The 57,671-nt window shown below is 34.4% G+C and carries 43 protein-coding genes and 2 pseudogenes (1 of these 45 running past the window's edge); 36 read left to right on the forward strand and 9 right to left on the reverse strand.

What is annotated here, in order from left to right; genetic code table 11:
• The first annotated feature begins 29 nt into the window (after positions 1-29).
• The 8 genes from queG (at position 30) to K5S59_RS12675 (ending at position 13,038) form a co-directional block, all read left to right on the forward strand.
• Positions 30-1,172 carry a tRNA epoxyqueuosine(34) reductase QueG gene (gene queG, locus K5S59_RS12640; protein ID WP_000345210.1) on the forward strand — a complete coding sequence of 381 codons (1,143 nt, stop codon included), beginning with the start codon at positions 30-32 and terminating at the stop codon, positions 1,170-1,172.
• A gap of 44 nt (positions 1,173-1,216) precedes the next feature.
• Entirely contained in the window at positions 1,217-2,104 is an 888-nt protein-coding gene (locus tag K5S59_RS12645) for an amidase domain-containing protein (RefSeq protein ID WP_000260544.1), read from the forward strand.
• 58 nt (positions 2,105-2,162) lie between these two features.
• Entirely contained in the window at positions 2,163-2,651 is a 489-nt protein-coding gene (trmL, locus tag K5S59_RS12650) for a tRNA (uridine(34)/cytosine(34)/5-carboxymethylaminomethyluridine(34)-2'-O)-methyltransferase TrmL (protein ID WP_000538149.1), read from the forward strand.
• A gap of 128 nt (positions 2,652-2,779) precedes the next feature.
• Positions 2,780-4,849, forward strand: a complete 2,070-nt coding sequence (locus K5S59_RS12655) for a sensor domain-containing protein (RefSeq protein WP_098873224.1) — start codon at positions 2,780-2,782, stop codon at positions 4,847-4,849.
• Between the two features lie 393 nt (positions 4,850-5,242).
• Positions 5,243-7,138 carry a PrkA family serine protein kinase gene (locus tag K5S59_RS12660; protein ID WP_000353278.1) on the forward strand — a complete coding sequence of 632 codons (1,896 nt, stop codon included), beginning with the start codon at positions 5,243-5,245 and terminating at the stop codon, positions 7,136-7,138.
• Between the two features lie 446 nt (positions 7,139-7,584).
• Entirely contained in the window at positions 7,585-8,760 is a 1,176-nt protein-coding gene (gene yhbH, locus K5S59_RS12665; protein WP_000503511.1) for a sporulation protein YhbH, read from the forward strand.
• Positions 8,761-8,889: 129 nt separating this feature from the next.
• Positions 8,890-12,015 carry a leucine-rich repeat domain-containing protein gene (locus tag K5S59_RS12670; RefSeq protein WP_220784056.1) on the forward strand — a complete coding sequence of 1,042 codons (3,126 nt, stop codon included), beginning with the start codon at positions 8,890-8,892 and terminating at the stop codon, positions 12,013-12,015.
• A gap of 156 nt (positions 12,016-12,171) precedes the next feature.
• Positions 12,172-13,038, forward strand: coding sequence for a GNAT family N-acetyltransferase (locus K5S59_RS12675; protein WP_098259340.1), 867 nt, complete (start codon positions 12,172-12,174; stop codon positions 13,036-13,038).
• 130 nt (positions 13,039-13,168) lie between these two features.
• On the opposite strand, the gene opuD is transcribed toward K5S59_RS12675, so the two are convergent.
• A complete protein-coding gene (gene opuD, locus K5S59_RS12680; RefSeq protein ID WP_098872504.1) occupies positions 13,169-14,719 on the reverse strand; it encodes a glycine betaine transporter OpuD in 1,551 nt (516 codons plus the stop codon).
• A 268-nt stretch (positions 14,720-14,987) separates the two neighbouring features.
• Between opuD and colA the strand changes: the two genes are divergently transcribed.
• The 7 genes and pseudogenes from colA (at position 14,988) to K5S59_RS12710 (ending at position 24,979) form a co-directional block, all read left to right on the forward strand.
• A complete protein-coding gene (gene colA, locus K5S59_RS12685) occupies positions 14,988-17,885 on the forward strand; it encodes a collagenase ColA (RefSeq protein WP_120449460.1) in 2,898 nt (965 codons plus the stop codon).
• Positions 17,886-18,131: 246 nt separating this feature from the next.
• Positions 18,132-18,680: an NfeD family protein gene (locus K5S59_RS12690; RefSeq protein WP_000242437.1), complete on the forward strand. Its 549-nt coding sequence runs from the start codon at positions 18,132-18,134 to the stop codon at positions 18,678-18,680.
• Between the two features lie 12 nt (positions 18,681-18,692).
• Positions 18,693-20,267, forward strand: a complete 1,575-nt coding sequence (locus tag K5S59_RS12695; RefSeq protein ID WP_000155003.1) for a flotillin lipid rafts scaffold protein FloT — start codon at positions 18,693-18,695, stop codon at positions 20,265-20,267.
• A 244-nt stretch (positions 20,268-20,511) separates the two neighbouring features.
• A pseudogene (locus K5S59_RS30680) lies at positions 20,512-21,546 on the forward strand (HAMP domain-containing protein); the annotation flags it as partial.
• Positions 21,547-21,627: 81 nt separating this feature from the next.
• The gene (locus K5S59_RS30685) at positions 21,628-22,488 is read left to right on the forward strand and encodes a methyl-accepting chemotaxis protein (RefSeq protein ID WP_375368719.1); all 861 of its coding nucleotides are present in this window, start codon (positions 21,628-21,630) and stop codon (positions 22,486-22,488) included.
• A gap of 188 nt (positions 22,489-22,676) precedes the next feature.
• Positions 22,677-24,287 (forward strand): ATP-binding protein, encoded by a 1,611-nt coding sequence (locus K5S59_RS12705; RefSeq protein WP_098259359.1) that lies wholly within the window; start codon positions 22,677-22,679, stop codon positions 24,285-24,287.
• Entirely contained in the window at positions 24,287-24,979 is a 693-nt protein-coding gene (locus tag K5S59_RS12710) for a response regulator (protein ID WP_000503477.1), read from the forward strand. The genes K5S59_RS12705 and K5S59_RS12710 overlap by 1 nt, the downstream gene beginning before the upstream one ends.
• 42 nt (positions 24,980-25,021) lie before the next feature.
• On the opposite strand, the gene K5S59_RS12715 is transcribed toward K5S59_RS12710, so the two are convergent.
• Positions 25,022-26,326: a CitMHS family transporter gene (locus tag K5S59_RS12715; RefSeq protein WP_000880450.1), complete on the reverse strand. Its 1,305-nt coding sequence runs from the start codon at positions 26,324-26,326 to the stop codon at positions 25,022-25,024.
• 253 nt (positions 26,327-26,579) lie between these two features.
• On the opposite strand from K5S59_RS12715, the gene K5S59_RS12720 reads away from it, so the two are divergent.
• The 14 genes and pseudogenes from K5S59_RS12720 to K5S59_RS12780 all read left to right on the forward strand — a co-directional run bounded on the left by K5S59_RS12720 (position 26,580) and on the right by K5S59_RS12780 (position 41,093).
• Complete coding sequence (locus K5S59_RS12720) at positions 26,580-26,834, forward strand: hypothetical protein (protein ID WP_000857649.1); 255 nt, start codon at positions 26,580-26,582, stop codon at positions 26,832-26,834.
• Positions 26,835-26,965: 131 nt separating this feature from the next.
• A complete protein-coding gene (locus tag K5S59_RS12725; RefSeq protein ID WP_001259407.1) occupies positions 26,966-27,469 on the forward strand; it encodes a nitrous oxide reductase accessory protein NosL in 504 nt (167 codons plus the stop codon).
• A gap of 440 nt (positions 27,470-27,909) precedes the next feature.
• The gene (locus tag K5S59_RS12730; RefSeq protein ID WP_000239627.1) at positions 27,910-28,746 is read left to right on the forward strand and encodes an ankyrin repeat domain-containing protein; all 837 of its coding nucleotides are present in this window, start codon (positions 27,910-27,912) and stop codon (positions 28,744-28,746) included.
• 402 nt (positions 28,747-29,148) lie between these two features.
• Positions 29,149-29,853, forward strand: a complete 705-nt coding sequence (locus K5S59_RS12735; RefSeq protein WP_000821981.1) for a metallophosphoesterase family protein — start codon at positions 29,149-29,151, stop codon at positions 29,851-29,853.
• 187 nt (positions 29,854-30,040) lie between these two features.
• Positions 30,041-30,712 carry a response regulator transcription factor gene (locus tag K5S59_RS12740; protein ID WP_001238625.1) on the forward strand — a complete coding sequence of 224 codons (672 nt, stop codon included), beginning with the start codon at positions 30,041-30,043 and terminating at the stop codon, positions 30,710-30,712.
• The gene (locus K5S59_RS12745) at positions 30,709-31,959 is read left to right on the forward strand and encodes a sensor histidine kinase (RefSeq protein WP_302476555.1); all 1,251 of its coding nucleotides are present in this window, start codon (positions 30,709-30,711) and stop codon (positions 31,957-31,959) included. The genes K5S59_RS12740 and K5S59_RS12745 overlap by 4 nt, the downstream gene beginning before the upstream one ends.
• A gap of 207 nt (positions 31,960-32,166) precedes the next feature.
• Positions 32,167-32,988 carry a hypothetical protein gene (locus tag K5S59_RS12750; protein ID WP_000728593.1) on the forward strand — a complete coding sequence of 274 codons (822 nt, stop codon included), beginning with the start codon at positions 32,167-32,169 and terminating at the stop codon, positions 32,986-32,988.
• A 13-nt stretch (positions 32,989-33,001) separates the two neighbouring features.
• On the forward strand, positions 33,002-33,748 hold the full coding sequence (locus K5S59_RS12755) for a C39 family peptidase (RefSeq protein ID WP_120449466.1): 747 nt from the start codon (positions 33,002-33,004) through the stop codon (positions 33,746-33,748).
• Positions 33,749-34,025: 277 nt separating this feature from the next.
• Positions 34,026-35,039: pseudogene (locus K5S59_RS30690) on the forward strand (HAMP domain-containing protein); the annotation flags it as partial.
• A 120-nt stretch (positions 35,040-35,159) separates the two neighbouring features.
• Entirely contained in the window at positions 35,160-35,978 is an 819-nt protein-coding gene (locus tag K5S59_RS30695; RefSeq protein WP_438800483.1) for a methyl-accepting chemotaxis protein, read from the forward strand.
• A gap of 78 nt (positions 35,979-36,056) precedes the next feature.
• Complete coding sequence (locus K5S59_RS12765; protein ID WP_098872499.1) at positions 36,057-37,655, forward strand: sensor histidine kinase; 1,599 nt, start codon at positions 36,057-36,059, stop codon at positions 37,653-37,655.
• Positions 37,656-37,657: 2 nt separating this feature from the next.
• Positions 37,658-38,365, forward strand: a complete 708-nt coding sequence (locus K5S59_RS12770) for a response regulator (RefSeq protein ID WP_098872498.1) — start codon at positions 37,658-37,660, stop codon at positions 38,363-38,365.
• Positions 38,366-38,487: 122 nt separating this feature from the next.
• Positions 38,488-39,834 (forward strand): 2-hydroxycarboxylate transporter family protein, encoded by a 1,347-nt coding sequence (locus K5S59_RS12775; RefSeq protein WP_000512725.1) that lies wholly within the window; start codon positions 38,488-38,490, stop codon positions 39,832-39,834.
• A gap of 59 nt (positions 39,835-39,893) precedes the next feature.
• Positions 39,894-41,093 carry an NAD(P)-dependent malic enzyme gene (locus tag K5S59_RS12780; protein ID WP_000892426.1) on the forward strand — a complete coding sequence of 400 codons (1,200 nt, stop codon included), beginning with the start codon at positions 39,894-39,896 and terminating at the stop codon, positions 41,091-41,093.
• Between the two features lie 293 nt (positions 41,094-41,386).
• Here the strand turns inward: K5S59_RS12780 and K5S59_RS12785 are convergent, their stop codons facing one another.
• Positions 41,387-41,911 carry a DUF4871 domain-containing protein gene (locus K5S59_RS12785; RefSeq protein WP_098259365.1) on the reverse strand — a complete coding sequence of 175 codons (525 nt, stop codon included), beginning with the start codon at positions 41,909-41,911 and terminating at the stop codon, positions 41,387-41,389.
• A gap of 115 nt (positions 41,912-42,026) precedes the next feature.
• Positions 42,027-42,953 (reverse strand): DMT family transporter, encoded by a 927-nt coding sequence (locus K5S59_RS12790; RefSeq protein WP_120449468.1) that lies wholly within the window; start codon positions 42,951-42,953, stop codon positions 42,027-42,029.
• A 120-nt stretch (positions 42,954-43,073) separates the two neighbouring features.
• Here K5S59_RS12790 and pdxR point away from each other — a divergent pair, with 120 nt between their 5' ends.
• Positions 43,074-44,474 (forward strand): MocR-like pyridoxine biosynthesis transcription factor PdxR, encoded by a 1,401-nt coding sequence (gene pdxR, locus K5S59_RS12795; protein WP_000891887.1) that lies wholly within the window; start codon positions 43,074-43,076, stop codon positions 44,472-44,474.
• Between the two features lie 32 nt (positions 44,475-44,506).
• On the opposite strand, the gene K5S59_RS12800 is transcribed toward pdxR, so the two are convergent.
• The 3 genes from K5S59_RS12800 to K5S59_RS12810 form a co-directional block, all read right to left on the reverse strand.
• The gene (locus tag K5S59_RS12800) at positions 44,507-45,019 is read right to left on the reverse strand and encodes a GNAT family N-acetyltransferase (protein ID WP_000351216.1); all 513 of its coding nucleotides are present in this window, start codon (positions 45,017-45,019) and stop codon (positions 44,507-44,509) included.
• Positions 45,020-45,164: 145 nt separating this feature from the next.
• On the reverse strand, positions 45,165-46,628 hold the full coding sequence (locus tag K5S59_RS12805) for a sensor histidine kinase (RefSeq protein ID WP_000041014.1): 1,464 nt from the start codon (positions 46,626-46,628) through the stop codon (positions 45,165-45,167).
• 65 nt (positions 46,629-46,693) lie between these two features.
• Positions 46,694-47,365, reverse strand: a complete 672-nt coding sequence (locus K5S59_RS12810) for a response regulator transcription factor (protein ID WP_000238948.1) — start codon at positions 47,363-47,365, stop codon at positions 46,694-46,696.
• Between the two features lie 329 nt (positions 47,366-47,694).
• Between K5S59_RS12810 and K5S59_RS30160 the strand changes: the two genes are divergently transcribed.
• Entirely contained in the window at positions 47,695-47,817 is a 123-nt protein-coding gene (locus tag K5S59_RS30160; protein ID WP_001068388.1) for a hypothetical protein, read from the forward strand.
• A gap of 346 nt (positions 47,818-48,163) precedes the next feature.
• Here the strand turns inward: K5S59_RS30160 and K5S59_RS12815 are convergent, their stop codons facing one another.
• Together K5S59_RS12815 and fdhD are read right to left on the reverse strand one after the other, a co-directional pair.
• Positions 48,164-48,670, reverse strand: coding sequence for a GNAT family N-acetyltransferase (locus K5S59_RS12815; RefSeq protein ID WP_000405878.1), 507 nt, complete (start codon positions 48,668-48,670; stop codon positions 48,164-48,166).
• A 230-nt stretch (positions 48,671-48,900) separates the two neighbouring features.
• Positions 48,901-49,707, reverse strand: a complete 807-nt coding sequence (gene fdhD / locus K5S59_RS12820; protein WP_000529243.1) for a formate dehydrogenase accessory sulfurtransferase FdhD — start codon at positions 49,705-49,707, stop codon at positions 48,901-48,903.
• Between the two features lie 299 nt (positions 49,708-50,006).
• Here fdhD and fdhF point away from each other — a divergent pair, with 299 nt between their 5' ends.
• From fdhF to K5S59_RS12845, 5 genes are all read left to right on the forward strand, one after another.
• Positions 50,007-52,943: a formate dehydrogenase subunit alpha gene (gene fdhF / locus K5S59_RS12825; protein WP_212981795.1), complete on the forward strand. Its 2,937-nt coding sequence runs from the start codon at positions 50,007-50,009 to the stop codon at positions 52,941-52,943.
• A 12-nt stretch (positions 52,944-52,955) separates the two neighbouring features.
• Entirely contained in the window at positions 52,956-53,438 is a 483-nt protein-coding gene (locus tag K5S59_RS12830; RefSeq protein ID WP_001040525.1) for a helical membrane plugin domain-containing protein, read from the forward strand.
• 155 nt (positions 53,439-53,593) lie between these two features.
• Complete coding sequence (locus tag K5S59_RS12835) at positions 53,594-55,465, forward strand: glycerophosphoryl diester phosphodiesterase membrane domain-containing protein (RefSeq protein ID WP_001164742.1); 1,872 nt, start codon at positions 53,594-53,596, stop codon at positions 55,463-55,465.
• 370 nt (positions 55,466-55,835) lie between these two features.
• Positions 55,836-56,969 carry an alanine dehydrogenase gene (gene ald, locus K5S59_RS12840; RefSeq protein ID WP_001219751.1) on the forward strand — a complete coding sequence of 378 codons (1,134 nt, stop codon included), beginning with the start codon at positions 55,836-55,838 and terminating at the stop codon, positions 56,967-56,969.
• A gap of 103 nt (positions 56,970-57,072) precedes the next feature.
• On the forward strand, positions 57,073-57,671 hold the 5' portion of the coding sequence (locus K5S59_RS12845; RefSeq protein WP_001284886.1) for an amino acid permease. Its footprint extends 817 nt past the window's final position; only the first 599 of its 1,416 coding nucleotides appear in the window; its start codon is at positions 57,073-57,075; the stop codon falls past the right edge of the window.

The following is a 57,671-nucleotide window of genomic DNA, read 5'->3' on the forward strand; positions in this document are numbered from 1 at the left end:
TCTATATTTTTAGTAGCAGGCGATTAGGAATGGATTTTGAACAATTGAAGCAAGATGTAATTGCGTATAGTAAAACAATTGGTATAGATAAAATAGGCTTTGCTAGTGCTTCACCATTTGAGGAATTAAAGCAGCGCTTAATCCAGCAGCAACAATTAAATTATCAATCTGGATTTGAAGAGCCTGATATAGAAAAGCGAACGAACCCGCAGCTTCTATTACCTGGCGCAAAATCGATTATTGCGATTGCATTAGCATATCCTTCAAAGTTAAAAAATGCACCATTAAGTAAGCGTGGAGAACGCCGCGGGATTTTTTGTCGTGCTTCTTGGGGACAAGATTATCATCTTGTTTTACGAGATCGTTTGCAAAAATTAGAAGCATATTTAATCGAAAAACTTCCCGATATAGAAGTTAAGTCAATGGTTGATACGGGTGAATTAAGTGATCGAGCTGTTTCGGAGCGTGCCGGTATTGGGTGGAGCGGTAAGAATTGCGCTATTATTACACCTGAATTTGGTTCGTATGTATATTTAGGAGAAATGATTACAAACGTTCCATTCCCACCAGATCAACCAATAGAAGATCAATGTGGAAGCTGTACAAAATGTATTGATATTTGTCCTACAGGTGCTTTAATACAAGGAGGACAGTTAGACTCGAAGAAATGTATTGCATTTTTAACACAGACGAAAGGATTCCTACCGGAAGAATATCGCGACAAAATAGGAAACCGTATATATGGATGTGATACATGTCAGACTGTTTGTCCGAAAAATAAAGGAATGGATTTTCATAACCACCCTGAGATGGAACCAGATCCTGAGTTAGTTAAGCCGCTATTAACACCACTTTTAACAATTAGTAATCGTGATTTTAAAGAGAAATATGGAATTATGTCTGGATCATGGAGAGGTAAAAAGCCATTGCAACGAAATGCGATTTTGGCACTTGCGCATTTTAAAGAAGCATCAGCAATTCCTGATTTAATCGGTGTTATGAAAGATGATCCAAGACCAGTACTTCGGGGAACAGCAGCATGGGCACTTGGGAAAATTGGTGGAGATGCCGTGGGTGAAGCCATTGAAAAAGCGATGCAACGCGAGAAAGATGAAGAGGTTCTTCATGAAATGAATCGCGGGCTTGAATTATTAGCGCAGAAAAAAGAGTAGATAATATCTCCCTTTTTCATATTGTAATATGGGAGGGAGACAAAATGGTTGTAAAAATAAATATTGAAAAGCAAGTACAACAATTTTTAGCATATATAACAGAAAAACGAACAAATGTAGATGGTATTGCTGAAGATTTATTCCAAATAGCACAGAGAAAGAAACAATTGTTTCAAAAGCGTAATGCACATATAGTGAAAGCAACTGCGGACGTTTCTTTCATGAGACAATTAAATAATAGCAATCATCAAGAAATTGATTATCAAATACATTTTAAATATTTAATTAAGCATAAAGAATTATTTTATATCGAAGAGGAACAACTAAAACGAAGAGTTTGTTTAAATAAGAGCCGGGTAATAGGTGATTATGCTATTGAAGTGCCAGAAGCAGCTGGAATGAATGAGACGTTAGAAAGAGAAGTTATAAAAGAGAAGTATGGTTCTTATCAGTATAACCGTTTAGAGGCAGTTAAATATGCAGAGCGTTGGTGGGATGATCGAAACCCTGTATATCGTAATTTCCCTGATAATTGTACGAATTTTATTTCTCAATGTCTTCATACTGGAGAAGTACCAATGAATGGATATCCTAATATTCGTAAAGGATGGTGGCAAAGGGAGAATCAGTGGAGTTGGAGCTGGGCTGTTGCACACTCTTTTTATTGGTATTTGTCAGGCGCTACAACAGGGCTTCGAGCAGAAGCGGTAGAAAGGCCAGAGGATCTTATTCTTGGTGATGTCATCGCTTATGATTTCGAGGATGATGGTAGGTGGAATCATACGACGATTGTAGTAGCAAAAGACGCAGATGGTATGCCACTTGTAAATGCACATTCAGCGAATAGCCGTCGGCGTTATTGGAACTATGAAGATTCTAGTAAATATACACCACAAATGAAATATAAATTCTTTCACATTATTAATGGGTAGAGATTTTTCGCTCAAGTGGTATAATACGTAGTAGACAAAAAACAGAGGTGAATATCGCGTGGGAGTACATGTTGTTTTATATCAACCAGAAATTCCAGCAAATACAGGGAATATTGCTCGTACTTGTGCAGCAACTGGAACAGAATTACATTTGATTAGACCGCTTGGATTTTCAACGGATGATAAAATGTTAAAGCGTGCAGGATTAGATTATTGGCAGCACGTGAAAGTTACGTATTATGATTCAATTGAAGAATTTTATGAGAAAAATAAAGACGGTGAATTCTTCTATTTAACAAAGTATGGCGAGAAAGCTCATACAGCGTTTGATTATAGCAAACGTGAGAAGGATTACTATTTTGTATTTGGAAGAGAAACAAACGGCTTACCAGCTAATGTAATCGAAGAAAATTTCGATCATTGTTTACGTATTCCAATGACTGATAAAGTGCGCTCATTAAATTTATCTAATACAGCAGCTATTTTAATTTATGAAGCATTCCGTCAACAAAATTATCCAGGATTAGATTTAGAAATTGTTTATTAAAAGTCGCCATATGGCGACTTTTTTTATAAAAATAAAAATAATATGTAATCATACATTTAAAAAAGGGTACATATTCATATAGAATGGGGATATATGAATAAAAATAGATTAGACGGGTTGAGATAAATATGAAGGAACAATATAATAATCAAAATACCTTTTTAAGTATGATAGATATGGATTTAATAAGAAGAGGATTATTACATGCTATTCAGGACTTAGTATTTATTGTGAAAGTTATTGATGAGAAAACCTTTAAATATATTTATGTAAATAAGATAGGTATGGATTATGCGAAGCTGAGCGAAGAATGTTATGGAAAAACGTTTGCTGAAGTATTACCAGAAGATACGGCGGAAATATTGCAAGTGCAATATGCAAAAGTAGCGAGCGAAGCGAAAGCACATACCTTTTGTGATGTAGTTGGTTTACCAACTGGTAATTCACATTATGAATCTTCACTTAATCCTGTATTTGATGAAGAAGGAGTATGTCAGTTTATTATTTGTATTACGAGGGATATTACAGCTCAAATTGAGGAGAAGATTGAAATAGAGGAAAAACAAATGTTATTTAAGTCATTACTAGAATATAATAATGACTCCATTATATCTATAGATTCTATAGGTAGAATTACATATGCCAATCCAGCAACGTATGAAATATTCGGATATCGATATGAAGAATTAAACAATAAATTTATTTTTGAATTTATTAATAAAGAATATGAAAAAGATTTTCAAATTATCTTTAAAGGATCCATGCAAGGAAAAGCGAAGCAAATTGTTTCAAAGAAATATGTTCATAAAGCAGGGTACGAGCTCTATATTTCTTTGAGAACTATTCCAATTATTGTGAACGGTGAAATTGTTGGGATATATATTGTTACGAGGGATGTTACAAGGCAAGTATTAAATGAGATGAGAACAGAATATTTAGCTTATTATGACCAGTTAACAGGATTAATGAATAGAATTTCATGTACAAATAAGTTAAATGTTTTTTTAAATGAGAAGATAGATTTTGCGTTTATCTTTATAGATTTAGATGAATTTCATCTTATTAATGATACTTTTGGTCATAAAGAAGGAGATAAAGTATTACAAAAAGTGACAGAATGTTTAAGCAGTATCCAAATAGGCGGTATGCACTTATTTAGAGAACACGATGATCAATTTGTTATGTTAATAGAAAATATAACGAAAGAATGTGTAGAGGTAGTTGCAAAAAGCATATTAAAAAAGATTAGTGAACATTTTGTAATCGAAGAAGAGGACGTGTATTTAAGTGCGTCAATCGGAATTGTAATGGCTCCAACAGATGGAGAGGATGAAAAAATATTATTCCAAAGAGTTGATGCTGCTTTGGAAAAAGCAAAAGAAAAAGGAAAAGGGCATTATTATTTTTATTGTAGTGGATTAGATTGTGAGCGAGAACAAAGATTTATAATAGAAAACCAATTACATCGTGCTATAGAAAAAAATGAATTCTTCTTATATTATCAGCCACAAATGAATATTGAAACGAAAAAAATAGCTAGTATGGAAGCTTTAATAAGATGGGAAAATAAAGAATTAGGATTTGTCTCTCCCAATCAATTTATTCCGTTAGCAGAAAGAACAGGATTTATTATTAAGCTTGATGAATGGGTAGTAAATGAAGTGTGTCGGCAAATACGTGAATGGTTAAATAAAGGGTATGAAGTGGTCCCGATTGCAGTTAATATTTCAGCCAGGCACTTTCGCTCTATTACACTAATAGAGATGATTACACGAGCGTTACATAAGTATAATGTACCAGCTCATCTATTAGCGATTGAGGTTACAGAAGGAGCCCTTATACATAAAGACATATCGAAAAGAGTATTGCTACAATTAAAAGAACAAAATTTAAAGATTCATTTAGATGATTTTGGGACGGGATATTCATCTTTAAGTTATTTAAAAACGTATCCAATTGATACTTTGAAAATCGATCGTTCTTTTATGGAAGGTATACATGTAGATGAACGTGACACGAATATTACGGCTGCGATTATTCATTTAGCTCATACTTTGGAATTGAATGTAATTGCAGAAGGAGTAGAAAAAGCAGAACAAATACAATTTTTGAAGGAAAAGAATGTGAAGTTTGTACAAGGTTATTATTATAGTCGACCTTTATCAAAAGATGATGTGGAAAATGTGTATTATAAATGATGGATAAAAAAAGTGATGTGCTTAGAAGCACATCACTTTTTATTTGTACCAGGTTTATCATTGTAACCAGATGTAAAAATAGCTGTAAGAAATGTGAGTGATACACCTAAAATTAATAATAATTTCATACTAATATCCCTCCTATTTTTTCGGTTTACGAATCTTAAATATGAATCGAAATGTATGTAAGGTTCTTGGAAGAAAAGAATTTATTTAAAATGAATAGCGGTGTAAAAACTTTAATACCTATATTATACAGAATTTTCTTTGAATTTTGGAGAGAATTTTATAGCACTACTGTATATTTCATTTTGATTTAAAGAATGTTTGAGGACATCCTAGCATACCTTTTATAATAATCCGATTGAACAAGGAGATGGGGGAGGAGCTATAATGGATATTCTAAAAAAAATTGAACAGCATCGAGAAGCAGAAGAACGCTTACAATGGGAAGGTACGTTTGCGGAGTATTTAGAGCTTGTGAAGGAAAGACCATGGGTGGCTCAAACAGCACACTCTCGCATTTACAATATGATAAAAGATGCTGGAATTGAAGAAGTAGATGGTAGAAGAAAGTATAATTTCTTTAGTAATCAGCTATTTGGATTAGAGGATGCTTTAGAACGTCTTGTAGAGGAATATTTTCATCCATCTGCAAAACGATTAGATGTTAGAAAACGTATTTTATTATTAATGGGTCCTGTTAGTGGAGGGAAATCAACATTAGTTACGATGTTGAAACGAGGATTAGAAAAATATTCACGAACAGATCGAGGAGCAATTTTTGCAATTAAAGGATGCCCAATGCATGAAGATCCACTTCATTTAATTCCACATCATTTACGGGATGATTTCTTTGATGAGTATGGGGTTAGAATTGAGGGGAATTTATCACCACTAAACGTTATGCGCCTAGAGCAAGAATATGGTTCAAGAATTGAGGATGTAGTTGTAGAGCGTATTTTCTTCTCGGAAGATCGCCGTACAGGGATTGGTACATTTAGCCCGTCTGATCCTAAATCACAAGATATCGCCGATTTAACAGGTAGTCTGGACTTTTCAACAATCGCAGAATACGGTTCAGAATCAGATCCACGAGCGTATCGCTTTGATGGAGAATTGAATAAGGCAAACCGTGGGATGATGGAATTCCAAGAGATGTTAAAATGCGACGAGAAGTTTTTATGGCATTTATTATCGCTTACGCAAGAAGGGAATTTCAAAGCGGGAAGATTTGCGCTTATTTCAGCAGATGAATTAATTGTAGCGCATACGAATGAAACGGAGTATCGTTCTTTCATAGCAAACAAGAAAAATGAAGCATTACACTCAAGAATTATTGTAATGCCAGTTCCATACAATTTACGAGTGAGTGAAGAGGAACATATTTATGAAAAAATGATTCGTGAAAGTGATGTATCCAATGTGCATATTGCACCGCACACACTTCGCGTTGCAGCAATGTTTACGATTTTAACTCGTTTAAAAGATCCGAAGCGTCCGGATATTGATTTAATTAAAAAGATGCGTTTATATGATGGAGAAACGGTAGAGGGTTATAATGCGATTGATGTAGAGGAGCTGCAACGTGAATATCAAGATGAAGGTATGAAAGGTATTGATCCTCGTTATGTTATTAACCGAATTTCTTCTACAATTATTCGAAAAGAGGTACCATCTATTAACGCATTAGATGTACTTAGATCTCTAAAAGACGGGTTGGATCAGCATCCGTCAATTAGTAATGAAGATCGAGAGCGTTATATGAATTTCATCTCATTAGCGAGAAAAGAATATGATGAAATTGCGAAGAAAGAAGTACAAAAAGCATTCGTGTATTCATATGAAGAATCAGCGAAGACACTTATGGATAATTACTTAGATAACGTTGAAGCATATTGCAATAAATCGAAATTACGTGATCCATTAACAGGCGAAGAAATGAGTCCAGATGAAAAGTTAATGCGTTCAATTGAGGAGCAAATTGGAATTTCAGAAAATGCTAAGAAAGCATTCCGTGAAGAAATTTTAATTCGCATTTCTGCTTACGCGCGTAAAGGAAAACGATTTGATTATAATTCACATGAGCGTCTTCGTGAAGCGATTCAGAAAAAACTATTTGCTGATTTAAAAGATATAGTGAAAATTACAACATCCACGAAAACGCCAGACGAAAATCAGCTTAAGAAAATCAATGATGTTGTTGCACGCTTAATTGATGAGCACGGCTATAATTCTTCATCTGCGAATGAATTATTACGCTATGTAGGTAGTCTGCTAAACCGATAGTTTGATAACAAAACGCTGTCTCTTGTATTTTGCGGGACAGCGTTTTATTATCCATTTATATGTGTAAAGTGTCATACCTTGTCCAAATGTAATAAATTAAGATGCAATTTCATGAATTTATTGTCAATTATTTTTACAATATGCATATGATAGAGTAACCAACCATTCATACGAAAAAAGCCAACACAATACAATATGTTGCAAAGTGTAAATGTGTGCAACTATGCATTGTGTTTCTTTCTTATCAACGGCTGAATATTTCTTTCTAGTATGTGAGTGGCAAAATTTTGTTTAGGATGCTCGGAGTATTATATGAAAAACGTTATATATGTTTATGGGATGAATTTCGATGGGCAGTTATCTTTCATTCTAGCTTGCACAGTATAAAACAAAATTTCTAGCTTACTGTTCATAGGGGAAGACAATTACAGTAAGGAGGGAAAGAAATGGGTGAAGAAAACCAACCAAATTATACGATTTCACAGGAAAACTGGTCCCTCCATCGCAAAGGATATGACGACCAACAACGCCATCAAGAGAAAGTGCAAGAGGCAATTAAGAATAATTTACCCGATCTTGTAACAGAAGAAAGTATTGTTATGTCTAATGGTAAGGATGTTGTGAAAATACCGATTCGTTCTTTAGATGAATATAAGATTAGGTACAATTATGATAAAAACAAACACGTTGGGCAAGGAAATGGTGACAGCAAAGTTGGTGATGTCGTTGCGAGAGATGGATCAGGTGGTCAAAAGCAAAAAGGACCAGGAAAAGGGCAAGGAGCAGGGGATGCGGCTGGAGAAGATTATTATGAAGCTGAAGTCTCTATTCTAGAATTAGAGCAAGCATTTTTCAAAGAATTAGAATTACCTAATTTAAAGAGAAAAGAAATGGATGAAAACCGGATTGAACATGTTGAATTTAATGATATTAGAAAAACTGGATTATGGGGCAACATCGATAAGAAAAGAACGATGATATCCGCATATAAACGAAATGCGATGCGTGGTAAAGCATCTTTCCACCCAATTCATCAAGAAGATTTAAAGTTCCGCACTTGGAATGAAGTATTAAAGCCAGATTCAAAAGCTGTTGTATTAGCGATGATGGATACGAGTGGATCGATGGGAATATGGGAGAAATATATGGCACGGAGCTTCTTTTTCTGGATGACGAGATTTCTACGCACAAAGTATGAAACAGTAGATATTGAATTTATTGCCCATCATACGGAGGCAAAAGTAGTTCCAGAGGAAGAGTTTTTCTCAAAAGGAGAAAGTGGCGGAACAATTTGTTCTTCTGTATACAAAAAAGCACTCGAGCTAATTGATAATAAATACTCACCAGACCGCTATAATATTTATCCATTCCATTTTTCAGACGGTGATAATTTAACATCAGATAATGCTAGATGTGTAAAGCTTGTTGAAGAGTTAATGAAGAAGTGTAATATGTTTGGGTATGGGGAAGTGAACCAGTATAACCGCCATAGTACCCTCATGTCAGCCTATAAAAATATTAAAGATGAGAATTTTAGATATTATATTTTAAAGCAAAAAGCAGACGTATTCCATGCGATGAAGAGCTTTTTTAAAGAAGAAACCGGAGAAAAAATGGCATAACCCCCTTAAAAAGGGGTTATTTTTTTGTTAACTTTTTATTTTTTCAGTTGACAATGATAATGAAAATCATTATCATTTATTCGAGATATGATTACATTTGGATTTATATATTTTGGAGGAGATGTAAAGTTGAAAAAAAATAAAAGAAAACATATAAATGCGATGATTATCGCTGCGGCGTTATCACTTCCATTTGCTACGTATTCAACGCCTGCTTTAGCGGCAGTAGCAATTGAGGCTAATAAAAAGGGATATGCTTTAGAAGATGGTACATATGATGCTGTTATGAAAGCATATAAAGATAAAACGAATGAGGAGTCTATGGCAGCTGTTTATATAAAGGATCCTAAGTTAACGATTGAGAATGAAAAGAAAATTGTAACGGCAACGTTAAGTGATAGTGATTTCTTCAAATACTTGAAAACAGAAGATATTCATACTCCTGGTGTGTTTCATGATGTAAAAGTAATATCAGAAGATAAAAAGAAAAACGGAACGAAAGTGATTCAGTTTGAAGTAGGAGAATTAGGAAAAAGATATAATATGCAAATGCATATTTATATTCCGACAATGGCCTACGACAATAAGTATCAAGTACAGTTTGAAGTAAATGCATTAAATTCGGGGAACATTGTTCAAGAAGAGCAAAAGGAAAATACAGAGGATAAAGTGGATCAACAAGATGACAGTGGAAATGTAATATTAGATAAACAATTACAAAAACATATTAATAAGTATAACTTAGGTAGAGATAATTTAGATGCTCCAATAACTAAGGAAGATTTATTAAAAGTTAAGTCTTTAATAGTTGTTGAGGCAAAAAGTAAAGGGATAAATGACGTAAGTGGTTTGGAGTATATGACGAACTTAGAAAACATAATGTTGGAAGAAGTTAAGTTAGACAACATACACTTTATCTCGAAGTTGAGACAGTTAAAATCAGTAAGTATAACTTATAGTGAACTTGAAAATATTGAACCTTTGGCTGAGTTAGAGAATATTGAGAGTTTAAGTTTAAGAAACAATAAAATCTCAAATTTAAGCCCATTAAGTCAAATGAAGAAGATTAAAATATTAGATTTAAGTAGTAATGCTATAAAAGATATAACGCCATTGTTTACAGTAACTTCTTTAAGGGATCTAGCTTTAGCGAATAATCAAATTAGTAACGCTAATCTTGCTGGGATTGAGCAATTGAAAAAGGTGAAGAATTTATCTTTAAGTAACAATGGACTTACTAATATAGAGCATATTACACCAATGAAAAAGTTAGTAGAGTTAGATCTTTCTAAAAATGAATTAGAAAACATCGAACCTTTATCAAGATTGTCTACTGTACAATCACTTAATTTAGAAGAAAACTATATCTCAGATATAACACCACTTAGTCAATTAACAGGTTTATATGATTTAAAGCTAGGGTCAAATGAAATTCGTGATGTTAGACCTGTTCAAGAGTTAGGAAAAAGAATGTATATCGATATTCAAAGACAAAAAATCTTTTTAGATGATGTAGAAATAAATAAGGAAGTTAAAATACCTGTATACGATTTAAAGGGAGAAACTCTCAAGGATATTAAAATGAAGAGTGAAGGTGGAACGGTTCATAATGGTTTTATTAAATGGAATAGTCTTGGCGAAAAAATATATGAATTTGAATTAGAGACCGATTCTGCTGAGAATAAAATACGATTTAATGGAACCGTAATTCAAAAAGTAGTCGAAAAACAAGAGGATACGAATGTTATCCAAGACAAAGAATTACAACGATATATTAATAAATATAACTTGAGTAGAACCAATTTAGATGCTCCTATTACGAAAGAAGATTTATTAGGGATTAAAACATTAAAGATAACTGATGGGCAAAGTAAAGGGATAAAAGATATCTCTGGTATAGAGTTTATGACAAATTTAGAAAACTTAGATTTAGAAAAAATTGATTTGAAAAATATAGATTTTATTTCGAATTTGAGAAATTTAAAATCTGTAAGTCTAGCAAATAATAAAATTGAAAATATTGCCCCCTTATCTAAACTAGAAAAATTGGAGAAACTAAATATAAGCCATAATAATGTTAAAAACATTGAATCATTATTTAAAATGAATTCATTAACAAATTTAAATGCTTCAAATAATAAAATTAACAATGCTACTATACAAGGAATTCAGCAATTAAAGAACTTGTATGTATTAATATTAAATAATAATGAAATTAGTAGTGTAGAAACAATTAGTGAAATAAGTATGTTGAACGAATTAGAATTGAAAGGAAATCAAGTAGTGGATATTAAGCCATTAAGTAAGTTGAAAAATTTACAGTGGCTGAATTTATCAGATAATAAAATTAAGGATATATCAATTTTCACTTCAATGATACAGTTCTTTAGTTTAAAACTTTCTGGAAATGAGATTCAGGATATAAAACCGATTATACAATTGTCTCAAATAATAACAATTGATATTAGAGGGCAAAAGATTATTCTAGATAATGTACCAATCAATGAAGAAGTGAAAATACCTGTATATGATGCAGAAGGAAATCCACTTGAGAATATTACGTTAAAGAGTGACGGCGGTACAATTAATAGGGTAGAAGGTACAATCATATGGAGTACTTCAGGAGAAAAAAAATATGATTTTGCTTATGATGGAAGAGACTATGATGGGCTTGGTATATTATTTAGTGGCGAAGTTGTACAGAATGTAATAGAGGAACTAGATCAGAAAGAACCAGCAAAAGAAGTTGAAGAATCAAAAGAAGAAATAAAAGAACCAGCAAAAGAAGTTGAAGAACCAAAAGAAGAAGAAAAAGAACCAGCAAAAGAAGTTGAAGAACCGAAAGAAGAAATAAAAGAGCCAACAAAAGAAGTTGAAGAACCGAAAGAAGAAGTAAAAGAACCAGCAAAAGAAGTTGAAGAACTAAAAGAAGAAGTAGAAGAGCCAACAACAGGAGTTGAAGGATCGAAAGAAGTAAAAAAACCAGTAAAAGAAATTCAAGGTTCAAAAGACGCAGTAAATCAATCAGTAGCAGTTCAAGAACAAAGCGCGAACAATCAAGTTGTGAAAGAAAAAGTAGTAGAGAATCAAAACGTGAAAGAAAATAAACCAGCTGTTAACAAGCAAGAAGAAAGCAAGAAATCATTAGGAGCAACAGGTGGGCAAGAAAATACATCAACATTACTTTCAGGCATAGCGTTAGTGCTCTCAGCACTGAGTATGTTTGTATTTAGAAAGAGATTATTTAAGAAATAAAAGCGTTTTATCTTATTATAACGTAATATAATTATATGAGTTTTTGAGAAGACATTATCATGGCGATTTCATTTTGAAATATGCTTATGATGATGTCTTTTTTTAGAAGGATATAAATGGAAAATGTGTAAATGTATTAGAGAAGGAGGAGAGGTTATGTATGTCAGTTCTATTTTGAAAATTGAAGAGGTGGCAGCATTTATTGCGAATATGAATAAAGATGCTACTCATCATGTTGGCTATTGTGGAGATGAGAAAGAGGAGTTGTTACAGACGATTATTCATGATTTTTCAGATATAGGCTGGGAACAATCTTTTGTTGCTACTTATGAGAATAATAATTTAATAGGTGTATTAGGATTCGATGTGGATGAAGTAAAGAAATGTGCCGAAATATGGGGACCATTTATTCTTTCAGCGAATTGGGAAGAAGCGGCTTTACATATGTGGAAGGAACTTATCGAAAAGATGCCTTTTCATATTGAGAAGTTTTATGGTTTTTATAATGTGGAAAATAATAATTGTGCCCGCTTAATGGAGGATTTACATGCAAAAGAACAAGAGAGACATAGTATTTTCAGTTTAAGCTATAATATTGTGGAAGAACGTAGTATATGTAATGTAGAAGAAGCTTTACCAAAAGTGTTTGAGCAGTTTATCTCGTTACACAATAACGTTTTTCCTAATACATACTATGAAGGAAATGAAATTATCGAACGTTTAAGTGATACGAATAAATTATTTGTAAGTATGAAGAATGATAAGTTAGAAGGTTACGTATATGTTGAAGTAAATCCGGAGTTTCAAGAAGCGAATATTGAATTTATTGCAACTGCTGAAAATAGTAGAAGAAAAGGTGTCGGAGAGCGGTTATTACAAGCTGCTATTCAGTATATTTTCTCATTCCAAGGGATGAGAGAGATAGAACTATGTTTGAATACGAATAATGATCGTGCGATGGAGTTGTACAAGAAAGTAGGTTTTGAGGAAAAAGCATGTTTACAACACTATATAGTAGAGTAAAAAACCCATTCGTATGAGCAATATATTTCATACGAATGGGTTTTATTTCATTTACTTTGCCGCCTTCAGTAATAACAGATTCAGAATTAATTTGAGGGCCGAATTCTTCTTGTATAAGGAGTGCTAATCATTACATAACCTTTTTTATTTTTTGCGGAACTTCTTTCGTTTGCAAATTAACATCTTCTTTTCGCAGCTCTTTAAAGAGTGAAGTAACCATAAGGACGACTACGATAGAAAATGGTAGTGCTGCGATTATAGCTGCAATTTGCAGTGCATTTAATCCTCCAGCTTGTAATAAAATAGCTGCAATTATCGCGATTGTTAATCCCCATATAAGTTTTAAACTATTTTTCGGTGATAAGCTTCCGTTACTCGTTTGCATCGAAACAACAAACGTTGCCGAGTCGGCTGAAGTAACGAAAAATGTGGATACTAAAATTAACCCAATAACCGTTAAAAATGTAGAGAATGGTAGGTGTGAAATAACAGCAAATAATCCAATCTCTGTACCATTTTTTGCGATTTCATCAGCTATCCCAAGCGATTGGAACATTTCCATATGGATAGCAGTACCGCCAAATACTGCAAACCAAAATGTACAGATAAGAGTTGGGACTAATACAACTCCAACAATAAATTCTTTTATTGTGCGCCCTTTAGAAATACGAGCGATGAATGTACCGACGAATGGAGACCAGGAGATCCACCATCCCCAATAGAAAATAGTCCAGTTTTCAATCCAAGAAGAGGATTTTTCATTAAATGCTCCTAAATTTAATCCCATACTAGGTAAAGCTCCGATATAAGAACCGAGTGTAGATGTGAAATATTTCATAATAAATACAGTTGGTCCTAAAAGTAAAAAGGAGACGAGTAAAATACCTGCAAGAGAGAAATTTAAGTTACTCAAATATTTAATCCCACGATCTAAGCCAGTTTGTGCGCTTGTTAAATATAAAACAGCGAAGATAGCGATAAGTATGAGCTGTGTAAGTAAAGTGTTATGAATAGAAGGGAATAAATAGCTTAATCCTCCGGCGATTTGTTGAGCACCAATCCCAACAGATGGCACAATACCGAATACTGTGGCTAAAACAGCTAAAATATCGACTGTTTTTCCGATAGGAGAATTTTTCGATCGATTAAATAATGGAGTAACTGTAGCTCCAATTGTGCTACCTTTTTGTTTGCGGAATGTGAAATATGCAATTGTTAAAGCAACCATTGCGTATAGTGACCATGGAAAGAGACCCCAGTGGAAAAATGAATATTGCATAGCAAGCTTGGCGCTTTCCTCTGTACCTGCTTTTCCTGTTAATGGATCTGTAAAATGTGAAATCGGTTCAGCAATTCCATAAAAGAGGAGTCCAATTCCCATTCCTGCTCCAAACAACATGGATAGCCAAGATGGATAACTATATTGTGGTTTTTCTCCATCTTTACCAAGACGAATAGAACCGTACTTAGAAAATGCTAAATAAGTGGCTAAAATAATCATTGCGGTCATAAGTAGAGAGTAAAACCATCCAAATTTATTGAGGATAAATGAATTTAAGGAAGATGTAACACTTTGTAAATCATAGCCTTGTATCCAACTTGCCGGGGTAATTCCCCATATGATGAATAACGTTGTTAGCAAGATGGAGATATAAAATACACTGTTCTCTTTTTTTATCATAGAATCCCACCTTTGTTTAATAAAGTTAACAATTATATTAATCATAACAATTAAAATATTAATTGTCAAAAAATTCTTTTTTTAACATGTGTAAAAGGACTGTTTAATCGCTATAGATTCATAACTATTGGCGGCTAGATAAAGAGAAAATTGTTCACGATATGTACAAAATATGGGGAGAAATAATATGAAATATTGCATTTTATATTGTTGTATCCAGATTTTATGTTAAATTCGTGAATGGAATATTTGAATAGGGGGCAAGGATATGAACAAGAAATCAAAAATCAATAAAGTGATGCTTAGTATTAGTACAATGGCTTTATCGTTAGGGGCACTTCAAACTCATGCATCTGCAGAAGAAAAAGTACCTTATAATGTGTTGAAAACAAAACCGGTTGGAATTGAAAAGCCCGTAGATGAAGTTGGACATATTTCAAAAGTTGATGAAACATTATCATTTCAAGAACGGTTACAAGTAGGAGACTTTTCACAGCGACCAGCATCTATTATGAAGAGCTCAGAAGTAAAGCAAATGAAAGAAAGCTATTCAATGGCTGATTTAAATAAAATGAATGATCAAGAATTAGTTGAAACACTAGGAAGTATTAAGTGGAATCAAATTACAGACTTATTCCAATTCAATGAAGATGCAAAGGCTTTTTATAAAGACAAAGGAAAAATGCAAGTGGTTATAGATGAATTAGCTCATCGAGGTAGTACATTTACGAAAGATGATTCAAAAGGAATTCAAACGTTTACGGAAGTGTTACGTTCAGCTTTTTATCTTGCATTTTACAATAATGAATTAAGCGATTTAAATGAGAGAAGCTTCCAGGATAAATGTTTACCTGCTTTAAAAGCAATCGCAACAAATCCAAACTTTAAGCTAGGTACATATGAGCAAGATTCAGTCGTATCTGCATATGGTAAATTAATCAGCAATGCTTCAAGTGATGTAGAAACGGTTCAATACGCAGCTAATATTTTAAAACAATACAATGATAATCTTCGTACGTATGTAGACGATCGTATGAAAGGACAAGCTGTATACGATCTTATGCAAGGTATTGATTATGATATGCAATCGTACTTAATTGAGGCTCGTAAAGAAGCGAATGAAACGATGTGGTATGGGAAAGTAGATGGGTTTATTAATGAAATAAATCGTATCGCTCTTTTAAATGAAGTAACGCCAGAAAATAAATGGCTCGTTAATAATGGAATTTATTTCGCTAGCCGTTTAGGGAAGTTTCATAGTAATCCAAGTAAAGGATTAGAAGTTGTTACACAAGCAATGCATATGTACCCGCGTTTAAGTGAGCCATATTTTGTTGCAGTAGAACAAATTACAACAAATTATAATGGGAAAGATTATAGCGGCAATGCAGTAGATTTAGAGAAAATACGTAAAGAAGGAAAAGAGCAGTACTTACCAAAAACGTACACATTCGACGATGGATCTATCGTATTTAAAACAGGAGATAAAGTATCAGAAGAAAAAATTAAGAGACTATACTGGGCTGCAAAGGAAGTAAAAGCGCAGTATCATCGTGTAATTGGAAATGACAAAGCGTTAGAGCCAGGCAATGCAGATGATGTATTAACGATAGTGATTTATAACAGTCCAGAGGAGTATCAGTTAAATAGACAACTGTATGGATATGAAACAAACAACGGTGGAATTTATATTGAAGAAACAGGAACATTCTTTACATATGAGCGCACGCCAGAACAAAGCATTTATAGTTTAGAAGAATTATTCCGTCATGAGTTTACTCATTATCTTCAAGGCAGATTTGAAGTGCCAGGTTTATTTGGAAGAGGAGATATGTATCAAAATGAGAGATTAACTTGGTTCCAAGAAGGGAATGCTGAGTTTTTTGCAGGTTCTACTCGTACAAATAATGTAGTACCAAGAAAGAGCATCATTAGTGGACTATCATCTGATCCTGCAAGCCGTTATACAGCAGAGCGCACATTATTTGCTAAATATGGTTCTTGGGATTTCTATAATTACTCGTTCGCATTGCAGTCTTATTTATATACGCATCAATTTGAAACGTTTGATAAAATTCAAGATTTAATTCGAGCGAATGACGTGAAAAATTATGATGTATATCGTGAAGAGCTAAGTAAAGATTCTAAACTAAATAAAGAGTATCAAGATTATATGCAGCAGCTAATTGATAATCAAGATAAATATAATGTGCCGGAAGTAGCAAATGATTATTTAGCTGAACATACACAAAAATCGTTAGCAGCAGTAGAGAAAGAAATTAGTAATACGTTGCCTATGAAAGATACAAAAATGACAAAACATAGCTCACAATTCTTTAATACATTTACATTAGAAGGTACGTATACAGGTAGTGTAACAAAAGGTGAGTCAGAAGATTGGAATGCAATGAGTAAGAAAGTAAATGAAGCACTAGAACAACTGGCGCAAAAAGAATGGAGCGGCTACAAAACTGTTACAGCATACTTCGTCAATTATCGTGTGAATAGTTCAAATGAATTTGAATATGATGTAGTCTTCCACGGTATCGCAAAAGATGATGGAGAAAATAAAGCTCCAACGGTTAATATAAATGGACCTTATAATGGGCTTGTAAAAGAAGGAATTCAATTTAAAAGTGATGGCTCAAATGATGAAGATGGAAAAATTGTTTCTTATTTATGGGAATTTGGAGATGGCAGCACAAGTGCAGAAGTTAATCCAATACATGCATATGAAAGAGAAGGCATTTATAAAGTAGCGTTAAGAGTAAAAGATGATAAAGGTAAAGAGAGCAGAAACGAAACCACTGTTACGATTAAAGATGGAAGTTTAACAGAATCAGAACCAAATAATCGTCCAGAGGAAGCAAATCGTATCGGGCTAAACACTACTATAAAAGGTAGCCTTATTGGCGGAGATCACACCGATGTTTATACATTTAATGTAGCATCAACGAAAAATATCGATATTTCTGTTTTAAATGAGTATGGAATCGGGATGACATGGGTGCTTCACCATGAATCAGATATGAAAAATTATGCCGCTTACGGTCAAGCTAATGGAAATCATATAGAGGCAAAATGTAATGCAAAACCAGGTAAGTATTATTTGTATGTATATAAATATGATAATGGCGATGGAACGTATGAATTATCAGTTAAATAAGCGCTTTTCCAATGTATGTTTAACTTTACTTTTTGTGGAAAATAGTATATTATATAGATATATAATATATCGGTTATTTACTAGGAGGAGCCTGTCACAATAGGTTTCTCCTGTTCTTTTTTAGAGGCCTGTCTTACAGGCTTTTCTTTAAAGGGTAAATAACTGAAAATTAAGAACAATAATCTTTGGAAGAGGTGGGGCATACACATAACAAAAAAGGGATTGTTTAAGAGAGGGGGATAAGAAATGGTTTTGTTTGGTTATCCACTTGAAACAATTTATTTATATGGATTTATTATTGCTACTATACTCACTGTGATTTATATCTTTTTTGGAGATATATTTGAATCCATATTTAGTTTTGGAGGCGGATCGGTATCCGTTGTTACTTTATTACTTAGTTTTTTCGCTATGTTATGTGGACTTAGTTATATAGGAGAATATTTATTTTCCTTTAATAGCATTCTTATTTTCGGGGCTGCATGTGCTATATCCTTTATTGGTGTATTCATAATGAAAATATTAATTTTAAAGCCGATTGCAGAAGCAGAACAAAACACAGTGCAGCGTATGGATGAATTCATCGGTTGTAAGGGAGAGGTCATTACGACTATTCCTACAGAAGGGTTTGGTGAAGTATTAATTTCCTCCCAATTTGGAAACAATGCAATCCTAGCTAAAACAGTTGGGAAGAAAGATATTTCACAAGGAACTGAAGTTATTATCGAGGGAGTCCAAGATGGTGTTTTGCTTGTACAGAACATCGCTTATTCTTTAAAGAAACCAAAATTATAAGGGGGAATTTACATGACGATTCCATTAATTATCGGTGGAGTATTACTCGCAATATTAATTCTACTCATTTTAGTATTCATTACAAAGTATCGAACAGTTGGACCAGATGAAGCATTAATTGTTACTGGAAACTGGCTTGGCGGCGGGAAAAATGTAGTTACCACTGATGATGGAAAGAAGATTAAGATTATTCGTGGTGGCGGTACTTTCGTAGTTCCGATTATGCAAAGAGCAGAGCCTTTAAGTCTATTAAACTACAAATTAGAAGTGGGAACACGTGATACGTATACGAAACAAGGTGTACCGATTACAGTAAACGGTGTTTCTATTATTAAAGTAGGATCTACCATTGAAGAAGTTTCTACAGCAGCTGAACAATATTTAGGAAAAGAAACAGAAGAGTTGAAAATAGAAGCAAAAGAGGTTTTAGAAGGGCATCTACGTGCTATCTTATCTTCTATGACAGTAGAAGATGCATATAGTAATAGAGAGCAATTTGCTCAAAAGGTACATGAAGTAGCTTCTACAGATTTAAAGAAAATGGGTCTTCGCATCGTTTCCTTTACAATTAAAGAAATCATGGATAAGAACGGTTACTTAGATGCACTTGGTCAGCCGCAAATTGCGACAGTTAAGCGTGATGCAACAATTGCGAATGCAGAGCGTGAAAAAGAAGCTCGTATTGAAAAAGCTCGTGCTGAGAAAGAAGCGAAAGAAGCTGAATACCAACGTGATGCCCAAATCGCTGAAGCTGAAAAACATAAAGAGTTAAAAGTACAATCTTATAAGAGAGAGCAAGAACAAGCTCGCGCAGATGCGGATCTTTCTTACGAATTACAACAAGCTAAAGCGCAACAAGGTGTTACAGAAGAGCAAATGCGCGTTAAAATCATTGAGCGTGAGAAACAAATTGAATTAGAAGAAAAAGAGATTGCGCGTCGTGAAAAGCAATACGATGCAGAAGTAAAGAAAAAAGCAGATGCAGATCGCTATGCTGTTGAGCAATCAGCGGAAGCAGAAAAAGTAAAGCAAATTAAAAAGGCAGATGCGGATCAATATAAGATTGAAGCTGAAGCGAGAGCTCGCGCAGAAGAAGTACGTGTAGAAGGTTTAGCGAAAGCGGAAATCGAAAAAGCGCAAGGTCAAGCAAAAGCAGAAGTACAAAAAGCACAAGGTACAGCGGAAGCAGATGTTATTAGGTTAAAAGGTTTAGCAGAAGCAGAAGCGAAGCAAAAAATTGCAGAGGCATTTGAGTTATATGGCCAAGCGGCAATTATGGATATGGTTCTTAACATGCTTCCAAGTTATGCGAAGGAAGTTGCAAGCCCACTTAGCAACATTGATAAAATTACAGTTGTCGATACAGGCGGCGGTGGTAAAAATAGCGGCGCCGGAAAAGTTGCAGGTTATGCGACTGATTTAATGGCAACGATGCAAGAAACATTAAAAGCTTCTTCTGGCATTGACTTAAAAGAGTTATTAGAAGGATTTGCTGGAAAAGGAGCAGTACAACAATTATCAAACGATAAACCTGTTGTATCTGTAGTAGAAGATGAGAAAAAAGAAGTAGCAAAAGATAAAGAATAGCAAAGTGAGGAACCTCTAGTAAGTGAGATACTAGAGGTTCTTCTGTGAATTATAATATTTCGAACAATATACATTTTTATATATTGTTTTAATTATATAAATTATATAGAATGAAAAAGGTATGTATCAACTCTTCAATAGAGAAAGATATAGAGAGTCACATTGATACATTTTAATCGTATGATTTATATAAAGAAATAAATGTAAGACCATTACATTTAAAACGGTATGGAGGGGTAGAAACATGTTTCAAGGAAAGTTAAGGAGTAGTAGCTTAAAAGCAAAGTTACTTGTATCATTTGTTATTATTTTAATTCTTCCAAGTATTGTAATTGGTTGGACGTCTTATCAGCAAGCGAAGACAAATTTTAATGAAACGATTTCACAATCGGCGAAAGACAATATAAAAATTTTGGATAATGTAATTAATAAAGAATTGGATAGTAAAAAAGTAGATGCAGTTTATTTTACGAAGTTATTCACACAAACAAGTTACCAAGCGGATCAAATACAAAATATCCAAAATAAACTAGAAGAATATAATAAGTTACATCCAGAACTGGAAGCCATCTATACTGGAACCAGCAATGGGCAGTTTATTCAATCACCGTCTATTCAAATGCCAGAAGGATATAATCCTACAGAAAGAGATTGGTATAAAGAGGCAGCGAAAAAAAGTGGAGAAGTAATTATTACAGCTCCATATAAATCAAAAACGACAGGAAATATTGTTATTACAATAGCAAAACAAAATGAGGATAAGAGCGGTGTTCTCGGTATTGATTTAATTATTAATGATATCGTAAACACTTCGAAGATGGTTAATATCGGTAAAAGTGGATATGTAGCAATTTTTGATCAAGATAAAAATGTAGTAGCGCATCCAACGATGAAGCCAGGGGATAAGGTAGAAGAGAAGCTTGAAAAAAAGTTGTATAAACAAGAAATAGGTGATTTTAATTTCATATTAGATGGTGAAGAGCGCCATATCACTTTTAAAACAAATAAGATAACTGGATGGAAAATAGCAGGAATTATGCCTTCAAAAGAAATTATTGAAGCAGCGGAACCTATTTTCTATAAAACGATAACTGTTATTGGTATTTCATTAATAATTGGTGGGATTTTAATTTACTTCATCATTGCTTCTATTATTAATCCGTTAAAACAACTTGTTATATCATCGAAAAAAATTAGTGAAGGCGATTTAACAGAATCCATTACAGTTCATTCTAGGGATGAAATTGGACAGCTAGGAGAAAGTTTTAACGAGATGGCAGCATCATTACAGAAGGTCATTTCTAATATAAATACTTCAGCAAGTCATGTAGCGGCATCTTCAGAAGAATTAACAGCTAGTATGAAGCAGACGAGTGAAGCGACGGAACAAATTACACAAGCGATAGAGCAAGTGTCGAGTGGAGCGGAAATACAAACGAAAGAAGTTGAAGAAGGCGCAACATTATTAGAAGAAGTTACAGAAGGAATTCAGCGTGTTGCAGATAGTTCTTCATTAGTATCCACAGCATCTATGTATACGAAGAAAAAGGCTGAAGATGGTGGGAAGTTAGTTGAACAAACTGTGAATCAAATGCAATTAATCCATGAGTCTGTTTCACAATCTGATAAAGTGATTGTGTTGTTAGATGATAAATCGAAACAAATTGGAGCAATCCTTGAGGTGATTCAACATATTGCAGAGCAGACAAATTTACTAGCATTAAATGCTGCAATTGAGGCTGCGAGAGCTGGAGAGCAAGGAAGAGGATTTGCAATTGTAGCAGATGAAGTGCGAAAGTTAGCAGAACAATCAGGACAGTCTTCTACGGAAATTGGAAAACTAGTAAAAGAAATACAATTTGACATAAAAGAGACAGTAAGTTCTATGAAGCAAGTTGGAACAGAAGTACAATCAGGACTTGTAGTTGCAAATGAAACGAAGCAAAGCTTTGCTGAAATATTGAAGTCTACAGATGATACAGTTGTACAAATTGATAGTATGGTAGAAGTAGCGAAACAAATGACAGTAGATGCAAAACAAGTTAGTGCATCTATTAATGAAATTGCAGCTACGATTGAAGAAAATGCAGCAAGCGTTCAAAATATTGCTGGTTCTTCAGAAGAACAACTAGCTTCAGTAGATGAAATCAATGCAGCAGCAGTTCATTTATCGCAAATGGCAGAAGAATTACAGGAGATGATTGGAAAGTTTAAAGTATAATAACAATGTTAAGAAACGAGGTAGTAATTGTACTTCGTTTCTTTTTTTATCCCGCTATTTGTGGGGAGATTAAAGTTTTGCTTTATGAAGATAAAAAATAAAGAAATATAGAGTACCCGTGTTATGATTAGGTGTAATTATAAAAGACTGTAAATTCTTTAAATTCTATCTTTAATTATGTTAGGGGAATGGTTTTGAAATTTAAAAAGTTAAAACTACAACCGAGAATTACAATAACAATTAGTACACTTATTCTAGTCGTACTTCTATTAACAAGTTATTTATTTTATTACATATTGTCTGAAACGGTAGAAGAGCAAATTGGTAAAAGGGCTTTGCATGTTGCGAAAACAGTTGCTGCTATACCTGAAATAACGGAAGCTTTTCAAAAAGAAGATCCAGCTTCTATTATTCAGCCAATTGCAGAAAAAATTCGAATTGATACAGATGCTGATTTTATTGTAGTTGGAAACAAAGAGGGGATTCGATATGCACATCCTAAGCGAGATAAAATAGGAGAAGAAATGGTTGGTGGAGATAACAAAGGGGTTCTATTAGAAGGAAAATCATATGTTTCGAGAGCAACTGGATCATTAGGCCCTTCATTACGTGGCAAAGTTCCAATCCGTAATCAGGAAAATGAAATTATTGGCGTGGTGTCTGTTGGATTTTCAATGGATGATATTCATGGAGCCGTAGAAGTGTATGGAAAGCGTGTATTTTGGATTACAATAATCGGTCTTTTAATTGGAATAATTGGCTCTATATATTTAGCGGGAAGTATAAAAAGAATGATGTTTGGGATGGAGCCAGAAGAAATTTCATCTTTATATGAAGAGCATAGTACAGTGATTCAATCTGTACGTGAAGGGATTATTGTTATTGATCAAAATGGAATGATTAGTTTAGTCAATCAAGCGGCTTATGATATTCTTTCGCTAGATAAACAACGAAATATTATTGGAGAATTTATTTTAAATGTAATTCCTAATTCAACAATACTAGATGTATTTCAAACTGGTGAAGAACAGTTTGATCGTCAATTAAATATAAAAGGGCAGGCTGTGATCGCGAATCGTCTACCTATTAAAGTAAAGAATAAAGTAACTGGCGTTGTATCGAGCTTACGTTTGAAATCTGAAATGGATCAATTAACAGCAGAATTATCTCAGACGAAGCAATATACAGAGGCATTACGAGCGCAAACACATGAATATAATAATTTGTTGTATACGCTTTCAGGTCTTATTCAGTTAGAATCATATGAGGATGCTTTAGAGCTTATTCATAAGGAAACAGCGGTATATCAAGATTTTGTTCAATTTATTATGAAGCGAATTCAAAATCCGTGGTTAGGTGGGATTTTAATTGGATTCTATAATAGAGCAAGAGAGTTGAAGATTGATTTTATGCTAGATCGAGAAAGTAGCTTAGACCAATTAAGCCCGCACATTGAGAGTAATTATGTCGTTTCTATTTTAGGGAATTTAATTACGAATGCATTTGAAGCGATTGAAAGAAATGAAGAGAATGATAAGAAGGTAAGAATGTTTGTAACTGATATCGGCGAAGAAATAGTAATTGAAGTGGAAGATTCAGGACAAGGAATTCATGATGAAGTTATTACTAGCATATTCTATAAAGGCTTTTCGACGAAAGAGGGCGGGAAGCGAGGATATGGATTAGCAAAAGTGAAAGAGTTAGTAGAAGATTTAAATGGAAGTATTGCAATCGAAAAAGGGGATTTAGGTGGTGCATTATTTATTATCGCATTACCAAAAGAGAGAGGCGAATTGTAATGGGTGAGGAGATTGAAGTATTGATTGTAGAAGATGATATTCGAATTGCGGATATTCATCGTCGTTTTACTGAAAAAGTTGAGGGATTTAAAGTAATTGGAACAGCGACGACTGGAGAACAAGCGAAAGAATGGCTAGATCTTGTGAAGCCGCAACTCGTTTTATTAGACGTGTATTTACCTGATATGCAAGGAACGGAACTTGTCACATATATTAGGCATAATTTACATGATACAGATATTATTATGATTACAGCTGCATCGGAAACAGATGTAGTGAGGCACGCTTTACGAGGCGGAGTAACAGATTATATCGTAAAGCCGCTTATGTTTGATCGATTTAAGGCGAGTCTGGAAAGTTATCAAAAAAAGATTGTGCAGTTGAAGAAAAATAATCAATTATCTACAGAACAAATAGAACATTTATGGTCTCAAAGAGGCGTAAAGGGAAATGAAATAGAATATGCGCCGAAAGGGATAGACCCCTTAACTTTAGCAAAAATAAAAAAGCATATGTTAACAGTGAATGAAGAAGGAATTACGGCAGAAGTGTTAAGTACAATGGTAGGAGTAAGCAGGTCAACAGCGAGGCGTTATTTAGAGTATTTAATATCAGGAAAGAAAGTTCATGCGGAGCTTATATATGGGAGTGTAGGGAGACCAGAAAGAAGATATTTTCTTGTTTCTTCATAATAAAAAACAGTAGCGGATATATGTCCGCTACTGTTTTTTATTTTATATTGGAATAATCCCAATTACAATTCCAGTAATCAACATCACCATTGTCGTTCCAACTGCCCAAAGTAAAGTAAAGCGTTGATGTTCACCAAAATCAACTTTGGCCATTCCAACTAATAAATAAGTGGATGCGACAAGAGGACTTAATAAGTGAACAGGTTGACCAAGTAATGAAGCGCGTCCCATTTCGGCTGCACTAATTCCGTACGCAGCGGCAGCTTTCGTTAAAATAGGTAATACTCCGAAGTAAAATGCATCATTAGACATGAAAAATGTGAACGGCATACTAAGAAGAGCTGTAATAATTGGTAGTTGTGGTCCAAGAGCGTCTGGTATAAGAGTGACTACACTTTGAGCCATTGCATCTACCATTTTTGTTCCGGATAGAATACCGGTGAAAATTCCAGCGGCAAATACGAGAGAAACAACCGCTAATACGTTTCCCGCGTGAGAAGCAATACGTTCTTTCTGTTGTTCTAAGTTTGGATAGTTAAGCATAACAGCAATCGCGAAAGCAATTGTAAATAAAACAGGTAACGGCATAACTTCTAGTATAAGGCAGACAAGTAAGGTAACAGTTAATAAAAAGTTAATCCATAGAAGCTTAGGGCGTTTATGAACGGCAGCTTCTACTGTTGCAGCTTGCTCATCCATCGTTTGCATTTGTTTTAAATATTGTACATCCATAATGCCTAAACGTTTTCTTTCTTTTTTGCCAAGATAGTAAGCAACGAAAACGATCCAAATTGCACCAGCGATCATTCCTGGTATAAGTGGTGTAAAGAGTTCTGATGCGTCTAGTCCAAGAGCACTCATAACCCGAGCCGTCGGTCCGCCCCACGGTGTAAGATTTGTTACTCCTGCCCCTAACATAACAACCCCAGCTAATATAAGTGGATTCATTCCAAGGCGTTTATATAGTGGGTACATTGCAGAAACAGTAATCATATACGTTGTTGTTCCATCCCCATCTAATGAAACGATAATAGTAAGAATCGCTGTACCAACAACAATTTTTAAAGGATCTCCTTTTACAAATTTCAAAATCCTACTAATGACAGGATCGAATAAACCGCTATCAATCATAATTCCAAAATACAAAATAGCAAACATAAGCATAATACCAGTAGGCGCTAGTTTTTGAATTCCTTCTAACATCATAGGTCCCATATTTGCATAAAAACCGCCAATTAATGCGAAAGTAATTGGAATTAATATTAATGCTACTAGTGCCGACATACGTTTCGTCATAATTAAAAACATAAAGACAAATACCATCGCAAATCCAAGTAGTGCTAACATGTAATCTCCCCCTCGAAAATGATTGCGCTTTCAAAATGTAATGAAAATTCAGATAAAATGTTTTTTGTTTATCATAAAATCAATCATTCAAATGGTAAATAATTTGAAAAATAACATCATTAGAAGCATAATTTTTATTTTGGTCATTTTGTTCACGGGAGTTAATTTGAATTTTTAAAAAGTAAGCTGCTCTCCGTAAGAATGGTAGAATAAGATGAAAATATTGAAGTGTGAAATAGGGAGTAGATTTTATATGAAAACGAGAATGGAAGAGATTTATAGTTCTTATGAAGGAAAAGTAGAAGAGATTTTTGTTAAAGAATCTTCTTACGTATATGAGTGGGAAAAATTAATGATGATCCGAAAAAATAACGGTGAACTTGAAAAAGTTGCGATCGGTATCAGTGGAAATATAAGGTTAGTAAATGTAGTTGTTGGACAGCAAATTAATACAGATACATTATTAGTTAAGTTAGAAGATGATTTATTAATTACAGGTTGTGAATGATGAGAGATGTGTAGATATGACTACACATCTTTTTTGTTCCATATATTACAGAAACAACATTGTTTTTTCACAAATCTCACACAAGTTTTTGATATTCTCCTAGTGGAAGATACGGTTAGGGAGGAAATGAAATGAGAACAAAGTATGTGATGCTTGCTATATGCTTGTTTTTTGTCTTTACAATAGTAGGATGTGGTAAGAAACAAGTAGAGGCTGTGGCAATTGATGAGAAACATGATAAATGTGATATTTGCCAAATTGGGGTAATGGATAATCAATTTGCAACAGAAGTCATTTTAGAAAATGGAAAAGCGTTAAAGTTTGATGATATCGGTTGTATGTATAAATGGATGGAGATTAATCCAGGTGAAAAGACGAAAGAAAAATTTGTTCGAGATTATGATTCGAAAGAGTGGATTTCATTAGAAGATGCGACTTACGTATATGATAAAACAATAACGACACCGATGGCTTATAATGTCATTTCATTTGAAAATAAAAAGGATGCAGAGAATTTTGTGTCTAACTATAAAGGGAAAGTTCTTTCATATAAAGAGCTATCAGAGCATAAATGGGAAATGAATAAAGAGATGATGGGGAAACCGAAAACGGGAAATCACGGTGGGCACCATTAATAATAAAAAAAGACAACTATATAGTTGTCTTTTTTTATTATTACTCAGGTGCAAATATAGAAAAGGTGTAAAATTTTTAGAAGAACGGTTACAATGGAATATAGTAACCTAAAGCAATCATTTACCCCGTATTAACGGGCAGTAAAACTCCCACCTCAAAATTAGGCAGGAGCAAAGAAGTTAGGTGGGAGATCAACAGCCCGTAAATACCCGATTGGTTCAACTAATAATCAGTGGGGTGAACCCTCCCACTGATTAAAGTTTCACTTTATGTACTTTGTAGAAATGTATACAAATGCGGTAAAATCGTGCTAAACTAATTGCTGCGCTAATATAGGTTGAGAAATTTAGGTATAAGTTTAGATAATCCGATTAAAGAAGGAATATAAAGGGCTTATGGATAAATGTAATCAAGAAGAGTTATTGTATGTGATGGAGGAATGGTTAAGAAAACATTATCTTTCATAGGAGCTGTAGTTGTGAGAAAACAAAAAATTTTATTATGTATGTTATTAGGACTTTTAATGACGGTAGTGGCTTGCGATAAGCAAGAGGAGCCAGAATCGAAACCGGTTCATGTGAAAAACGAAAAGAAAAAAGAAAAGCATAAAGAACAGGAAGAACCTAAAGAAGAAAAAAGTATAAATTTAATGGACAAACAGTTGCTACTTTCTGCGACCCTTGGAGACACAGAAACAGCTATGAAGCTGATTCAAGATGGAGCGAATATAAACGTAGAAGGTGACAACGGAGAAACGCCTATCCTTGCAGCAACGTATCAAAATCATGTAGAGACAGTTAAAGCATTAATTGGTGCGGGGGCTAATATTGACAGTAAAGATGAGAAACAAAGTAATCCATTTCTTTATGCAAGTAGAGAAGGTTATACGGACATTGTAAAGCTACTAATTAATGCAGGGGTTAATACGAAAGAACTTACTAAATCGGGTGGAACAGCACTCATTTCTGCATCTGAACGTGGACATGTAGAGGTCGTAAAAGAGTTATTAGAGCATACGGATATTGATGTGAATTATAGAAATGCTCGTGGTGGAACAGCTTTAGTAGAAGCAATCGTATTAGGAAATGGTAGTGAAAGCCATAAGAAAGTAATTCAAATGCTTATTGACCACGGGGCAGATGTAAATATGGCCAATAAGGAAAATATTACGCCACTGCAATATGCTGGAAAAAGAGGTTTTAAAGATATTGCAAATATGTTGAGGGTAGCTGGAGCGAATGAAGTCGTACAGCCACAACCACAACCTGTGGAATAAGAAAACCGCATCCTTTTTTAGGATGCGGTTTTCTTTACAAGGAGATAAGGGATCAAAAAAATGAAGAAGTCTTATCTCTTTTATATGAGTAAAGGGTCTAGAATGAATTTTTTCCTTTTCATTATTTGTTTAATTCCATTGCAACTTGTTTGCCATTTACGAAAACCTCTGCCACTGCTACTACAACTTCCATCACTTTTTTCATGTCTCATCTCTCCTTGTTTTTTGTTTCATTTCTTACTTTTAGTATAAGGAAATATAGCAATTGCAACTATCGAATTGGATGACAAGAGACTTACATTGTTGTAAGGATAATAGTTTAGTTTGTAATAAATGTGATTCGGAATTACAGTTCGTAACTTTCTGACGTTTTGAACTATAATTAGAAAGGGGAGGGATAATATGAAAAGAATTCTTGTTATTAGTGATATTCATGGAGAAATAGAAAAGTTTGAACAGTTGTTGGAAGAAGCTCAATACGATGCGAGACAAGATCAATTGATTTTATTAGGGGATTATGTAGATCGTGGTCCAAATGCGCGTGCAGTAATTGAAAAGGTAAAAGAGTTAAAGGAAGAGGGCGCTCTTGTTCTAAAGGGCAATCATGAAGATATGATGATTAAGGCGTTAACGACTGATGAGGAACGTTCATGGAACCATTGGGTAAAAAGAAATGGTGGAGATAAGACTTTATATAGTTATGGATTTGTAGAAGAAGATATTGTGGTTAATGAGGGAGATTTCCAAAAACCGATTTTACAATCTCATGTTTTAGAGGAACATGTAAAATTTATTCAAGAATTAGATCATTACATTGAAACAGAAGAGTATATATTTGTACATGCTGGTGTTGAGCCAATGAAACAAGTTTCTGAATCTGAACCATACACGTTAATGTGGATTCGTAATGAATTTCATAATGGATATAGTGGGGAAAAGGTTGTTGTATTTGGTCATACGGAAACAAAAACGCTTCATGGTAGTGAGGAGTGCGGAGTATATTTTGGGAGTAATCGTATTATTGGAATTGATGGCGGTGCTGTATATGGTGGCCAGCTAAATTGTTTAGAATTGCCGAGTAAAGAGGTATACGTAGTAAAAAGTTGAAAGAGATAAGAGGAATCTTATTTCTTTCAACTTTTTATTAAGCTAAATTTAAGACAAAGCTTTTATAATAAAAATTCAAAAAGAAATAGTTAAAAATGAAATTACATAATGTGACTACATTCTTTCGGTATGAAGAGAAGAAATGTAATTATAAATAGAATTGAATAATATGGTGGAAGGTGAGAATATGCGCTTACTCGTAGTAGAAGATAATGCTTCTTTATTAGAGTCTATTGTCCAAATATTACGCGATGAATTTGAAGTAGATACAGCATTGAATGGAGAAGATGGATTATTTCTAGCGTTACAAAATATATATGATGCCATTTTGCTTGATGTGATGATGCCAGAAATGGACGGTTTTGAAGTGATTCAAAAAATACGTGATGAAAAGATTGAAACACCAGTCCTATTTTTGACAGCGAGAGACTCTCTAGAAGATCGAGTGAAAGGGCTGGATTTTGGTGGGGATGACTATATCGTTAAGCCGTTTCAGGCTCCAGAATTAAAAGCGAGAATTCGTGCTTTGTTACGACGAAGTGGTAGTCTAACAACAAAGCAGACCATTCGCTATAAAGGGATTGAACTGTTCGGAAAAGATAAAGATATTCAAGTAGATGGACAAGGTATTAAACTAACATTAAAACAATATGAGCTTCTAGAATACCTTGTTCAAAATAGCGGGAAGATTTTAATGCGTGAACAAATTTTTGATCGTGTTTGGGGATTTGATTCAGATACGACAGTAGCAATTGTAGAAGTGTATGTACATCATTTACGTAAAAAATTAGAGCCATTCGGTTATCAGAAAGATATTCAAACTGTTCGAGGTATTGGATATATATTAAAAGAACAATGAAAAAGGGAAGCATGTTTCAGAAAACACGCATTCGATTGACTATATTGAATTCGTTAGTATTTATCATTTTGATAGGCGTATTAGGTAGTATCATTTATTCGTACACATATAAGCGGATTTATAATGAAATGGATCAATCTATAAAAATGATGGCTCAGTTTGGAAAAAAATTAGATGCTAAAATATTACCAAGAAAACGTATGGAGAACATTAAAATTGGAGATCCACGGGTAACTAAAATAACTTGGAATGGGAAAGTAGTAGAGATAGAGGGAGATAACCATAAATTTCGTTCTAGCTTTGAAGGGAATTTGGATCAGTTTTTTCCAAAGAAGTTAGGGGATTTGCAAGATCTTGAAGTGCAAGGACGATATTTTAGAACCTTTGCGTTTAAAGAAGATGGGAAAATAGTTCAAATTGTACGTGATACAACAGCTGAAGAAGAAATGTTAAATACTTTATTTTTAATTCTTGTTATAGGTTGTAGTGTAGGAAGCTTATTTGCAATAGGAATCGGCTTTTTCTTAGCTGGCAGGGCACTCGTACCCATTCAAAATTCATGGGAAAAACAGCAACAATTCGTGTCGGATGCATCGCATGAATTAAGGACACCACTTGCAGTTATTCAATCCAAAACAGACATATTATTTCAGTCACCATCTGCGACGATAGAAGAAAAAGCGATGGATATTTCTACGATTTCAAAGGAGTGTAGAAGGTTATCTAAGCTTGTAGCTAATTTATTATTGTTAGCACGTTCGGATTCTAATCAAATTGAGATGGATAAGAAAACATTTGAAATGGATACATTGTTAGAAGAAATAGTAGATCCATATAAAGAGATTGCTTCCTATCAAGAAAAAGAGATGATATTGAAAGTAGAGCATGGCATGTCATTTATGGGTGATAGAGAGCGAATCCATCAAATGATGGTCATATTGTTAGATAATGCGATGAAGTATACGAATGAAGGTGGGCATATTCAAATCGATTGTACGCAAACGAACAGCTCGATTCGTATACGAGTGAAAGATGATGGGATAGGAGTAAAAGATGAGGACATCCCAAAACTATTTAATCGTTTTTATCAAGGAGATAAAGCGAGAAGTGTGTCAGAAGGCGCGGGATTAGGCCTTTCAATCGCGAACTGGATTGTAGAAAAGCATTATGGGAAAATATTAGTAGATAGCAAATGGGGAGAGGGTACTTGTTTTGAAGTGAATTTCCCTAAAAACCAAAGAATATAAGTGAGAAGACGATCTTGTTTTTACAAGGTCGTCTTTTTTTTAAGGGAAAGTTAAGAAACTATTTATAACATGTATGATATACAGAAAGTTCGCCGTATGAAGAAGCGATTATAAAAAGGTATTTGAGCAGATTATATCGATCATAACGTTATTTCGATTATGTATAGGGAATGATGTAAAAGAAAGTGTAAGAGGGAGGAATTAATTTTGAAAAAGAAAATGATGACGGTATTCACTATTGGAGTAATGAGTTTAAGTATATTAGGGGGTGCCTCTCCTTCTGAAACATCAAAAGGGAAGACAGATTACAAGCAACGCAGCAAAGAACAATTAAACAATGGGAAGATACATGCGGTACATACAGAAGAAAAGGCAGAGAATTTAGGGATTGAAACGGAAGGGAAAGAACAAATCACGCTAGAAAAAGAAATCCATGAAACAGAAGTAGGAAGGGAAGCAGAACAGTTAGGAATTTCGATTGAAGGAAAAGATGTTGGAACTCTTTCAGAAGAAATCTATGAAACAAAAATAAAGCAAGAAGCGTTAAAGCTAGGCATATCTATAGAGAATACAACGATTGTAAATTTAATTAATCAAATTAATACGATTAAAATTAACGATGAAGCGGATAAATTAGGCATTTCGACAAATGGAAAAGAAATAGAGGACATTGAGGAAGAAATCTATGGAACGAAAGTAAGAGAGGAAGCAGGGAAGTTAGGTATTTCCCAAAAAGGAAAAGAGATAGAAACGTTAGCACAAGAAGTGTATGAACAAAAAGTACAGGAAGAAGCAAAAAAATATCATATTGATTTGTATGGTAAAGATATATATCAAGTATTAAAAGAAATTAATGAGCAAAAAGTATTACAAATGGCAGATGAGCTTAATATGGATAAAACGAATATGAACGTTCAAGAATTAGCCGAAAAAATAAAAAAAGATCAACCTGAAAAAGGAAAAGAACTAAATTTTGTACCGGTGATTCGCACGGATGCTGACGCGTTTTATTCTTATTTAACGAACTAAAAAGGGCGTGAGAGTGATACGGAGATGGAAGTGGTATATATGTATGGTATTACTAGCTATAGTAGCATGGAATGTATATACAAATGGAATTACAAAGTATGTAGAGAAGTTAACATTCTTCAATATACAAGGCGGAAAAGAAGCGGAGTTTAGTAAGAATGATGAAAAGGTTATCTTATCAAATGTACCTTTAATTCAGCAATTACCAGAGCTAGATAGAGGATGCGAAGTAACGAGCTTAGCGATGCTATTACAATACGCAGGTGTTTCAGTAGATAAGATGCAATTGGCAAGTGAAATCAAAAAGGTTAATTTTTTAGATGATGGTGTAAGAGGGAATCCGAATGAAGGATTTGTAGGAAATGTTTATACTTTTTCTGAATCTGGATATGGTGTATATCATGAACCACTTTTTCAATTAGCAAAAAAGTATTTACCTAATAAAGCTATAGACTTAACAGGGAAGAATATAGAAGAACTTTATAAAAGTGTAAAATCAAGACAACCGGTAGTTATGATTACAAATGCAACATTTGCGCCATTAGATAAAGATGAATTTACTACATGGGAGACAAATAGTGGAGATGTTTCTATTACGTATAATGAACATTGTGTAGTACTGATTGGATATGATGAAGAATTTGTATATATTCGAGATCCTCTCAGTGAAAGTTTAGATGTAAAAGTACCGAGAGATCGTTTTGAAGAGGCATGGATGCAAATGGGGAGTCAGGCGATTAGTTATGTGAAAAGCAATTAGTAAGGAAAGGGATGTAAGGAATTATAAGAGGAGTTTTTGTGGGTGTATTTTGTTAAGAAATAAGAGAACTTCAGCTTATTATATAAGCTGAAGTTCTCTTGTTTTTTATGATTAAATCTTTAGAAGTAGTGAATATGTAAAAATGCATAATTGACGAAAAAATTACATGTTATCATTATATATTGTTTTATATATGTCGATTGTATAAAATTACACAAGTATTCACATTACATAAAGGAGGCTTATTATGCAAAAAATATTTAACTGGGTTAAATGTATGAGTATCAAGAAGAAATTAATCATTTCATTTTTTCTTATTTTAACTATACCAGGACTTATTATCGGTGGTGTTTCATATCAAACTGCCAAAACAAATTTTGAACAACAAATCACAGGTAAAGCAAAGGAAAACATTTCGATTTTAAATACTGTTATTTCTCAAAATATAGAAGAGAAATTTGTTGATGCAGCATACTTTGCAGATATCTTAACAGAGGATACATATGCAAACGGGCAAGAAGAAATAGTAAGAACGAAGTTAGCACAATATATAAAACTTCATCCAGAAGTAGAAGGCATTTATATTGGAACGCAGACGGGAAAGTTTATAAGAGAACCATTTATCCAAATGGCTGATGGATATAATCCAACAGATAGATCTTGGTATAAAGAAGCGCATGAAAATAAAGGGAAAGTAATTGTTACTTCACCATATCAATCAGCATCTACTAAAAATATGGTAGTGACAATTGCTAAAGAAGTAAAAGATGGTAAAGGTGTTATAGGAATTAACTTAAATCTAGATAACATCTTGAAAATTTCCAAAATGATTAATATTGGTGAAAAAGGTTATGCAGTTCTTTTAGATCAAAATAAGCAAATTGTTAGTCATCCATCTAGAAAACCAGGTGCAAAAGTTACTGATCCTTGGATTAAACCAATTTATGAAGATAAACAAGGAAATGTGTCTTATACAGAACAAGATGATAAAAAGAATTTAATCTTTGCAACAAATGAGAAAACGGGCTGGAAAGTAGTTGGAGTTATGTTTGATGAAGAAATTAACCAAGCTGCGAATCCAGTATTTTATAAGACTTTTATTGTTATTGCTATCGCTATTGTATTTGGTAGTGTATTAATTTATTTCATTACAAAGTCTATTACAAGACCATTAAGAAAAATAGCTGACTCGGCACACAAAATTAGTAAGGGAGATTTAACAGAGAAAATTACAATCCATTCCAAGGATGACATAGGGAAATTAGGGAATTCCTTTAATGAAATGTCTGCCTCTTTACAAGATGTGATTACTCAAATTAGTTTTTCAGCAGAACATGTCGCTGCATCGGCTGAAGAGTTAACAGCGAGCGTACAGCAAGCAAATGATGCGACAGATCAAATTACAATTGCAATGGAACAAGTATCAGGTGGGGCTGAATCACAAAGTCAAGGTGTTGAAGAAGGTGCGGCTACATTACAACAAGTAAATACAGCAATTCAAGATGTAACTGGAAGTGCAGAATCAATTTCTATCTCCTCATTGCATGCGAGAGAAAGAGCTGAAGAAGGGGAAGAATTGGTTGAGCAGACAGCAAAACAAATGCAGTCTATTTCTAGGTCGGTATCCGAGTCAGATGCCATTATTAAACTTCTTGATGAGAAATCAAAGCAGGTAGGGGCTATTTCTGAAGCAATTCAAAATATCGCTACTCAAACGAACCTTTTAGCTTTAAATGCGGCTATTGAAGCAGCAAGAGCAGGCGAACAGGGCCGAGGGTTTGCTATTGTAGCAGATGAGGTTAGAAAATTAGCGGAGCAATCAGGAGAATCATCTGGAGAGATTGCAAATTTAATTGCAGAAATTAAGGCTGATATTGAACATACAGTTAAGGCGATGGATAATGTGAATGGGGAAGTTCAACAAGGCCTTGATGTTGTAACAAAAACGAAAGTAAGTTTTACGGAAATTTTAAGTTCTACTACACATATTGTTTCTCAAGTGAATCAAATGGTAGAAACAACGAAGAGAATTGCTGGGGATGCAAATGAAGTGACAAATGCTATTGATGAAATTGCAGCGGCTGCAGAAGAAAATACAGCTAGTATGCAAAGTGTTGCTGCTTCAACAGAAGAACAAATGAATTCAATGGAAGAAATTAGTTCAGCTTCGCAAAATTTAGCTGAGATGGCCGAAGAACTACAAGCGATGACTAGTAAATTTAAAGTATAATAACAGCAGATAAGTAAGGTGAAAATAATATCACCTTACTTATTTTTCTATTTAGTAATTAGGGGAGTCATTAACGGGATGAAAAAAAGAAAAAGACTATGGAATTTATGGAAAACGATTACATTGTTAGTTTGTACAGTTGTAATTTTTTCTTTACTTGTGACAGATATATTAATTAGTCATAATGTAGAACGGACGACGGAGGATAGCCAAGCAGAAAAAGCAAAAACAATTGCACACATTGTGGCGAATGATCCGATTGTAATCGATGGTTTGACTGGGAAAGCAGATACTTCTGCAATCCAAACGTATACAAATAGAATATTAAAAAACACAGGTGTTCAATTTATTGTAGTTATGGATATGAATGGAATAAGAAAATCACATCCAAATCCTCAAAAAATAGGTCATCATTTTATTGGGGGAGATGAAGGGCCTGCATTGAAAGGAAAGGAACATGTATCGCTGGCAGAAGGAACTTTAGGTATTTCAATGCGAGTGTTTGTACCTGTATTTTCTGAAACAGGTAAACAACTTGGAGCGGTGGCCGTTGGTATTTCAGCAGATAATGTAAAAGAGAGAGTTAAGGAAAGTAGACATATCATTTATATTGGTGTCGGAGTTGGAGTACTAGTCGGAATGATAGGAGCAATATTGTTAGCTAGACATATAAAGAAAAGTTTATTCGGTCTTGAACCTCACAGGATAGCGAAAATTCTTGAAGAAAGAAATACGATGTTACAATCTGTAAAGGAAGGTATTATTGCTGTAGATAAAGAGGCCAATGTAACTTTAATAAATAATGAGGCAAAACGATTGTTTAAGAAAAGTGGTCTTGAAGAAGATTTTATTGGTAAAGATGTTGAGTTGTATATGCCTAATTCACGTATAAAAGAAGTATTACAAACGGGAGAAGTACAATTAAACGAAGAACAAAATATTTATGGAATTACGATTGTGACGAATCGTGTTCCTTTATATGTAAAAGGAGAAATAGTTGGTGCGATTGCAACATTTCGTGATAAAACAGAGATTAGAAAATTAGCAGAAGAATTAACTGGTATTAGACTATATGCGGAAGCATTACGGGCACAATCGCATGAGTTTATGAATAAAATGCATGTCGTATTAGGGCTTACACACATGAAGCAGTATGAAGAATTACAGAAGTATATAAGTGGTATGGTATCAGAGCATCAATATGAAATTGGTGGGGTTATGAAAAGAATAAAAAGTCCAGTATTTGCTGGTTTTTTACTTGGGAAACTTAGCTATGCTAGAGAGAAAAATATAAAATTAATCATAAGTGAAGATTCTTACATGCCGGAAATGGATGATGAAAGTATTACTCATGAACTGATTACGATTGTCGGAAATTTAATTGATAATGCATTAGAGGCAGTGACGAATTGTGAAAAGAAGCAAGTTGAAGTTGAGATACAATATGGGGATACATTAACCATTACAGTACAAGATACGGGAAAAGGTATACAAGAAGAAGAAATAGGGGCATTATTTACGAAAGGTTATTCCACAAAGGGAGATAACCGTGGTTATGGTTTGTATCTTGTAAAAGAAAGTATACAGCGAATAAATGGGGAAATTCATATGCATTCATTAGTAGGAAAGGGAACAACGATAACAATTGAAATACCTAAAGGTAGGGATGAGAGGTAAATATGATTAAAGTTTTAATTGTAGAAGATGACCCGATGGTAGCAATGTTAAATACGCATTATTTAGAGCAAGTAGGAGGGTTTGAACTTGTTCAAGCAGTTAACTCCGTTAAAGAAGCGATAGAAGTATTAAAGAAATCACGAGTAGATTTAGTATTACTTGATATTTTTATGCCTGAAGAAACTGGATTTGAGCTTTTAATGTATATTCGGAACCAAGAAAAAGAAATCGATATTATGATGATTTCAGCTGTACATGATATGGGGAGTATTAAAAAAGCATTACAATATGGTGTAGTAGATTATTTAATTAAACCATTTACATTTGAACGATTTAAAAAGGCATTAACTATATATCGAGAAAAACTTACTTTCATGAAAGAACAACAAAAAATTAGTCAATCGGAATTAGATTCGTTAATTTTGCAAAAAGAAAAAAGAGAGCCTACTGTCACTAAAGAGCTTCCGAAAGGATTAACGAAACAAACGATGCAATTAATTTGGCGGAAGATTGAGTCGCTAAATGGACGAGCGTTTACAACAGATGAAATGGCGCAATTAGTTGGAGTTTCAAGAGTTTCTATTCGAAAGTATGTAATGTTTTTGACTGAAATTGGAGTATTAGAAAACGAAATGGTGTATCAACATGTAGGAAGACCAGTGAGTAAATTAAGATGTATTGATCAAAATAAAATAGAGTTTTACGTATAAGCGACTTATTATAAGTCGCTTATACTTTTTTTAATTACAAAATCAATTACAAAACTTACAAAAACTATTTTTACTATTGAAAGCGTTTTAATATTGTTATTAAGAAAACAAGGGGGTGCCATATGGGAATTCAAAAGAATGTGGAAGCGGTATCATTTTCTGAAGGAAATGAAGTACAAAGAGAATCTTTCGCTTCTAAAATTATGAATGTAAAAATCGGTGTTATACCTTTACCGTTATATGTAGTATTGGCTGCTATTATTTATGGAGCATCTGTATATAATAAATTACCAGCAGATATGATTGGTGGATTTGCAGTTATTATGATCATGGGTATTTTCTTAGGCGACATTGGAATGAGAATTCCAATTTTAAAAAATATCGGCGGTCCGGCAATACTTTCATTATTTATTCCATCATTACTTGTATTTTTTAACTGGATGAATCCAGCTTCAATGGAAGCTGCGACTATGTTAATGAAAAAATCGAACTTTTTATATTTATATATTTCTTGTTTAGTAGTCGGAAGTATTTTAGGAATGAATCGTAAAGTATTAGTACAAGGTTTCGTTCGTATGTTTATACCTTTAGTAGTAGGGACGTTAGCTTCTGTAGCAGTAGGATTATTGGTCGGTTCACTATTTGGGTTTGAAATGAAGCAAACATTCTTCTTTATCATCGTACCAATTGTGAGTGGTGGTATTGGGGAAGGGATTTTACCATTGTCGCTCGCTTATAGTGATATTTTAAATGAATCATCAGCAACGTTTGTATCACAGCTTATTCCAGCGGCTATTATTGGAAATATGTTCGCAATCGTGAGTGCAGGGTATATGAAGCGTTTAGGTGAGAAGAAACCAGAGCTTAGTGGTAACGGTGTATTAGTGAAAACAGACAATCAAGCAGAGTTATTAAAAGAACAAAATACAGAGAAGCCAATTGACTTCTCATTAATGGGAGCAGGTTTATTAATTGCGTGTACGTTCTTCATCTTCGGAGGATTTGCTTCTAAGTTCATCGGTATTCCTGGGGCAATCATTATGATTTTCTCAGCAGCACTTGTGAAATACTTTAAATTAATGCCAGCAAAAATGGAGCAAGGAGCATTCCATTTATATAAATTTATTTCAAAGAATTTAACTTGGCCGTTAATGGTTGGATTAGGATTGCTATATATTCCGCTAAAAGACGTAGCAGCAGTTCTTTCAGTAGGATATGTTGTCGTGTGCGCATCAGTTGTTCTTACAATGGTAGCGTCAGGTTTCCTTGTAGGGAAAGTGATGAAAATGTATCCGGTTGAATCAGCAATTGTAACTGGATGTCATAGTGGTTTAGGTGGAACTGGAGATGTTGCTATTTTATCAGCTTCAAATCGAATGGAATTAATGCCGTTTGCGCAAATTTCGACTCGTTTAGGCGGGGCAGCAATGGTTGTAACAGCGACAATTTTATTAAAAATGTTTTCATGATCAAACAAGCTAGCTATATTCATATAGCTAGCTTGTCAAATTAAGGGGAGATTATAAGTATGTTAGAAAATCAAATTAATGAAAGATCATTGTTATTGCATAAAGAATTAGTAGGAAAAATTGAAATTACAAGTAAGGTAGAAGTAAATTCAGCGGATGATCTAAGTCTGACATATACACCAGGTGTAGCGGAGTCTTGCAAAGCAATTGCAGCAGATGAAGAAACAGTGTATGACTATACAGCACGCGGTAATATGGTGGCAGTTGTCTCAGATGGAACAGCGGTACTCGGTTTAGGGAACATTGGACCGAAAGCAGCTATGCCTGTTATGGAAGGGAAGAGTATTTTATTTAAGAAATTTGCGAATGTAGATGCTTTCCCATTATGTTTAGGTACGACTGATGTGGATGAAATCGTTACCCTTGTGAAAAATTTAGAGCCTACGTTTGCAGGAATTAACTTAGAAGACATTGCGGCACCACGCTGTTTTGAAATTGAAAAACGATTAAAAGAAGAAACAAGTATTCCTGTATTCCATGATGATCAACATGGAACGGCTATTGTCGTCTTGGCAGCTGTTATTAATGCATTAAAAGTTGTTAGCAAACAAATGGATAATGTAAAAATTGTTATTAACGGTGCTGGTTCGGCAGGAATTGCAATTGGAAAATTATTATTAAAGGCTGGTGCAAAGCACATTACGTTAGTTAGCTTAGAAGGTATTGTTTGTGAAGGGGAAGCATGGATGAACGAAGCGCAAATTGAGGTTTCAAAAAAGACAAATCGAGAACATGTACGTGGAACGTTAAAAGAAGCGATTCGTCAAGCTGATATTTTTATCGGTGTATCTGCTCCTAATGTACTAACGGAAGAGCTTGTAAAGACGATGAATGAGAACGCAATTGTGTTTGCTATGGCGAATCCAATTCCAGAAATCTTCCCAGAGGATGCATTAAAGGCTGGGGCAGCTGTAGTAGGAACCGGGCGCTCGGATTATGCGAATCAAGTAAATAATGTATTGGCGTTTCCAGGAATATTCCGCGGTGCGTTAGATGTGCGCGCGACTGATATTACAGAAGAAATGAAATTAGCGGCAGCGTATGGGATCGCTAACATCATTACGGACGAAGAACGTAATGCGAATTATGTAATCCCGAATCCATTAGATAAAAGAGTTGTTCCAAGTGTTGCAGAAGCAGTAGCGAAAGCAGCCATTGATTCAGGTGTGGCACGAATTACAGAAATGCCAAGTTATTAATAGCTAAAAGCAGTGCCTAAAAAGGCACTGCTTTTTTGAGATAAGAAATCAAAATAATGAAGAAGTGTAACATTATTTATGTTTCCTCATTATTTATTTAATTCCATTGCAACTTGTTTACCATTTACTAAAACCTCAGTTACTGCTACAATCACTTCTATCATTTTTTTCATCTCTCATCTCTCCTCGTGTCATTTCTTACTTTAAGTATAAGAGAAGAGTGAGACTTCAACTATCGAAGTATATGACGTAGAAATTACATTGTTGTAAGAAACTACTTTAGTTCTGTCACTTTACTCAGCAGTAATTACAAACTGATCATAATATTTTTCATTCACGTATATATTTAATACCCATAATCCAGATGAAGGTAGTGACATAGTGAGTGGGAGTTCGGTTGTAGTAGAATCAATTGTATTTGAAGTAGTCCAAGTTGGTTTAGAAGTTTCTTGTTGAAAGAGTACGGGTGTTGGGGTTACTGATCCTTGTTTTAGTGCAATAATAGATAGTTTTCCAGTTGGCATTTCAGGATCTAAAAAGTACCACATCATTTCATTTTTTTCATTTGCGATAATAGGTCTATCAGCCATTGCGACTTTTTCTTCGATGCCTTTTAAAGGTATTTTTTCTTGGATGAAGGAGGGTGTTTCTTCCCAATTTACATCTTTTAAAACGCTAAGATGAAAGAAGGAAGGTGCATTAACTTGAGTGGATGACGTGGCGATGGCTTCTTTTTTAGATGCTTCTGAATCAGGTTGCGCTTGTGTGCATCCAGCGATGAGAAAAGAGAAAAGTAGCATAGTTCCGATTTTTTTCATGGTGTCACACTCCTAATTTTTCTTGTTAGTGTAATTGTATTTGCTAGAAAGCGGGACAATTCCTTTAAAACGTCAAAAGAGGTCGTAAGTTTTGTACGACCTCTTTTGACATTTTCTATATTTGCTCAGTTGTAAAGGTTGGTTCTCGTTCTTTTTGCGGCATGGTTAAGAAAATAACAGAAAGAACGATACATACGCCGCCTAGTAATTGATATGCTCCAAAGGATTCATTTAGCCAAGCGATTGAAACAACGGCAGCTACAAGTGGTTCAATGCTAGATAAAATGCTTGTTTCTGTTGCTGCTAAATATTTGAGACTACCGATATAAAGAAGGAAAGAAAGGGTGCCACTTATGATGATAAGAATAAGCATAGAAAAAGTTTTTGGTGTAAAAGTTTGTGAAAGCTGATTCCATCCAAACGAGCGATTACAAATAAGTAGGGCAATACCGCCGATTAACATCCCCCAGCCAATTACTAGAGTTGTTCCGCATTCTTTAATAAGAGAAGCTGGATGAAGGGTATAAAATGCAAAGCTAATTGCTGTTAATAGGCCGAAAATAATGGCTTCTTTCGATAAAACAATATTTTCAATTGAACCGTTTGTAATAATAAAGTACGTTCCTGTTAGGGCAGTTATAATTGCAAGTAGTTGCAGAGAAGCTGGGAATTTTCGTTGTTCAAATGCGACATAAATGGTAATAAGAACAGGACCAAGAAACTGAAATAAAGTGGCTGTAACCGCATTACTAATATGAACTGTTTCGATAAAGGCGTATTGTGCACCGAGCATGCCGAGAATAGAGAAAATAATAAGTTGTATAGAATATTTAGGGTGTTTCCAAATTTGAAATATGTTTTGTTTTTTTATAAGTAAGAAAGATAAAATAAATATTCCCGCAAGCAACAAGCGAATTGTTAAAAAATCAATTGATGATACGTTAGTATGTTGAAATAGCCACTGCATCATCGGGCCAGATAATCCCCATAAGGTAGCTCCTGTAATAATCATAATGAGTCCAATCCGTCTATTGTTGTTCATAATCATGCATCCCCTCTCGAGTATTTGATTTTTTATGTGTGACATGATACAAGGAATTATATATAACTTCTGGTACTGTAAAAAGTATCAGATTTCAGTTTTATTAAGGGGTCAGATATTATGTTAGAATTAACGCCTAATTTAAATATGAATAGTAAAAAGGCATTGTATGTGCAATTGTATGAGTATATAAAAAAAGAAATTAAAGATGGAACGATTCCGGCTTTTACAAAATTACCTGCTAAAAGAAAGCTGGCGAGCTATTTACAAGTGAGTAAGAATACAGTAGAAGCGGCTTACGAGCAATTACTTGCAGAAGGTTATATTGAATCGGCATCGAGAAAAGGTTATTTCGTATGTAAAATTGAACAAATGATTTATGTAGAAGGAAGCGAAGCGAAAGTAGAAGAAATACCGTTTCGGGAGGAGAACTATAAATTTGATTTCACCCAAACAGGAGTTGATAAGAATACTTTTCCGTTCACTATGTACCGCAAGCTTATAAATGATGTATGGCAGCCACATAATAATGAGTTGCTTTTTCTTGGACATCCTCAAGGGGAATTGAGCTTAAGGGAGGAAATTGCGAACTATTTGTATGAATCTAGAGGTGTGCGTTGTTCAGCTAGCCAAATCGTATTAGGGGCAGGAACACAAATATTAGTGAAGTTACTTTTTCAATTGTTGAAGGGAAGTAAGTATGCAGTTGAAAACCCAGGTTATCATAGGAAAATGGTTGTTTTTGAACAAGGAGAAAAGAAGGTTCAAATGTTGTCTTTAGATAGGGACGGAATTTGTATGGCACATTTAGAAAATAGCGATGCAAATGTTGTATTTGTTACACCTTCTCATCAATTCCCATATGGAATGATTATGCCTATTACGAGAAGGTCGCAGCTTTTACAATGGGCAAAGAAAGAAGAAGACAGGTATATTATTGAAGATGATTACGATAGTGAATTCCGTTATTCAGGAAAGCCAATTCCGGCACTACAAGGATTAGATACAGATGGGAAAGTTATTTATATGGGGACGTTATCAAAAGCTTTGTTGCCCTCATTACGGATGAGCTATATCGTATTACCGAAGAATTTAATTAAAAAGTATCAAAAGGAATATTTATTTTATACACAAAGTGTTTCAAGAATGGACCAAGAAGTGATAAGAAAGTTTTTAAATGAAGGCTATTGGGAAAAACACATTCATAAAATGCGTGTCGTTTACCGAAAAAAGAGGGATCGACTTGTCTTTGAAATAGAAAAGTATTTCTCTAATCGTGTTGAAGTAATAGGAGAAGATTCGGGATTGCATATTTTATTACAAGTGCATAATGGAATGCGAGAAGAAGAACTCATTAAAGAAGCTGCAAAATATAGTATTAAAATATATCCTGTTTCTACGTACTATAAAGACGGTACTGCGCCTGAAAATGTAGTTTTACTTGGGTTTGCAATTTTATCAGAAGACGAAATTGCGAAAGCGATTCAATTATTACATAAGGCATGGTATACAAGAAAGTAAAAAACATCCCCCAGGCATGAGGATGTTTTTTATTATTTATTTTCATCTAAGAATAAGACCATATGCTCTTCGTCCCAATACTGTCCGTTATATTTTAACGAACGTTCTTGTACACCGAATGTTTTAAAACCTAATGATTCATAAAGTTTCTTCGCACCATCGTTGCCAACAACAACATCAAGCATAACTTGTTCCACCTCTAAAGATTTAGCAAGTTCAAGACATTCTTTAATAAGTGCTTTTCCTGCTCCAAGTCCGCGTGCTTTTGGAGAAACATATACAGAACCGATTTTAGCTTTATGTTCTTGTTTTACATATGGTTTCGTTTCCAGTGTTGCAACCCCGATTAATTGTCCATCTTTAAATGCACCTAGCGTATAGTTTTCATCTTGTGCTAATTTTTGTGCTTTATATTCAATCGCACACTCTTTATTAATAATATCTTCATAAGAAGAGCTGAAAGCTTCAGGGTTTTGCTTTAAACCTTCTACACGAAGTTCTAAGTAAATTTCCGCTTCGTCTTTTGTTAATACATGGATATCCAATTGTATCACCCTCCAAATCTTTGCAAATGTACCTTTATTTTATATTGAAATAAGAATAATTTCAAAAGCTTAGCTTATATGAGCTGATTTTATGAACAAAATAACACCAGTAGTGTTTACTACTACTGGTGTTTTCACACGCATCTTATTCAAAAGGTAGCTCGATTCTAAAGTTTGTTCCTACTCCTAATTGGCTTGTTACTAGAATGGAACCGTTATGCAATTCTACAATTTCTTTTGCAACAGCTAGCCCGATGCCTTTTCCACCAGTAGCTCTCGTTCTGGATTTATCAACACGATAAAAACGATCAAAAATATGCGGGATATCTTCTTCAGGAATACCTTCGCCTTCATCGGCTACACTTATTATAAAAGAATCTGTTTCTGTGAGCACGCGTATCGTAATAGTTGTGTTTTCTGGCGAATGTTGATAAGCATTGTGTAATAAATTTAACATAACTTGTTCCATACGTCTTTCGTCTATGCAAACTTCTAAATCATCTTTGCAATATACATGGAGTTGCATTTGTTTATTTGTTAATGTTGTTTTTGTTTTTTCAACCATTCGTTCTAAAAATGGTTGAAGAATCACTTTTTGTTTTTTTATAACAAACTGGTGTTGTTCTAATTGCACTAACATAAATAAATCTTGGACGAGATCGGTTACACTATCTGTTTCATCCTCAATGATTTGTAAGTATTCTTCACGCTCTTCTTTCGTTAAAGAGTCTCTCTTTGCAACCTTCGCATAACCTTTCATATAGGTCAATGGAGTTAATAGTTCATGGGCAACACTAGCGAGAAATTCATTACGTTCTTTTTTCATATAAGTCAGTTCACTGGATAAATCTTCAATCGTTTTTGCTAAGCTTCCAAGTTCATCATTCCGTTTAATACCTAATTGAATTGGTGTATTTAATTTTGATATTTTTTCTGTCGCCCTCTTCATTTTTATAAGTGGTTCTGTAATAACACGCGAAAAAACAAAGACAGAAATAGTAGTCAAAATAATTGTCAAAACACCAATGATAAGAAATTGTTTCATGAGTTTAAGTAACATATTCTCTAAGAAGGATGTTTTTAATAACATATATAACTTCCCTTGAAACTCTGCTGTGTTAAGTGGGCTTACCGTTGTGATGAATTTTGATTTTTTCCAGTTCTTTTCGACGATCAATCCGCCTTTTGGAATAGGTTCTGTCTTGCAAATAAGTTGTTTTTGCATTGCCTTTGTTACGGGTTCTGAAGTGGAAATAATTTTGCCATTATTGTCTGTTAGTATGATAGCTATATCAGAGTTAGCAATTAATTCTGATTCTACTAAGTGTGCAGCTGCATCCGCGATATCGAAATCTGGATACATAGGACGGTTAGGGTTTTTATTGTATTCAGCGCGTTCGGGATGTTGCTTTTCTTTAGCAATTGCATTCCACTTTGTGCGGCTTGTAATTTTTTTACTATAGCGATTACCTTTTTCTAAAAGAGCAAGTGTTTCTTCCTCAATCCGCATTGTTGAAATGCTTTTGTAAAAAGATACAAAAGCAATTGTTTCAATACATAAAGCTAATATTAAAAAGTATGTCCCAATTTTAAGTGAAAGTTTACTCATTTTCTCACCATACCTTATTTCATATAAAGGGTCAGTGGTATACTATTGTCCACTGACCGAAGTAATTATTCACTTTTCCATTTATATCCGACTTTATAAACAGTTTCTAAGTAATTTTCAACTGGAAATCCTTTTTTGCGTAATTTATCACGGATATTGCGAATATGTGAATCGATTGTTCTATATTCAATGTCTGTTTCATAACCCCAAATTTTTTCGATTAAATCATCTCGGCTATAAGCACGGTTTGTATTTTGTAAAAATAGTCCAAGTAAAGAAAATTCGATAGGAGTTAGTGGAATTTTTTCATCATATACTGTGACAGTATGTTTCGTTTTATCCCACTCAATACCATTGAAGCTAACGAAGCCATCTTTCTTTGTACGGCGTAATATAGCTTCGATTCTTGCAACTAATACATGCTCATCAAATGGTTTTGTAATATAGTCATCCGCGCCCATAGTAAGGCCTTTCACCATATCGTAATTTTGATTACGAGCTGTTAGCATAATAATTGGAACGTTGGAAATTTGACGGATTTGATAGCAAGTATCCCATCCATCCATATTCGGCATCATAACATCTAACAAAATAATATCGAAGTCTTTTTGTTCTATTAACTTTAGTGCTTCAAGGCCAGAGGTAGCTTTCATACAAAAATAGCCACGAGGACTTAAGAACAGATCTAATAATCTTAACATGCGTTCTTCATCGTCTACTAATAAAATTTTAACCATAATATTGTGCACCCCAAACTGTTCATTCTACTTGTATAGTTTACATGAAAATGATAAAAAACTCTTTTTATGTGATTGAGTGGAAGAGTGATTTCTCGCTCAGAGTAATTGACATAAAAAATGCACTAGTTTTGCACAACTATTTTTTATAATAGAAAACGTAGCGACACAAAATACCCTATGTTGCGACATAACGTCATGTCATTTTATTTATAAAATGACAATTCCATTCTATTGTGTATGTGAGATAGAGAGGGTTTTCGTATTCACCTCGCATCGGATAAGAAAAAATTCCTATCTCACACTTTTTTTAAAAGGAGATCATACACATGAATCCAAAAGAAGAAATTTCAAAAAAAGAAAAGCAAGATCGTAATACGGTTGTCATGTGCATTGCCGTATCTATGGTTATTATTATAAGTTGTGTAAATAAAATTTTGGGGATTTTATAATATAGAAAAAGCTTATTGCTTCTTAAGAAGCAATAAGCTTTTTTTCGTTATTAGGGGAATAGTTTTATATAATAAACCAAGGTAAAATTGCTAACCCAGAAGTTACAATTGCTGTAGTAAATATTAAAAGCATAGCTCGTTTGTTTTGTTTCATGTCACATTCTCCTCTATCTATCAATTGAATGCTATACGCTCATTTCATAATTGGTGCCTCACTTTATACTTTTAGTATAATGAATGGAAAGGTTTGGTACGATCGATAAAGGTGACATGAAGATTACATTGTTGTAATGAAAAAAGCACCTTCCTTAATAAGAAGATGCTTTTAAAAAACTATATTGAAGTATTAATCATTTAAGAACAGAACCATATGTTCCTCGTCCCAATATTGCCCGTTATGTTTTAATGAACGCTCTTGTACGCCGTAAGTTTGGAAGCCTAATGACTCATATAATTTTTTTGCTGCATCGTTACCAACTACAACATCGAGCATAAGTTGTTCTACATGTAATTTATCGGCATTTTCGATAATTGCTTTAATTAGAGCTCTTCCTGCTCCAAGGCCACGCGCTTTTGGGGAAACAAAAACGGAACCGATTTTTGCTTTATGTTCTTGTTTAATGAAAGGCTTTGTTTCTAAAGTAGAAATGCCGATTAAATCGTTATCTTTGAAGACCCCTAGAGTATACTTATCCGGATTGCTTAATCGTTTTGCCATAGCAGCTACAGGATCCTCATGTTTAAGAACATCTTCATAAGAAGAGCTAAAAGCTTCCGGATTCTTCGTTAAACCTTCCATACAAACTTTTAAATATATTTCTGCGTCCTCTGTCGTTAATAAGCGAATTTCCATAGTTATAACCTCCTTGGTCGATTTCAAATAAAATAAATCCATTACTTCTATAAGATTGTGTATGTGTTTTGTTAACAGTCTCTTTTAATTTGTAAAAGAATGAAAAGATATATGCTACAATGTTTTGTTTTTAATATGTAATGAAATTATATATTAACTTCATTAACTATTCAAGTCTTTAATATATTACATTTTTATAACTAAAATAACTCCTCAACCGAGGAGTTATTTTAGTTATTCGATTGATAACCATCAATTCTATGTGGATGTGTGTAAATATTGCAAGATTCATTTCTAATAAACCCTACGACTGTAATGCCTAAATCATGAGCGAGTTGCAATGCTAGTTTTGTTGGAGCGGATTTAGATAGAACAATTTCACATCCGATTTTTGAAACTTTGAGTAAAATTTCGGATGAAATGCGCCCGCTAAATGCAATGATTTTTCCTTTCACAGATATATCGTTGCGCAAACAATGGCCATATATTTTATCTAGCGCATTATGTCTTCCGATATCCATTCTTGATAGGAGAATATTGTTTCGATCACATAGAGCGGTATTGTGAACACCGCCGGTTTGGCGAAATGTAGTGGAAGATTGTTGTAAAGTATTCATTAAGTAAAAACATTCTTCAGGAGTAATTTTCACGTGTATATCATGTAAATCTTTTGCTTTTGCTGCATCGTTAACGAAAATAAAACCTTGTCTACCTTTTCCGCAGCAAGAAGTGATGTAGCGCTTATTATATAAAGTTTGATAGAGCGGATTTACTTTTGATGATCTTACATGGACAATTCCGTTATCTTTTTGCACCCATAGTTCTTCAACATCTTTATAAGAAGAAATAATCCCCTCAGAAATTAAAAAACCAATTACCATATCTTCAATATAGGTTGGTGTGCATACGACTGTTACATATTCTTCACCATTCAATTTAATAGTAATAGGAGATTCTGTAACAATCTCATCCAGTTGTTTTGAAAATGTACCAGATTGATAGCGTACAATTGTATAAGTCTCTTGCGTAGGCCCCATATTTAATTCCCCTTTTACATGTATTTCTCTCCCATATTTATCATAAAACAATGGGGAAATAAAAACACCTATTAGCAAGAAGATCACAGATTATTTTGGTTATTATTGTATATGTACGATATAATAGAACTGTAGAATAGTGATATTTTCAAGCTTTCGTAGTTATACCTTATAACATCTAGAATCGACTTCATAAGAAAGTATTTGGGCAGAGCGTTTCAAAAATATGTACAGTAATGCAATTTTGAAAACGGATTCATAATTGTGTTGTACAGTTGGTTGTAAGGAGAGGGGAAACTATGGCAGAACAGACAGTCCGTGTAACCGTGGATGGTAAAGAATTTTCCACATCGGGTGAAAAGACGATACTACAATTATTTAACGAGAGTAATTTGGAACATCCTCAAATTTGTCATGTACCAGAAGTAGATCCAATTCAAACTTGTGATACGTGTATTGTAGAAGTAAATGGGAAGTTATTGCGTGCTTGTTCAACAAAAATAGAGAATGGTATGCATATCGAAAGACAGTCCCAGCGTGCAAAAGAGGCACAGACTGAGGCAATGGATCGTATATTAGAGAATCATTTATTGTATTGTACCGTTTGTGATAACAATAATGGTAACTGTAAAGTCCATAACACCGTACATATGATGGGAGTTGAAGAACAGAAATATCCGTATGAGCCGAAAGTAAGTGCTTGTGAAGTGGATATGTCACATCCGTTTTATCGGTATGATCCAAATCAATGTATTGCTTGTGGACAGTGTGTAGAAGTATGTCAAAACTTACAGGTTAATGAAACTATATCGATAGACTGGAACTTAGATCGTCCACGTGTTATATGGGATCATGGTGTAAGTATAAATGACTCATCTTGTGTAAGTTGTGGACAGTGTGTAACAGTATGTCCGTGTAATGCGTTAATGGAAAAATCAATGCTAGGTGAAGCAGGGTTTATGACTGGATTGAAACCAGATGTGTTAGATCCGATGATTGATTTTGTAAAGGATGTAGAGCCGGGATATAGTAGTATTTTAGCGGTTTCAGAAGTAGAGGCTGCGATGCGTAAGACGAAAGTGAATAAAACAAAAACAGTTTGTACATTTTGTGGTGTCGGTTGTTCCTTCGAAGTATGGACGAAAGATCGCCATATATTAAAAGTTCAACCTGTTTCAGATGCACCGGTTAATGGTATTTCCACATGTGTAAAAGGTAAATTTGGATGGGACTTTGTAAATAGTGAAGATCGAATTACGAAGCCATTAATTCGCCAAGGAGATATGTTTGTTGAAGCTTCATGGGAAGAAGCATTAGAAGTTGTTGCTTCTAACATGCAGCATATTAAATCTGAATATGGCAGCGATGCATTTGGATTCATTTCTTCTTCGAAAGTAACAAATGAAGAAAACTACCTTATGCAAAAACTAGCTCGTCAAATATATGGAACGAATAATGTGGACAACTGCTCCCGTTATTGTCAATCTCCAGCGACAGACGGTTTATTTAAAACTGTCGGTATGGGCGGAGATGCTGGAACAGTGAAAGATATAGCTGAAGCAGGCCTTGTTATTATCGTTGGTGCGAATCCAACAGAAGGACATCCTGTACTTGCTACGAGAGTAAAACGTGCTCATAAATTACACGAGCAAAAATTAATCGTAGCAGACCTTCGTAAACATGAAATGGCAGAGCGTGCGGATTTATTTATTCATCCGCGCCAAGGTACGGATTATGTATGGCTTGCTGGTATTACGAAATATATTATTGATCAAGATTGGCACGATAAAAAGTTTTTAGCTGAAAATGTGAAGAACTTTGATGAATATAGCAAAATGTTAGAAAAGTATACGCTTGATTATACAGAAAAAATTACGGGGATTTCAAAAGAAAATCTGAAAGAAATGGCTCGTATGGTATATGAAGCAGATGGAACTTGTATACTTTGGGGAATGGGTGTAACGCAAAATACAGGAGGAAGTACAACGTCTGCTGCCATTTCAAATTTACTGCTTGTTACGGGTAACTATCGTCGTCCTGGTGCAGGTGCATATCCATTACGAGGGCATAATAACGTACAAGGTGCTTGTGATATGGCAACATTACCGAACTGGCTTCCTGGTTATCAAGCAGTATCAGATGATACGCTTCGTGCGAAGTTTGAAAAAACATATGGTACAACTATTCCAAAAGCACCAGGATTAAATAATATTGCAATGTTACTTGCGGCAGAAGAAGGAAAACTACGCGGTATGTATGTCATGGGTGAAGAAATGGCTTTAGTCGATTCAAATGCGAACCATGTGCAACATATTTTATCGAATTTAGACTTTCTCGTTGTTCAAGATATGTTCTTATCAAAAACAGCTCGTTTTGCTGATGTTATTTTACCAGCGGCACCAAGCTTAGAAAAAGAAGGAACGTTTACGAATACAGAGCGCCGTATTCAAAGATTATATGAAGTATTGAAACCGCTTGGTGATTCCAAACCAGACTGGTGGATTTTGCAAAAAGTTGCTCGTGCACTAGGTGGAGATTGGAATTATGAAAGTCCAAGTGAAATTATGGACGAAATCGCATCGCTTGCACCGTTATACTCTCAAGCAACGTACGACCGTCTAGAAGGATGGAATAGTTTATGTTGGGGTAGTCATGATGGTAGCGATACACCACTATTATATGTAGACGGATTTAACTTCCCAGATAAACTCGCTCGTTTATCGTTAGATGAATGGGTGCCACCGGTTGTAGCGCCAGATGAGTATGATTTACTTTTAAATAATGGTCGTATGCTAGAACATTTCCATGAAGGGAACATGACGAATAAGTCGGCTGGTATTTTATCTAAAGTATCTGAAGTATTCGTTGAAATTTCACCTGAACTCGCTATAGAGCGCAATGTGAAAGATGGTGGTCTTGTGGAATTAGCATCACCATTTGGAAAAATTAAAGTACAAGCGCTTATTACGGATCGTGTAACGGGGAAAGAGCTATATTTACCGATGCATGCAACGATAAATGAAGAAGCGATTAATATTTTAACTGGGACGGCAACAGACCTGTATACGTGTACACCGGCGTATAAACAAACGATGGTGAAAATGCGTGTATTACGTGAAAAAGGAAATCGTCCGTTACCATCTTCAAACCCGCGAGATAAAAAGCGTAATCCGCAAAATGGTGTTGAAATTGAGCAAAAGTGGAAAAGAAAACAATACGTATCACTTGTGGACTAGGGGGCGGAGATAGTGGCGAAAGAAATTACGTTAATTAAAAAGAAAGTTGTAACAGAGGAAGAACAGAAACAGCAAGTAGCAGATGAACTTCTAAATGAGCTATCTAATAATCGTGAAGCAGTAGAGGAAACGATGCAGCTTTTAGCACAGTTGCAGAAGGCTGGGATATTAGATGCGGCGATTAGTTTACTTGCTGCGAAGGAAGATGTTTCAAAAATCGCTGTGGAGCAATTAAATCGTGAACCAGTTAAAAATGCACTCAATAATATGATGGGAGCGGGGGAAGCGCTATCCGCAGTTGACCCAGAAGTAACAAAGCAAATCACATCAAGTTTAGTTACTGGGTTGCAATTTGCAACAGATGAATTAAATAGTGGTAAAAAAACAAAAGTGATGGATTTCTTTAAAGTGTTAAAAGATCCAGATATCAATAGAGCCATTACATTCGGTTTTAGTTTCTTGAAAGCATTTGGACAAGGGTTAGAGAAAAAATAGAGTAGATGAAAAAGTGATGGGAAGTAGCCATCACTTTTTTCATTGTATGTATAAGAGTGTTCATGTTAAGCGGAATATATTATTATTAAAAAGATGGATTGAAAATGGAAATATGGAATCCATCTCAAATATCGTTTTAGAATGTGGAGGAATATATGCAACACCGTAAAAGACTATCTATACCAGGAGTAATGAGACATTCCTTTCAAACTGTTAGATTTGCTTTTTGGAATGTGTTAACATTCCAACTTGCTTATAAATTGTTAGCAGCGATTGTGTTTATCCCACTTTTCGGTATTATTTTCAATAAGTTGTTGTACTTTGGTGGGTATGCAAATGCAACAAATGATGAGTTATTAGCATTTTTGAAAACACCATACGGGATTTTGGCGATTGTAATATTATCTATATTGGCATTGTTTCTTATCTTTACAGAGTTTGCAGTACTTATTATCATTTCGTACTTCGCTCATAAAAGGCAAAAGGTGAGATTACGTCCAATTTTGTATAAAACAGTAACGTATTTACCTTCCCTGTTTACATATTGCTTACCTGGATTTGTTTTGTATGCAGTTGTACTATTACCATTATTAAGTATGGGGTATAAATCTGCATTGATTCCTGAAATTCAAATTCCTAATTTTATTACAGGTGAACTATTTAAGACAACAATGGGGCAAGTTGGATATTATACTTTCTTTGCTGTAGTTGCCTATTTGAATCTTCGTTGGATTTTTGTTTTACCTATTATAGTTTTAGAGGAAAAGCCGTTCCGTACGGCAGCACGAAAAAGTGCGAACTTAGTAAAAGAAAGCTTCTTTAAAGTATTGTTCTTTTTAGTAGGTTTTTTCATATCTGTAGGAATTGTCTTTCTTTTATGTGTAGGAATTTATCTACTTTGTCTGTGGGGAGTATATGAATTTACAAACCCCGAAGGGACATTTGCGCTGCTAGCAGAGTCAACTATTTCCGTCTTCCTAACAAGTACATTGTATCTATTTAGCTTTATTATGACGCCGTTTTACATTATGGCGTTAACAAGATTGTATTTACAAAAGGTTCCGGTTGAAGATGTTTTATTAGAAGAAGGATTAGATTATTCGAAAACTAAAGCAGATAAATGTTTCTTCCAAAAACATCGTTGGAAATTTATTGGCGTATATATTGTAGGAATTATTACTGCGGGAATGGTTGTTGCTTTCATTGTGACCTTTATTACAAACACATATAAAGAACCAATTATTATGGCGCATCGTGGTTATATTTCAAAAGGTGTAGAGAATACGAAAGAAGCTGTGCAGGGGGCTATTGATGCGAAAGCAGACTACGCTGAAATTGATGTACTGCAAACGAAAGATGGTGAACTAGCAGTTATACATGATTTGAAGCTAAAGCGTCTTGCTAATGCTAATGTTCATGTGTCAGATTTAACGATGGATGAGTTAAGGCAGCTTACTCTTAGTCAAGACGGATTGTCAGGACAAATAAGTACGCTGGATGAAATCATTAAGCTGTCAAAGGACAAAATTAAACTTAATATTGAAGTGAAGCTTCATGGTGGCGAAAAAGATTTCGTAAACAAAGTATTAAAAGCGATTAAAGATAATGAATTTGAGAAACAGTGTGTCATTCAAACGTTACATTACCCGCTTATTAAAGAGTTTAAGCGTGCAAATTCAGATATAAAAGTCGGATATATACTGTACGCAAGTAGAGCCAACTTAAAGAATGTGAAAGCTGATTTTTATGTAGCGGAAGAATATATGTTAAATAAGAAGTTAGTAAAGGAAGCAAGGAAGTTAAACAAGCCAATTTACGTATGGACAGTAAATGATATGGAAAGTTTAAAGGGATATTATAAGTTAAACGTAGATGGCATCATTACCGATTATCCTGAAGATGCACGTGAAACAATTAAGATGCTAAAAGAGCAAGAAGCGGAAGAAAGTGATCTGTTTGATAAAATTAGTGAAACAACAGATGATTTATTTTCCAAGTTATTTATAAGTTACCCAGCTGCTGGCTAAATGCCCGCAGCTGTTTTTTGTATGACAAGAATATATCCCTAAAGTATTGTGTCAATTAATAACTGTATATGTATACGGCATTATTGGGGTTTCTTACATTGTTACATTATTGTCGAATAATAAATGATTGCCGCTTATTTTTAAGGAGTATAATAAAAATAGAGTGATAGATAATGGAATGTAACGAAGATGATAATAGAATCAATGTTCCATATATTTACACTATTCTAAATATATAAACTTTAAAAAAATGATATGTTAGCGTTTTCATAACTTTTAAGTTATGCTAGAATAAGGACATAAGTTATTAATTATTACAAAAAGAAAAAAGACTTTCTTTTTTCTGTTAATTATAAGGGGGCATTTCATTATGCGTATTGGGGTACCAGCAGAAATTAAAAACAACGAAAACCGTGTGGCAATGACACCAGCAGGTGTTGTACATTTAATTCGTAACAATCACGAAGTATTCATTCAAAAGGGTGCAGGTTTAGGATCTGGTTTCACAGATGCTCAGTATGTTGAAGCGGGAGCGAAAATTGTTGATACGGCTGAAGAAGCTTGGAACATGGAAATGGTTATGAAAGTTAAGGAACCAGTTGAAAGCGAATACAAACACTTCAGCGAAGGTTTGATCTTATTCACATACTTACACTTAGCTCCAGAACCAGAATTAACAAAAGCATTAATCGAAAAGAAAGTTGTTTCTATTGCATATGAAACAGTACAATTAGAAAACCGTTCTCTACCATTACTTGCACCTATGAGTGAAGTAGCTGGTCGTATGGCTGCACAAATTGGTGCACAATTCCTTGAGAAAAACAAAGGCGGTAAAGGTATCTTACTTGCGGGTGTTCCAGGGGTTAAACGTGGTAAAGTAACAATCATCGGTGGTGGACAAGCTGGTACAAATGCTGCTAAAATTGCAGTTGGACTAGGTGCGGATGTAACAATCATCGACTTAAGTGCAGAACGTCTTCGTCAATTAGATGACATTTTCGGAAACCAAGTAAAAACTTTAATGTCTAATCCTTACAATATTGCAGAAGCTGTAAAAGAGTCTGATCTTGTAATCGGTGCAGTATTAATCCCAGGTGCAAAAGCGCCAAAACTTGTAACAGAAGAAATGATTAAATCAATGGAACCAGGTTCTGTTGTTGTAGATATCGCGATTGACCAAGGTGGTATTTTCGAAACAACTGACCGTATTACAACTCATGATAACCCAACTTACGAAAAACACGGCGTTGTTCATTATGCAGTTGCAAACATGCCAGGTGCGGTTCCACGTACATCAACTCTTGCATTAACAAACGTAACAGTACCATATGCAGTACAAATTGCTAACAAAGGCTACAAAGAAGCTTGCTTAGGAAACTCTGCATTATTAAAAGGTATTAACACATTAGACGGCTATGTAACATTCGAAGCAGTTGCAGAAGCTCACGGTGTAGAGTACAAAGGTGCTAAAGAATTATTAGAAGCAGAAACAGTATCTTGCTAATAGAAGCATTATACAAAACAAAATCGAACAATATATAAAACAACATGATAAGAGCTAAGAGATAATACCTCTTAGCTCTTCTTGGTAAAAGGGGGCATTCATCGTGGCCAACCTATTTAAAAAGAAATCCGTTACGCAATTGTTAGGGGAAAGTAAAAGTAAAACTTTAACGAAAACGCTAGGGGCATTTGACCTAACAATGCTAGGGATTGGTGCGATAATTGGTACAGGAGTTCTAGTATTAACAGGATTAGTAGCAGCAAGAGATGCTGGTCCAGCAGTTATTTTTTCATTTATGATTGCAGCAATTGTTTGTGGATTTGCAGCGTTATGTTATGCAGAAGTTGCATCGACACTTCCTGTTTCAGGTAGTGTGTACACATATTCGTATGCAACAATTGGTGAGTTTGTTGCCCATTTAATGGGATGGACATTGTTATCCGTATATGTCGTAACGACTGCCGCAGTAGCCGGAGGATGGACGGGTTATTTCCATAACCTAGTGAGTGGATTGGGACTTGAAATTCCAAAAGCATTGCTAACGATTCCAGCACAAGGTGGTATGGTAAACTTACCAGCAGTTATCGTTACGTTAGTGATAACTTGGTTATTGTCACGAGGTACGAAAGAAAGTAAGCGTGTGAATAACATAATGGTATTAATTAAAATTGGTATTGTTGTTTTATTCATTGCAGTTGGTGT

This window comes from Bacillus sp. BML-BC051 (assembly GCF_019656175.1).
Classification (GTDB): Bacteria; Bacillota; Bacilli; order Bacillales; family Bacillaceae_G; genus Bacillus_A; species Bacillus_A mobilis.

What these genes read in the sequence shown, in the direction of transcription:
- K5S59_RS12790 (WP_120449468.1), bottom strand. Translation starts at nt 42,953, where the DNA reads ATGAACAACAATAGACGGATTGGACTCATTATGATTATTACAGGAGCT.
- K5S59_RS12745 (WP_302476555.1), top strand. Translation starts at nt 30,709, where the DNA reads ATGAAAAAGGGAAGCATGTTTCAGAAAACACGCATTCGATTGACTATA.
- K5S59_RS12715 (WP_000880450.1), bottom strand. Translation starts at nt 26,326, where the DNA reads ATGTTAGCACTACTTGGATTTGCGATGGTATTTGTCTTTATGTTTTTA.
- K5S59_RS12690 (WP_000242437.1), top strand. Translation starts at nt 18,132, where the DNA reads ATGGTTTTGTTTGGTTATCCACTTGAAACAATTTATTTATATGGATTT.
- K5S59_RS12720 (WP_000857649.1), top strand. Translation starts at nt 26,580, where the DNA reads ATGAAAACGAGAATGGAAGAGATTTATAGTTCTTATGAAGGAAAAGTA.
- fdhF (WP_212981795.1), top strand. Translation starts at nt 50,007, where the DNA reads ATGGCAGAACAGACAGTCCGTGTAACCGTGGATGGTAAAGAATTTTCC.
- K5S59_RS12780 (WP_000892426.1), top strand. Translation starts at nt 39,894, where the DNA reads ATGTTAGAAAATCAAATTAATGAAAGATCATTGTTATTGCATAAAGAA.
- K5S59_RS12740 (WP_001238625.1), top strand. Translation starts at nt 30,041, where the DNA reads ATGCGCTTACTCGTAGTAGAAGATAATGCTTCTTTATTAGAGTCTATT.
- yhbH (WP_000503511.1), top strand. Translation starts at nt 7,585, where the DNA reads ATGGGTGAAGAAAACCAACCAAATTATACGATTTCACAGGAAAACTGG.
- opuD (WP_098872504.1), bottom strand. Translation starts at nt 14,719, where the DNA reads ATGATAAAAAAAGAGAACAGTGTATTTTATATCTCCATCTTGCTAACA.
- K5S59_RS12730 (WP_000239627.1), top strand. Translation starts at nt 27,910, where the DNA reads ATGGTTAAGAAAACATTATCTTTCATAGGAGCTGTAGTTGTGAGAAAA.
- K5S59_RS12810 (WP_000238948.1), bottom strand. Translation starts at nt 47,365, where the DNA reads ATGGTTAAAATTTTATTAGTAGACGATGAAGAACGCATGTTAAGATTA.
- K5S59_RS12695 (WP_000155003.1), top strand. Translation starts at nt 18,693, where the DNA reads ATGACGATTCCATTAATTATCGGTGGAGTATTACTCGCAATATTAATT.
- K5S59_RS12770 (WP_098872498.1), top strand. Translation starts at nt 37,658, where the DNA reads ATGATTAAAGTTTTAATTGTAGAAGATGACCCGATGGTAGCAATGTTA.
- K5S59_RS12655 (WP_098873224.1), top strand. Translation starts at nt 2,780, where the DNA reads ATGAAGGAACAATATAATAATCAAAATACCTTTTTAAGTATGATAGAT.
- K5S59_RS12710 (WP_000503477.1), top strand. Translation starts at nt 24,287, where the DNA reads ATGGGTGAGGAGATTGAAGTATTGATTGTAGAAGATGATATTCGAATT.
- K5S59_RS30685 (WP_375368719.1), top strand. Translation starts at nt 21,628, where the DNA reads ATGAAGCAGACGAGTGAAGCGACGGAACAAATTACACAAGCGATAGAG.
- fdhD (WP_000529243.1), bottom strand. Translation starts at nt 49,707, where the DNA reads ATGGGGCCTACGCAAGAGACTTATACAATTGTACGCTATCAATCTGGT.
- K5S59_RS12735 (WP_000821981.1), top strand. Translation starts at nt 29,149, where the DNA reads ATGAAAAGAATTCTTGTTATTAGTGATATTCATGGAGAAATAGAAAAG.
- K5S59_RS12705 (WP_098259359.1), top strand. Translation starts at nt 22,677, where the DNA reads ATGGTTTTGAAATTTAAAAAGTTAAAACTACAACCGAGAATTACAATA.
- K5S59_RS30695 (WP_438800483.1), top strand. Translation starts at nt 35,160, where the DNA reads ATGGAACAAGTATCAGGTGGGGCTGAATCACAAAGTCAAGGTGTTGAA.
- K5S59_RS12775 (WP_000512725.1), top strand. Translation starts at nt 38,488, where the DNA reads ATGGGAATTCAAAAGAATGTGGAAGCGGTATCATTTTCTGAAGGAAAT.
- K5S59_RS12645 (WP_000260544.1), top strand. Translation starts at nt 1,217, where the DNA reads ATGGTTGTAAAAATAAATATTGAAAAGCAAGTACAACAATTTTTAGCA.
- K5S59_RS12785 (WP_098259365.1), bottom strand. Translation starts at nt 41,911, where the DNA reads ATGAAAAAAATCGGAACTATGCTACTTTTCTCTTTTCTCATCGCTGGA.
- ald (WP_001219751.1), top strand. Translation starts at nt 55,836, where the DNA reads ATGCGTATTGGGGTACCAGCAGAAATTAAAAACAACGAAAACCGTGTG.
- K5S59_RS12805 (WP_000041014.1), bottom strand. Translation starts at nt 46,628, where the DNA reads ATGAGTAAACTTTCACTTAAAATTGGGACATACTTTTTAATATTAGCT.
- queG (WP_000345210.1), top strand. Translation starts at nt 30, where the DNA reads ATGGATTTTGAACAATTGAAGCAAGATGTAATTGCGTATAGTAAAACA.
- K5S59_RS12660 (WP_000353278.1), top strand. Translation starts at nt 5,243, where the DNA reads ATGGATATTCTAAAAAAAATTGAACAGCATCGAGAAGCAGAAGAACGC.
- K5S59_RS12765 (WP_098872499.1), top strand. Translation starts at nt 36,057, where the DNA reads ATGAAAAAAAGAAAAAGACTATGGAATTTATGGAAAACGATTACATTG.
- pdxR (WP_000891887.1), top strand. Translation starts at nt 43,074, where the DNA reads ATGTTAGAATTAACGCCTAATTTAAATATGAATAGTAAAAAGGCATTG.
- K5S59_RS12835 (WP_001164742.1), top strand. Translation starts at nt 53,594, where the DNA reads ATGCAACACCGTAAAAGACTATCTATACCAGGAGTAATGAGACATTCC.
- K5S59_RS12675 (WP_098259340.1), top strand. Translation starts at nt 12,172, where the DNA reads ATGTATGTCAGTTCTATTTTGAAAATTGAAGAGGTGGCAGCATTTATT.
- K5S59_RS12815 (WP_000405878.1), bottom strand. Translation starts at nt 48,670, where the DNA reads ATGGAAATTCGCTTATTAACGACAGAGGACGCAGAAATATATTTAAAA.
- K5S59_RS30160 (WP_001068388.1), top strand. Translation starts at nt 47,695, where the DNA reads ATGAATCCAAAAGAAGAAATTTCAAAAAAAGAAAAGCAAGATCGTAAT.
- colA (WP_120449460.1), top strand. Translation starts at nt 14,988, where the DNA reads ATGAACAAGAAATCAAAAATCAATAAAGTGATGCTTAGTATTAGTACA.
- K5S59_RS12725 (WP_001259407.1), top strand. Translation starts at nt 26,966, where the DNA reads ATGAGAACAAAGTATGTGATGCTTGCTATATGCTTGTTTTTTGTCTTT.